Annotated in this window: 54 protein-coding genes; 26 read left to right on the forward strand and 28 right to left on the reverse strand. The window is 31.2% G+C overall.

What is annotated here, in order from left to right; translation table 11 throughout:
- Positions 1 to 403 precede the first annotated feature (403 nt).
- Positions 404 to 940, forward strand: coding sequence for a hypothetical protein (locus tag NSA01_RS05305; protein ID WP_257480469.1), 537 nt, complete (start codon positions 404 to 406; stop codon positions 938 to 940).
- A 111-nt stretch (positions 941 to 1,051) separates the two neighbouring features.
- Here the strand turns inward: NSA01_RS05305 and NSA01_RS05310 are convergent, their stop codons facing one another.
- From NSA01_RS05310 to NSA01_RS05325, 4 genes are all read right to left on the reverse strand, one after another.
- Positions 1,052 to 2,578, reverse strand: a complete 1,527-nt coding sequence (locus NSA01_RS05310) for a YifB family Mg chelatase-like AAA ATPase (protein WP_257480470.1) — start codon at positions 2,576 to 2,578, stop codon at positions 1,052 to 1,054.
- A gap of 552 nt (positions 2,579 to 3,130) precedes the next feature.
- Positions 3,131 to 3,313 (reverse strand): 50S ribosomal protein L32, encoded by a 183-nt coding sequence (gene rpmF, locus NSA01_RS05315; protein ID WP_007049712.1) that lies wholly within the window; start codon positions 3,311 to 3,313, stop codon positions 3,131 to 3,133.
- 13 nt (positions 3,314 to 3,326) lie between these two features.
- Positions 3,327 to 3,803: a YceD family protein gene (locus tag NSA01_RS05320; RefSeq protein WP_257480471.1), complete on the reverse strand. Its 477-nt coding sequence runs from the start codon at positions 3,801 to 3,803 to the stop codon at positions 3,327 to 3,329.
- Positions 3,804 to 3,893: 90 nt separating this feature from the next.
- The gene (locus tag NSA01_RS05325; protein WP_257480472.1) at positions 3,894 to 5,087 is read right to left on the reverse strand and encodes an acetate/propionate family kinase; all 1,194 of its coding nucleotides are present in this window, start codon (positions 5,085 to 5,087) and stop codon (positions 3,894 to 3,896) included.
- 220 nt (positions 5,088 to 5,307) lie between these two features.
- On the opposite strand from NSA01_RS05325, the gene NSA01_RS05330 reads away from it, so the two are divergent.
- Genes NSA01_RS05330 through NSA01_RS05340 form a run of 3 tightly spaced genes read left to right on the forward strand, consistent with a single transcriptional unit; the run spans position 5,308 to position 8,997 of the window.
- Positions 5,308 to 5,865, forward strand: a complete 558-nt coding sequence (locus NSA01_RS05330) for a LemA family protein (RefSeq protein WP_007049709.1) — start codon at positions 5,308 to 5,310, stop codon at positions 5,863 to 5,865.
- A 24-nt stretch (positions 5,866 to 5,889) separates the two neighbouring features.
- Entirely contained in the window at positions 5,890 to 7,785 is a 1,896-nt protein-coding gene (locus NSA01_RS05335) for a DUF2207 domain-containing protein (protein WP_257480473.1), read from the forward strand.
- 6 nt (positions 7,786 to 7,791) lie between these two features.
- On the forward strand, positions 7,792 to 8,997 hold the full coding sequence (locus NSA01_RS05340) for a DUF2207 domain-containing protein (protein WP_257480474.1): 1,206 nt from the start codon (positions 7,792 to 7,794) through the stop codon (positions 8,995 to 8,997).
- A 475-nt stretch (positions 8,998 to 9,472) separates the two neighbouring features.
- Here NSA01_RS05340 and NSA01_RS05345 read toward each other — a convergent pair whose 3' ends face one another.
- From NSA01_RS05345 to NSA01_RS05365, 5 genes are all read right to left on the reverse strand, one after another.
- On the reverse strand, positions 9,473 to 10,693 hold the full coding sequence (locus NSA01_RS05345; RefSeq protein WP_257480475.1) for a cation:proton antiporter: 1,221 nt from the start codon (positions 10,691 to 10,693) through the stop codon (positions 9,473 to 9,475).
- Between the two features lie 6 nt (positions 10,694 to 10,699).
- Entirely contained in the window at positions 10,700 to 11,314 is a 615-nt protein-coding gene (locus NSA01_RS05350; protein ID WP_257480476.1) for a TetR/AcrR family transcriptional regulator, read from the reverse strand.
- A 104-nt stretch (positions 11,315 to 11,418) separates the two neighbouring features.
- The gene (hprK, locus tag NSA01_RS05355) at positions 11,419 to 12,354 is read right to left on the reverse strand and encodes an HPr(Ser) kinase/phosphatase (RefSeq protein WP_257480477.1); all 936 of its coding nucleotides are present in this window, start codon (positions 12,352 to 12,354) and stop codon (positions 11,419 to 11,421) included.
- Complete coding sequence (locus tag NSA01_RS05360; RefSeq protein WP_257480478.1) at positions 12,354 to 13,175, reverse strand: Cof-type HAD-IIB family hydrolase; 822 nt, start codon at positions 13,173 to 13,175, stop codon at positions 12,354 to 12,356. The genes hprK and NSA01_RS05360 overlap by 1 nt, the downstream gene beginning before the upstream one ends.
- Positions 13,176 to 13,194: 19 nt before the next feature.
- Positions 13,195 to 13,569 (reverse strand): ribosomal maturation YjgA family protein, encoded by a 375-nt coding sequence (locus NSA01_RS05365; RefSeq protein ID WP_257480479.1) that lies wholly within the window; start codon positions 13,567 to 13,569, stop codon positions 13,195 to 13,197.
- A 134-nt stretch (positions 13,570 to 13,703) separates the two neighbouring features.
- Between NSA01_RS05365 and NSA01_RS05370 the strand changes: the two genes are divergently transcribed.
- The 7 genes from NSA01_RS05370 (at position 13,704) to NSA01_RS05395 (ending at position 22,327) form a co-directional block, all read left to right on the forward strand.
- Positions 13,704 to 14,348 carry a cyclase family protein gene (locus NSA01_RS05370; RefSeq protein ID WP_257480480.1) on the forward strand — a complete coding sequence of 215 codons (645 nt, stop codon included), beginning with the start codon at positions 13,704 to 13,706 and terminating at the stop codon, positions 14,346 to 14,348.
- Positions 14,349 to 14,859: 511 nt separating this feature from the next.
- Positions 14,860 to 15,801 carry a GNAT family N-acetyltransferase gene (locus NSA01_RS05375; protein ID WP_257480481.1) on the forward strand — a complete coding sequence of 314 codons (942 nt, stop codon included), beginning with the start codon at positions 14,860 to 14,862 and terminating at the stop codon, positions 15,799 to 15,801.
- A 40-nt stretch (positions 15,802 to 15,841) separates the two neighbouring features.
- Positions 15,842 to 17,566 (forward strand): phospho-sugar mutase, encoded by a 1,725-nt coding sequence (locus tag NSA01_RS05380; protein WP_257480482.1) that lies wholly within the window; start codon positions 15,842 to 15,844, stop codon positions 17,564 to 17,566.
- Positions 17,567 to 17,720: 154 nt separating this feature from the next.
- Positions 17,721 to 17,918: a MerR family DNA-binding transcriptional regulator gene (locus NSA01_RS10030; protein WP_306813855.1), complete on the forward strand. Its 198-nt coding sequence runs from the start codon at positions 17,721 to 17,723 to the stop codon at positions 17,916 to 17,918.
- Positions 17,915 to 18,445 (forward strand): TipAS antibiotic-recognition domain-containing protein, encoded by a 531-nt coding sequence (locus NSA01_RS05385; protein ID WP_306813856.1) that lies wholly within the window; start codon positions 17,915 to 17,917, stop codon positions 18,443 to 18,445. Before NSA01_RS10030 ends, NSA01_RS05385 begins: the two co-directional genes overlap by 4 nt.
- Positions 18,446 to 18,983: 538 nt before the next feature.
- Positions 18,984 to 21,632: a calcium-translocating P-type ATPase, PMCA-type gene (locus tag NSA01_RS05390; protein ID WP_257480483.1), complete on the forward strand. Its 2,649-nt coding sequence runs from the start codon at positions 18,984 to 18,986 to the stop codon at positions 21,630 to 21,632.
- A gap of 302 nt (positions 21,633 to 21,934) precedes the next feature.
- On the forward strand, positions 21,935 to 22,327 hold the full coding sequence (locus NSA01_RS05395; RefSeq protein WP_257480484.1) for an Rrf2 family transcriptional regulator: 393 nt from the start codon (positions 21,935 to 21,937) through the stop codon (positions 22,325 to 22,327).
- Positions 22,328 to 22,353: 26 nt separating this feature from the next.
- Here NSA01_RS05395 and NSA01_RS05400 read toward each other — a convergent pair whose 3' ends face one another.
- Positions 22,354 to 23,535, reverse strand: coding sequence for a glucosaminidase domain-containing protein (locus tag NSA01_RS05400; protein WP_257480485.1), 1,182 nt, complete (start codon positions 23,533 to 23,535; stop codon positions 22,354 to 22,356).
- 175 nt (positions 23,536 to 23,710) lie between these two features.
- On the opposite strand from NSA01_RS05400, the gene NSA01_RS05405 reads away from it, so the two are divergent.
- On the forward strand, positions 23,711 to 24,283 hold the full coding sequence (locus NSA01_RS05405; protein ID WP_257480486.1) for a hypothetical protein: 573 nt from the start codon (positions 23,711 to 23,713) through the stop codon (positions 24,281 to 24,283).
- 342 nt (positions 24,284 to 24,625) lie between these two features.
- Here NSA01_RS05405 and prfA read toward each other — a convergent pair whose 3' ends face one another.
- Positions 24,626 to 25,693, reverse strand: a complete 1,068-nt coding sequence (gene prfA, locus NSA01_RS05410; protein WP_257480487.1) for a peptide chain release factor 1 — start codon at positions 25,691 to 25,693, stop codon at positions 24,626 to 24,628.
- Between the two features lie 227 nt (positions 25,694 to 25,920).
- Between prfA and NSA01_RS05415 the strand changes: the two genes are divergently transcribed.
- From NSA01_RS05415 to NSA01_RS05430, 4 genes are all read left to right on the forward strand, one after another.
- A complete protein-coding gene (locus NSA01_RS05415) occupies positions 25,921 to 27,147 on the forward strand; it encodes a M14 family zinc carboxypeptidase (RefSeq protein WP_257480489.1) in 1,227 nt (408 codons plus the stop codon).
- A 242-nt stretch (positions 27,148 to 27,389) separates the two neighbouring features.
- Positions 27,390 to 27,527, forward strand: a complete 138-nt coding sequence (locus tag NSA01_RS10085; RefSeq protein ID WP_373887184.1) for a hypothetical protein — start codon at positions 27,390 to 27,392, stop codon at positions 27,525 to 27,527.
- Positions 27,528 to 27,757: 230 nt separating this feature from the next.
- Positions 27,758 to 28,528, forward strand: a complete 771-nt coding sequence (locus NSA01_RS10090) for a peptidoglycan DD-metalloendopeptidase family protein (protein ID WP_257480490.1) — start codon at positions 27,758 to 27,760, stop codon at positions 28,526 to 28,528.
- A gap of 143 nt (positions 28,529 to 28,671) precedes the next feature.
- Positions 28,672 to 29,124 (forward strand): COG2426 family protein, encoded by a 453-nt coding sequence (locus NSA01_RS05430; RefSeq protein WP_306813857.1) that lies wholly within the window; start codon positions 28,672 to 28,674, stop codon positions 29,122 to 29,124.
- Positions 29,125 to 29,150: 26 nt separating this feature from the next.
- Here the strand turns inward: NSA01_RS05430 and NSA01_RS05435 are convergent, their stop codons facing one another.
- Entirely contained in the window at positions 29,151 to 31,913 is a 2,763-nt protein-coding gene (locus tag NSA01_RS05435) for a S8 family serine peptidase (RefSeq protein WP_257480492.1), read from the reverse strand.
- A gap of 259 nt (positions 31,914 to 32,172) precedes the next feature.
- Here NSA01_RS05435 and NSA01_RS05440 point away from each other — a divergent pair, with 259 nt between their 5' ends.
- The 7 genes from NSA01_RS05440 to NSA01_RS05470 all read left to right on the forward strand — a co-directional run bounded on the left by NSA01_RS05440 (position 32,173) and on the right by NSA01_RS05470 (position 38,333).
- On the forward strand, positions 32,173 to 32,580 hold the full coding sequence (locus NSA01_RS05440) for a Fur family transcriptional regulator (protein WP_257480495.1): 408 nt from the start codon (positions 32,173 to 32,175) through the stop codon (positions 32,578 to 32,580).
- Between the two features lie 82 nt (positions 32,581 to 32,662).
- The gene (locus tag NSA01_RS05445) at positions 32,663 to 33,205 is read left to right on the forward strand and encodes an NADH peroxidase (protein WP_257480496.1); all 543 of its coding nucleotides are present in this window, start codon (positions 32,663 to 32,665) and stop codon (positions 33,203 to 33,205) included.
- Between the two features lie 171 nt (positions 33,206 to 33,376).
- On the forward strand, positions 33,377 to 34,201 hold the full coding sequence (locus NSA01_RS05450; protein WP_257480497.1) for an ABC transporter permease: 825 nt from the start codon (positions 33,377 to 33,379) through the stop codon (positions 34,199 to 34,201).
- 9 nt (positions 34,202 to 34,210) lie between these two features.
- Positions 34,211 to 35,620: an ABC transporter ATP-binding protein gene (locus NSA01_RS05455; RefSeq protein WP_257480498.1), complete on the forward strand. Its 1,410-nt coding sequence runs from the start codon at positions 34,211 to 34,213 to the stop codon at positions 35,618 to 35,620.
- Between the two features lie 63 nt (positions 35,621 to 35,683).
- Positions 35,684 to 36,829, forward strand: a complete 1,146-nt coding sequence (locus NSA01_RS05460) for a CDP-glycerol glycerophosphotransferase family protein (RefSeq protein ID WP_257480499.1) — start codon at positions 35,684 to 35,686, stop codon at positions 36,827 to 36,829.
- A gap of 24 nt (positions 36,830 to 36,853) precedes the next feature.
- A complete protein-coding gene (locus NSA01_RS05465) occupies positions 36,854 to 37,975 on the forward strand; it encodes a CDP-glycerol glycerophosphotransferase family protein (protein ID WP_257480500.1) in 1,122 nt (373 codons plus the stop codon).
- 19 nt (positions 37,976 to 37,994) lie between these two features.
- Positions 37,995 to 38,333: a histidine triad nucleotide-binding protein gene (locus NSA01_RS05470; protein ID WP_257480501.1), complete on the forward strand. Its 339-nt coding sequence runs from the start codon at positions 37,995 to 37,997 to the stop codon at positions 38,331 to 38,333.
- Positions 38,334 to 38,359: 26 nt separating this feature from the next.
- Here NSA01_RS05470 and NSA01_RS05475 read toward each other — a convergent pair whose 3' ends face one another.
- The 6 genes from NSA01_RS05475 to NSA01_RS05500 all read right to left on the reverse strand — a co-directional run bounded on the left by NSA01_RS05475 (position 38,360) and on the right by NSA01_RS05500 (position 42,971).
- Entirely contained in the window at positions 38,360 to 38,707 is a 348-nt protein-coding gene (locus NSA01_RS05475; protein WP_257480502.1) for a DUF134 domain-containing protein, read from the reverse strand.
- A gap of 184 nt (positions 38,708 to 38,891) precedes the next feature.
- Positions 38,892 to 39,077: a DUF378 domain-containing protein gene (locus NSA01_RS05480; protein WP_007049671.1), complete on the reverse strand. Its 186-nt coding sequence runs from the start codon at positions 39,075 to 39,077 to the stop codon at positions 38,892 to 38,894.
- Between the two features lie 320 nt (positions 39,078 to 39,397).
- Positions 39,398 to 40,318, reverse strand: a complete 921-nt coding sequence (locus tag NSA01_RS05485) for a serine O-acetyltransferase (protein WP_257480503.1) — start codon at positions 40,316 to 40,318, stop codon at positions 39,398 to 39,400.
- An 18-nt stretch (positions 40,319 to 40,336) separates the two neighbouring features.
- A complete protein-coding gene (locus NSA01_RS05490) occupies positions 40,337 to 41,776 on the reverse strand; it encodes a sensor histidine kinase (RefSeq protein ID WP_257480504.1) in 1,440 nt (479 codons plus the stop codon).
- Complete coding sequence (locus NSA01_RS05495; RefSeq protein WP_257480505.1) at positions 41,760 to 42,458, reverse strand: response regulator transcription factor; 699 nt, start codon at positions 42,456 to 42,458, stop codon at positions 41,760 to 41,762. The genes NSA01_RS05490 and NSA01_RS05495 overlap by 17 nt, the downstream gene beginning before the upstream one ends.
- A 15-nt stretch (positions 42,459 to 42,473) precedes the next feature.
- On the reverse strand, positions 42,474 to 42,971 hold the full coding sequence (locus tag NSA01_RS05500; RefSeq protein WP_257480506.1) for a hypothetical protein: 498 nt from the start codon (positions 42,969 to 42,971) through the stop codon (positions 42,474 to 42,476).
- A 165-nt stretch (positions 42,972 to 43,136) separates the two neighbouring features.
- Between NSA01_RS05500 and NSA01_RS05505 the strand changes: the two genes are divergently transcribed.
- Entirely contained in the window at positions 43,137 to 43,919 is a 783-nt protein-coding gene (locus tag NSA01_RS05505) for an MBL fold metallo-hydrolase (protein ID WP_257480507.1), read from the forward strand.
- Positions 43,920 to 44,041: 122 nt separating this feature from the next.
- Here NSA01_RS05505 and lepB read toward each other — a convergent pair whose 3' ends face one another.
- The 7 genes from lepB to recD2 form a co-directional block, all read right to left on the reverse strand.
- Complete coding sequence (lepB, locus tag NSA01_RS05510) at positions 44,042 to 44,560, reverse strand: signal peptidase I (RefSeq protein ID WP_257480508.1); 519 nt, start codon at positions 44,558 to 44,560, stop codon at positions 44,042 to 44,044.
- A 70-nt stretch (positions 44,561 to 44,630) separates the two neighbouring features.
- Positions 44,631 to 45,302 (reverse strand): uracil-DNA glycosylase, encoded by a 672-nt coding sequence (locus tag NSA01_RS05515; RefSeq protein WP_257480509.1) that lies wholly within the window; start codon positions 45,300 to 45,302, stop codon positions 44,631 to 44,633.
- Between the two features lie 11 nt (positions 45,303 to 45,313).
- On the reverse strand, positions 45,314 to 45,988 hold the full coding sequence (locus tag NSA01_RS05520) for a tRNA threonylcarbamoyladenosine dehydratase (RefSeq protein ID WP_257480510.1): 675 nt from the start codon (positions 45,986 to 45,988) through the stop codon (positions 45,314 to 45,316).
- Between the two features lie 48 nt (positions 45,989 to 46,036).
- The gene (locus NSA01_RS05525) at positions 46,037 to 48,352 is read right to left on the reverse strand and encodes a DUF5317 family protein (RefSeq protein ID WP_257480511.1); all 2,316 of its coding nucleotides are present in this window, start codon (positions 48,350 to 48,352) and stop codon (positions 46,037 to 46,039) included.
- A gap of 181 nt (positions 48,353 to 48,533) precedes the next feature.
- A complete protein-coding gene (locus NSA01_RS05530) occupies positions 48,534 to 49,055 on the reverse strand; it encodes a ribosome hibernation promotion factor (RefSeq protein ID WP_007049661.1) in 522 nt (173 codons plus the stop codon).
- Between the two features lie 353 nt (positions 49,056 to 49,408).
- Positions 49,409 to 50,149 carry a ComF family protein gene (locus NSA01_RS05535; protein WP_257480512.1) on the reverse strand — a complete coding sequence of 247 codons (741 nt, stop codon included), beginning with the start codon at positions 50,147 to 50,149 and terminating at the stop codon, positions 49,409 to 49,411.
- Between the two features lie 13 nt (positions 50,150 to 50,162).
- Positions 50,163 to 52,376 carry an SF1B family DNA helicase RecD2 gene (gene recD2 / locus NSA01_RS05540; protein WP_257480513.1) on the reverse strand — a complete coding sequence of 738 codons (2,214 nt, stop codon included), beginning with the start codon at positions 52,374 to 52,376 and terminating at the stop codon, positions 50,163 to 50,165.
- 117 nt (positions 52,377 to 52,493) lie between these two features.
- Here recD2 and NSA01_RS05545 point away from each other — a divergent pair, with 117 nt between their 5' ends.
- Positions 52,494 to 52,934 (forward strand): hypothetical protein, encoded by a 441-nt coding sequence (locus NSA01_RS05545; protein ID WP_257480514.1) that lies wholly within the window; start codon positions 52,494 to 52,496, stop codon positions 52,932 to 52,934.
- 40 nt (positions 52,935 to 52,974) lie between these two features.
- Here the strand turns inward: NSA01_RS05545 and NSA01_RS05550 are convergent, their stop codons facing one another.
- The 3 genes from NSA01_RS05550 to NSA01_RS05560 all read right to left on the reverse strand — a co-directional run bounded on the left by NSA01_RS05550 (position 52,975) and on the right by NSA01_RS05560 (position 56,541).
- On the reverse strand, positions 52,975 to 53,190 hold the full coding sequence (locus NSA01_RS05550; protein WP_257480515.1) for a GNAT family N-acetyltransferase: 216 nt from the start codon (positions 53,188 to 53,190) through the stop codon (positions 52,975 to 52,977).
- Between the two features lie 235 nt (positions 53,191 to 53,425).
- On the reverse strand, positions 53,426 to 55,129 hold the full coding sequence (locus tag NSA01_RS05555) for a B12-binding domain-containing radical SAM protein (protein ID WP_257480516.1): 1,704 nt from the start codon (positions 55,127 to 55,129) through the stop codon (positions 53,426 to 53,428).
- A 710-nt stretch (positions 55,130 to 55,839) separates the two neighbouring features.
- A complete protein-coding gene (locus tag NSA01_RS05560; RefSeq protein ID WP_257480517.1) occupies positions 55,840 to 56,541 on the reverse strand; it encodes a DUF554 domain-containing protein in 702 nt (233 codons plus the stop codon).
- A gap of 139 nt (positions 56,542 to 56,680) precedes the next feature.
- Here NSA01_RS05560 and NSA01_RS05565 point away from each other — a divergent pair, with 139 nt between their 5' ends.
- Positions 56,681 to 57,670: an ABC transporter substrate-binding protein gene (locus tag NSA01_RS05565; protein WP_373887185.1), complete on the forward strand. Its 990-nt coding sequence runs from the start codon at positions 56,681 to 56,683 to the stop codon at positions 57,668 to 57,670.
- The last annotated feature ends 1 nt before the right edge of the window (position 57,671 follow it).

Raw genomic sequence — 57,671 nt, forward strand, 5'->3', positions numbered from 1 at the left:
CTGAAGCAGTTGCTAAAAGGGATGCAAAAGTTACACTCGCATATCATCGCGGCGGCATGTTATTGAGTCGTGAATAGTTACATATTTAATAGATACTGTTCATATTTGATTTTTAGTGTTTCAATAAAACTTTATGTGCAGAATGAATAAGTATAAAGTCGCATTAATATATTGTGTGTGGGTTGAAACGATTGTTTCACAATTCCCGATACATATGACAAAGTCGCACCTCTCAGGAGATGCATGGATAAAACTAAATTAGTAACACCTTTAAGGTGTTATTTTTATGTTTTGATGATATTGAATTATTTTGATATTTAAATCATTCGTTATCTTTATTTTTACAAACCGGATTAATTTGAATTTATCTTCATATTAAACTTTTATTCTCATAATATTTATTATGAAAAAAAATAAATCTTTAAAAATCATTATTATAATATTAAGTATTATTTTTATGGGGCTTCTTATATTTACATTTGTTTTTGATACGAATACTTTCAGCGTAGCCAATATAAGCGATAATCTTCCGCCGAATATAAATGAGCTATTAAAAAAGGACTATGGAAAGAGTAAATACCGCTTGTCGAAAGGGGGAGTGAGTATTGATATAGAAAGGGTATTGAATGAAAAGTATTTTATAACATACTCCTGGATGAGCGGAAATCAAAGTTCGTTTTATATAGTCTTTCTTGTTGAAAATGAAAATAAAAACCCTATAAGCAACCACAAGGTCAATAATTTAAAAGTCATCGACAACATGGGTATGGAATATAAGCCTACCGCATTTTTCTTCGACGACTATCCCGTCGATGAACCTTTAAAGTATAAGGAAACATTGAATGTAAAATTCCTGCCTTTCAACGATAATGTTAAAAGCATAACCGTTACTTTCAATTATGCGGGAAATGATTATAAGTTTAAAAATATCCCAATTTAAAAAGAGCCCTCAGGTTCTTTTTTTGTAAACTAAAAACACCTTTTAAAAAGGTGCTTTCAGTAAAATTAAAATAAACAAAATATAATATTTACAAGTATATTATATGCAAAATTACATCCCTCTATACTGTAAAGCTTCACTAATATGTGAAGAACTTATATTTTCACATCCATCCAAGTCCGCAATAGTCCTTGCGAGCTTGAGTATCCTATGATATCCTCTCGCCGATAAATTTAAATTATCGAAGGCCATTTTCATCAGTTTTTCCTCTTCTTCTCCTATCTTACACCATTTTTCTATCATGCTCGGTGTAAGCATTGAGTTGAAAAGTACGTTTGTTCCTTTATATCTTTCAAGCTGTATCTCTCTTGCTTTGTTTACTCTTTTCCTTATTTCTTTGCTGCTTTCGGATTTTTTGCTGTTTATCCTCAGCTTTTCATAATCCTGCCTTGGCACTTTTACTTGTATATCTATCCTGTCAAGAAGCGGTCCCGAAATCTTATTTTTATATTTTTCTTTTTGAAAATCCGAACAGGTACATTCTATTTTACTGTCCCCGAGATATCCGCACGGACATGGGTTCATGCTTGCGAGGAGCATAAAATCCGCAGGATAGGTAAGTGAAGCATATACCCTAGATATATTCACTATCCCGTCTTCAAGAGGCTGACGGAGAACTTCCAAAGCTTTTTTTTGAAACTCCGGAAATTCATCGAGGAACAATACTCCCAGATGAGCAAGACTCACTTCTCCGGGATTTGGTATCCTTCCGCCTCCTATTAAAGATACGTCGGAAATTGTGTGGTGTGGGCTTCTGAATGGTCTTGAAGCTATCAACGGCGTATCTTTTTTCAAAAGTCCGGATACCGAATATACCTTCGTTACCTCAAGACTTTCTTCCAGTGTCATTTTGGGTAAGATAGTCGCAAATCTTTTTGCAAGCATTGTTTTCCCGCTTCCCGGAGGACCGACCATAAGCATGTTATGTGCTCCCGCCGCCGCGATTTCCATTGCTCTTTTTACGCTTTCCTGTCCTTTTACATCAGAAAAATCCAAGTCACTTTCTATTTCATGATTTTTTAAAAAGTCGTCTTTATCTGTTGTTATATATTCTAAATCCTTTCTGCCGTTTACATGGTTTATCACTTCCATCAGTTTCTCGGCAGGATATATTTTCATCCCGTCTATAATAGAGGCTTCTTTTGCGTTCTCTTTGGGCAGTATTATATTGGTTATGCCGTTTTTCTTTGCTTCCATAACCATAGGGAGCACTCCGTCGACCCCGCGAAGGGTGCCGTCCAAAGAAAGTTCTCCGAGGAATAAATACTTATTTAAATCTATCTTTGAGAATATCTGAGTAGATGACATAAGTATCCCCACCGCCATCGGCAGATCGTAGTAGGTCCCTTCTTTTCTTATCCCCGCGGGAGCAAGATTTACTGTTATCTTTCCCATAGGGATTTGAAATGAATTGTTCTTTATTGCGGAAAATACTCTTTCCTTAGATTCTTTTACCGCTATATCCCCAAGTCCAACGACAGAGATAGACGGAAGTGCTTTGTTTAATATATCTATTTCTACGCTTACTATTATGCCGTCAATTCCTACGATACTTCCCGAAAATAATTTGCTGAACATTATCTTGACCTCTGTTTGTCCTTTTTTTATATAATAATAGAACATTCGTTCTTCGTCAAGGGTTTAGTCGAAAGTGGTCACTTTTTAGTCACAAACATAGAAAAATGTCGAAAAAAATAAGATAAAAACAAGTAAAAATCTTATAAAAAATAAAAACTCTTACTTAACAAGAGTTTTAAAGTATATTTATTTTATAGGTTTTTTCTATATGAATCGTATAATTATAGAATTTGATATTAGGTTTTATATAAGTATCATATTGAATTAATTGTTATCATGATTACACACTTATTTTGTATTAGTGATACCTTTCCTGTAAAAATAAATCTGAATTTGATTGTTATTTGAAAAGTAATATTTAGATAAAATAGATTTTGATTTGACTTTTATTAAAAAAAATATGAAAGTCATTCTTTATAGTGAAATGATTAAGACATATCATAAAACTTAACTTTTACATAAAGGGGAGATAGTTAATTATAGTTATGATATGAAAAATCCTTTTTATATAAAATAAAAAAGACACCGTTAGGTGTCTTAAATATATTCTAATTATTCAGCTACATCTACAACAGTTACGTCTTTATATGTTCCGCATGCTTTACATACTCTGTGTGGAGCCTTTACTTCTCCGCACTTAGGACATACGCTTGCTGTAGGCATTTCAAGTTTATAACTGTTAGCTCTTTTTTTATCTCTTCTTGCTTTTGAAATTTTTCTCTTTGGTACTGCCATGATTATTCACCTCCTAGTTTTCACCTTCGCCCTTTAATAGTTTTTCCAGTGCCGCAAATTTTGGATTTATCTGATTATCCTTACAATTACAGCTTTCTTTGTTTAGGTTTATACCACACTTTGGACAAAGGCCTAAACAATCATCTTTACATAAAACTTTATTTGGCATATTTAATAAAATTTGTTCTTTAACAGTTTCCTCAAGGTCTATACCTTCTTTGTCACTGCTCTCGATTTCTTTTATATCATACTGCTTGACTAAAGTAAACTCTTCTTCCTTTTTTATATCGATAAGACATCTGTCGCACTCCCCGGTATAGTAATAATTTACTTTAGCACCGAGTTTTAACATGTCTAAATCGATCAGCACATTTCCCTTAACTTTGATGGGGGAGAATGTAAAGTCATTATAATCAAATCCGTCAAGAGTTTCATCGATTATAATACTTCTATCTTTATCATCCAAGATTTTCTTAAGCCTTATAATCAACTTGATACCTCCTAGCGTCACAGTAAGAATTATTATACTTGTTTAAATAAAATTTGTCAAGATTTTATCTTTAATTCATCTCTAAATTTACTAGCTTAAAATCTCCATTGTTTCTTTGGCTATCATTAGTTCTTCGTTTGTAGGTATTACCATGCAAGTCGTTTTGGAACCTTCTTTTGTGATAATGGTATCTTTACCTCTTACATCGTTTGCTTTTTCGTCGAAATCAACACCGAAATATTCCATATCTTTAAGTATCGCTTCTCTTACCACAGTAGCGTTTTCACCGATTCCGCCTGTAAATGCGATAGCATCAACGCCGTTCATTGCCGCCGTATACGAACCGATAGTAGTCTTTACTCTGTATACGAATATATCGAATGCAAGCTTTGCTCTTTCGTTTCCGCTGTCTTTTGCGTCTGTGATATCTCTGAAATCGGAAGATACTCCCGATACACCGAGAAGTCCCGATTCTTTGTTTAGAATATCTTCAACTTCTTTTGGTGATTTATTTTCTTTTTCACAAAGGAAAGGTACTATGGAAGGGTCGATAGAACCGCTTCTCGTTCCCATTTCAAGTCCGTCAAGAGGCGTGAAGCCCATTGAGTTTTCGATACATTTACCGTTTTTAACAGCCGATACGCTTGCTCCATTTCCAAGGTGACAAACGATTATCTTCAAATCTTCGATATCTTTACCCAGCATTTTTGCCGCTTTAGCCGAAACATACTGATGCGAAATACCGTGGAAACCGTATTTTCTTATTCCGTACTTTTCATAATATTCATATGGTATAGGGTACATGTAAGCTTCTTTAGGTATAGTTCTATGGAATGATGTATCAAATACACAAACCATTTCTTTACCCGGGAATACTTCCTTACATCCGAGAAGCCCCATAACTTGTCCCGGTATATGAAGAGGAGCAAGTTCTGCACATGATTCAAGTCCTTTTATAACTTCATCGTCTGCTTTTATGGAAGTGTTGTATTTTTCACCTCCGGTAGTTATCCTGTGACCTATGGAAGCTATTTCGTCAAGGCTTTTTATCACTCCGTAATTTTCATCTATCAATGCTTTAACAAGGATTTGTAAAGCTTCTTTATGCGTAGGCATGTCTTCGTTAAATACTACATCGTCTTTTCCCGGTTGTTTATGAGTCAAAACACCTTCACTCATTCCTATTCTTTCAGCTACACCGTTTGCCAAAACATTTTCGTTCTCCATATCGATAAGCTGATATTTAAGAGACGAGCTTCCGCAGTTAATTACAAGAACTTTCATCTATATATTTTCCTCCTAAAATCTAGTTTTAATATTTGTTATTAAAAAAATAGTACACTTTATTTTATACCCTTTTATTTGTTTTGTAAATAAAATTTTATTAAGTATTCATCTATATTTCAAATATTTTCATTAAAATCACAAAAACACTAATTACTTTTAAGTTTATATGATAAAATATAATAAATAACGAAAACTCAAGAGAAAAAGGAGACAGAATATGAGTACAGTGTTAATAATTATTTTAGTGGTTGTGGCTTTACTTGTTATTTATCTGATAACATGCTATAACTCATTCGTAAAACTTAACAATAAAATCAAGGAAGCTTATGCGACGATGGATGTGTATCTTAAAAAGAGATATGACCTAATACCAAACCTCGTTGAAACCGTAAAAGGTTATGCAAAACATGAACAGGGGACTTTGGAAAAAGTTATCCAGGCCAGAAACATGGCTATGAATGCGGGAAGCGTAGATGAAAGAGTAGAAGGTGAAAATATTTTGAGCGGAACGCTTAAATCCTTGTTTGCTTTATCCGAAAGTTATCCCGACTTAAAGGCAAACGAGAACTTCGTTTCTCTTCAATCTGACCTAAATAGAATGGAAGAAGAAATCGCTTCTTCAAGAAAATACTACAATGCTATAGTAAATACTTTCAATACAAAAACCGAAGTATTCCCAAGCAACCTCATTGCAAATATGTTCGGCTTCAGTGTAAAACCACTGTTTGAAGTTGAAAACGAAAACGAAAGACAAAACGTAAAAGTAGAATTTTAATTATTTAAGGGATAAAGAGGGAAAATGAAAAAATTTGGCAAACTTGTATTTGCTTTGATACTTTCATTGTTCTTATTTGTTCCTTTTAGCAGTGTATCTGCAAGAGAATATTTTACTATCGATAACTATGATATCGATATGAAGGTAAACGAAGATAACAGCTATACTGTGAAGGAAACGATAAATGTGGATTTCGGAGAAAATGAAAGGCATGGTCTGTTTAGGACCATACCTACGATTTCTTCGGCTACGAGAACGATAGACGGTAAAGAAGTAAAAAAGACTCATGTGATAAAAGTTAAAGATATAAGCGTAAACAGTGATTATACCAAGGAAAGCGGTTTGGGAGACATATCTCTTCAAATAGGTAATGAAGATGAATATGTTACCGGTAAGCAGACTTATGTAATAGGATATACTTATGTCGTTGGAAATGACGGGATAAAGGATTTCGACGATGTGTATTACAATTTAATAGGTAATGAATGGGATACTACCATAGACAGGGTAGACTTTAAAATACATATGCCTAAGGATTTTGATACGAAGCTCATCAACTTTACATCCGGTCAGTATGGTAATAAAGGAAATAATGTAGAGTATAAAATCAAAGGGAATGTAGTAAGCGGATATACGACTTCTAAGCTATATAACAACGAAAGCCTTACAGTCAGGATAGAACTTCCGGAAGGTTACTTTACAGCCGCACCTTCAAACAATAAATTTTTTGATTTTGTTTTCTTGGGCATAGCGGGTATTATTTTATTATTATCTGTTTTTATATCCATGAAATTCGGAAGAGATGAAAAGATTATAAAGACTGTGGAATTTTATCCTCCGGATAATATGACTCCGGCTGAAGTCGGATATATTGCGGGTAATTCACTCAGTAAAAAAAATCTTACTTCTTTGATAGTTTACTTTGCTTCCAAAGGGTATTTGAAAATCAAAGAATTAGGCGAAGATGAACTTGAATTTATAAAGGTAAAAGATTTGCCGGAAGATGTTAAACCTTTTGAAAGAAGGATTTTCAGCGGTTTATTCAAAGGAGAAAAGGATAAGGTAAAATTATCCGAGCTTAAATACAAATTCAGTGAAACACTTTCAATAGCGAGTGATGACTTAAACTCCGAATTTTCAGGAAAAAAGAGATTAAGCGATAAAAAAGCGACAAAGTTCCAGGTAATACTTGGTATAATGATATCACTGGCGGCATTTATAAATGTATTCTATTTTTCATATCAGGCACTTTATTCCCTTATGGGAAGTCTGGTATTAGGTGCATTCGGACTTGTCGTTTTCGGACTGTTAAGTCTTTGGATAATAGGTGCTATAGAGGGGATGCATAAGGGGGCTACGAATGGCAGAAGGATGAGTATAATAGCCGCAACGGTCATTTTTATCCTTTTAAGTGCTATCTCTGCATTTTTGATTTCGAGATTATCCGACGGCGGGCTTATGTTCTTTATAGCAAATATATTCCTTCTTATCAGTTCTTATTTTGCGGGACTTACTTATAAAAGAAGCAAATATTTGGACAGCGTCATAGGAAAGATCTTAGGTTTTAAAGATTTTCTTATAGTAGCCGAGAAAGAAAAGTTCGAAGCTTTGGTAAATGAAAATCCTTCATATTTTTATGATGTCATGCCATATGCTTTTGTACTTAATATAAGTGATAAATGGATGGATAAATTCAAGGGTATCGAAATCGAAGCACCTGATTGGTATACTCCATACGGACATGATGTATTTTGGGATTATTATATGATGACTCATTTATATCATCATATGTATTTTATGAATGAAACTGCTTCGGCGGTAGAATTCGATAACGACAGCGGCGGCTTCGGCGGAGGTTTCTCCGGCGGGGGTGGATTTTCGGGAGGCGGCTTCGGCGGCGGTGGCGGCGGAAGCTGGTAGAGAAAGATGAATAAGAGAAAAGAAAAAATTCAAGAAAGCGTAATACTGTTAATACTCTTTATAGTTATCGGTGTAGTTTTTTATGTTACTCAGAAGATTTTCAGTAAAAAACTTCCGCCAAATATACTTAACCTGCTGTTACTCGTAACGGTAGGTCTTTTGGTACTGGATCTTGTTATATACTTTATCTGGGGAAAAGACAAAAGAGTCGAAAAAGAAATAACTTCTTATCCTCCGGAGGAAATGGATAGCTTTTTGATAGGTTATTTGAACTGCGGAGAAACGGTAAGCAATCATTTTTCTTCTCTTGTGATCGCTCTCGCAGTCAAAAAATTTATAAAAATAGAAAAGCTTGAAGACGAAACGATACTTTTAACCAAGCTTAAAGATTTGGATAATTCTCTTTCCAAGTATGAAAGACTCATGTACAAGGTCTTATTTAAAGGAGACAGGAACAAAGTAACTACAGAGGAAATATCTAATGATGACGGAAGGTATTTCAGGAAAATGGAAACAGTGGTAGCAAATGAGTTCTTGAGTGAGAAAAATATAGAAACCAAGATGTCCAGAAAGCTTAGAAGATATACCTCTTTTGCTTTTGCCGCTTTGGTAGTTGCGACGATGGTTATCTATTCAAGATTTGCTTATGATACGTCTTCTGCAAGGGTGATATTTACTATACTTCTTATTACTCTTGCGGGATTTATGTATGCACTGTTATCTTACCTTATAGTTGCTTTCCAAACGGGGAAGGAGACTTCTGTCAAATACGGAGCTTTAATAGCTTCAATATTCATACTTTGCGGAAATATCGTATTCCCATATTTTATAATACATTTCAGTAATGTCGGTATCATGTTCATGTGTCAGCTAAATCTGCTTCTTTTATGTGTTATAGTAAACGGATTTATTTTTAAAAGAAGTGATTATTTGAATTCCGTACTTGGAAAAGTCATGGGTTTCAGGCATACCATAGAGCAGTTTGACAAAGAAGGGATAAGTAAGCTTTATCAAAGGGATAACGATTATTTCTACGATATGCTTCCTTATATATATTCTTTGGATCTATCTATAGTTCTCTTTGACGGTAACGACGATAAATTCGATATACCTTATTTTTATGATACATGTGAGAGTAAGAAGTATATATCATTCAATGATTTTAACGGGGATATAGATATCCTTGATAATGCAATACTTAATTCATATTAAAATAAAAAGACGACTTCAAGCCGTCTTTTTTTATTCCCTTATTTTCGGGGCACTACGCCTGCCTTCGGCAGATTCCGCGCCCCGAAGCCTAAATCATTCAATAAATAAAAAAATATTTTTACCTATATGTACACCTAATCAAAAAGGTGTTTTTTTAGCGGATTTGATTTGTTATAATAAACAAAAGAATTTAATTCTTTAAAACTGTTCCCCCGATAATTCCAAATACTTTGATTGTATTTTGGAACTATCATTAATTTATAAGGTAAATTAAAACACCAAAAAAGATCCTTTTGAGGGTCTTTTTTGGTTTAAACGCGGTTTTTATATATTATATATTTTTGATTGCTTAAAATAATCGTTCATTATATTTCTTTCTTATTTGTTCACTATTTGTTTCCAAGTGTTTATTCGGGGCGCGAAATCTGCTTTAGCAGGCGTAGTGCCCCGAGTGATAAGATAGATGTTTATATTTTTATACTTTATTTAATTCTCCCGACCATTCAAATCCTTTTTTCGCTATTATCACCGCTATCACTTCATTTATTACTGCCGCTGCGGCAATGGTACCTTGGAGTATCTTGCATGACTCCGGTGCCGGAGAGGCAAGTGCGGAAGCTGCTATTCCCGTAAAGACAAGGGATACTCCGGAATGAGGAAGCAGTGTAAGTCCCAGGAATTTCTTTACACTGAGCGGAGCTTTCATAACAGATGAACCTAAGTATGCTCCGAAGTATTTTCCGACTGCTCTGGATATTATATATACTGCGGTAAACAGTCCCGCTCCCAATATCAAATGATAGTCAAGAGGATAGCCCAAATTAAGTATCACAGCTAAAATGCTGAAATTAAGTATTGGATTAAAATCTCTTGTGATTTCTTCCAGTCTTTCGCTTGGTACGATATTTGAATAAGCCGCCGAAAAAGCCATTCCTATAAGCATGAAATTAAGTACCGGTGAAGGCAGTACATGATTATTGAAAATAAAGCCTATGTATGATGATAACAAGATGAACGATATTAGGACGAACATAGTCTTTGATTTATCCATATTTTTTTTTAAGATGTATCCCGCGGCTATTCCTGTCACAGTACCGATGATAAGAGGCAGCAGTACTATGAGCATACTAAGCCAAATCGGCATTGCGTCTTTTGAAATATTAGATGATACGACCGATATTGTAGTAAAGAATACCACTACTCCTACCATATCATCTAACGCTGCCATTGGTATAAGGGTATTTGTCACGGGTCCCTTCGTTTTGAATTCTCTTACTATGGACAGCGCCGGTGCGGGAGCCGTTGCGAGGGCAATACTTCCAAATATGAATGCCAGATATATCGGTATGTTCATAATATAAAATACAATGGAAAATACTATGGATACAAATAAAAAAGTTCCCAGAGACTGAGTAATCGTAGTAAATACTATCGCTTTGCCCGACTTTTTTATTTTGTTCCATACAAGCTCCGTACCTATCATAAGTCCGACCGCACATTCCATTATATGCATCACATAATTATACCACTTAATATTTAAAATCTCATCGTTTATCAGTGATAATGCATGAGGTCCGAGTATCATCCCCGCAATCAGCCACCCCAGTATTTTGGGTAGTTTTATCTTGCTTATGAGTTCTCCCGCCCAATATCCCAGTATTATTGTCATTATCAGTCTTAATATTAATATAGTCATAATTATTTATTCCTTATCCGCAATCCCGTAAAGCATTAGATCTATTATTTTAGTAAGTTTTAGTTCATGTTCATCAATGAGTTCTTTAATGTCAGAGTTTAGCGGTATTTTTCTTTGAAAATAAATGTTAAATGTATTTCCTATAATATCGTAATATTCAAGAGCCTCATTAATACTTACGCCGTCTCTGAGTTTTAACCCTAAGACACATTTTTTATAAATTTCTTTATTCATATCATCGAATTCTTTTTTTATTTTTTCTATTTCTTTTAATAAATGATTGGGAGGATTTAAAAGTGCATCGAAAAATATATAGGAATACATTGGATTACTTTTAAAAAACTTTATCCTTATATCCATATAATCATTTAGATTTGTTTTTGTATATTTTTCTTCGATAAAACTTTTTATTTTAACGAAGACCATTTTTACGCAGGTAAGATATATCTCGTCTTTGTTTTTAAAGTTATGATATATAAGCCCCTTTGCAATTTTATTCTCATTGCAGATATTATTTATCGAAGCTTTTTCATACCCCTTTGTACCGAACTCCGTTACGGCAGCATTTATTATTTTTTCTTTCGTAAGCTTAGTCTTTTCTTCTTTTTTCAATATTATCACTCTCCGCTATTTATAGACCTTGTAGTCTATTATAGTAATTATAGACTATTGTGTCAATAATTATGAACTAAAAAAGACACTCTCTCAAGTGTCTTTTTTAGTTATTATTTTAGTTTCTTTGCATTTTCATTATTATATTTTTCTATTCTGTCGCAGAATTCTTTTCCCGCATTATAATTCATTTCGTTTACTCTGTAGTTCCTTGCGATAGTTTCTATTATTACCGCCATATTTCTTCCCGGTCTTACAGGGACCGTCAATTTGTCGAGTACGGTACCTAGTATTTCTTCCTTTTGATATTCGGTGCCGAGTCTTTCGTAATGTTCTTTATCGTTCCAGTGAACGAGCCTTACGACAAGCTCTACGTCTACATTGTCTTTGACCGCTCCCATTCCGAACAATGCCTTTACATCGATTATACCGACCCCTCTTATTTCCATGAAATACTGAAGTACTTCGGGGCATGAACCTTCCAGAGTAGTATCGTTTATCTTCTTTACTTCCACCAGATCGTCGCTTACGAGCCTGTGCCCTCTTTGTACCAGCTCAAGGGCTATCTCGCTTTTACCAATCCCGCTTTCTCCTTCAAGGAGTATACCTACACCCAAAACTTCAACGAGTACTCCGTGAAGCTGCATCTTTGGAGCAAAGAGTTCTTCCAAAAAAGCAACGCTTTTGTTTATGGTCAGGTTAGTATTAAAACAGCTTCTTATAAGTATAACGTGTTCTTCTCTCGCTATTTTAACAAAATCTTCGTATTCTTTTACTCCGTTGGTGAGCACGACACAGGGGATATCGTGCTTAAAAAGCGCTCTTATCCTGTTTTCTCTCACTTGAGGTGTAAGGTGCTTTAAATAAGCACTTTCCGTATTGCCTACTATTTGTACTCTGTCATTGTCAAAGTATTCGAAAAACCCGGTAAGCTGTATCCCCGGACGCGTTACATAAGGGGTATTTAACCTTATGTTTTTTCTGAAATCGCTGTACAGGATCTCTCCTTCCAGAAAACTGCAGAATTCTTCTAAAGATGCTCTCTTCATTATTCCTTACCTAACATAAATTTATTTATTACATATGCAACTCCGTCTTCATCATTGCTCGGAGCTATGTAGTCCGCCGCTTCCAACGTTTCTTTGTGTGAATTTTTCATCGCTACTCCAAGAGCCGCATATTCTATCATCGGTATATCATTGAGTCCGTCTCCTATACCTATGGTGTCCTTATGTTCTATATCAAAAGCCTTTGCAACGTGTTTTATCGCTTCAGCTTTATTTGCGTCTTTGTGGGTGAATTCAAGGAGGAAAGGCTGGCTTGTTGCACACATTGCATTGTTATCCACTGTTTTTAATAAATTCCTTGCATAAGCCACATGGTCATCCATATTTTCCACTTCATCCTGCCACAACACTTTCGTTATCCTCTCGTCGAATATTTCCATGTGTTCGGGGATTATTATAACGTCTTCCCTCGCTACATTTGCCATTGATAAATAGTGTTCGGTGAATTTATTGAATTCATTGAATGCAAGCTTATTGTCGAATGTCCATGCTATGACACCCACATTCCTCTTTACACCTTCGTTATATGCAAGTATTGCGTCCTCTTTATCTATTGCCTTTTCGTATAGTATCTCTCCGCTTTTCCCTTTTATGACAAGTGCTCCGTTAAAACATGCAAGAGGCAGGTCCAAATCTATTTCATTTGTAATATCCTGTAGAGGAAGAGGTCCTCTTCCCGAGCAAGGAAGTATAACACATCCTTTGTCGAAAGCTTCGTAAATAGCCTTTTTGGTAGTATCCGTAAGTTCTCTTTTTGAGTTTATAAGTGTTCCGTCGATATCTGTAGCAAGTAATTTATACATATGTTCTCTCTTTCTTTATTTATTTTATGTTTTTATTTTCGATATAATAAAGTATCATACAACCTATCAGGTAACATAATATATCTTTTATATCAAAATTGGTTCCTATAAGTATCCTAAAAAATTTAATATCACCAAGACCAAGTATATCTACAATATTTATTCCCTGAAGTATTTCTATTATCACAGATAATATGAATATATAAAAAGGAAGGTTTTTATTTTTCTTTGGAAATAACGTTTTATATAAAAAGTATAAAACGAACACCACCAGCATATCTCCTACGTATGGTCTTATAAAGTCATCATTAACGAAAACAGCTATAAAAACCTCTGCTGATATTATAATTATTGCTGAAATGAGATATTTTATTCTATCGCTTGTTTTATTCATTATAAAATACTTTCTTTCGTTTTCTATATTTTATATTATTTAAATTCTTTTTACAAGTGGGTTATTGTAAAGTTTAACTAAAGGATATTATCCTATGATTTTATGGTAGAATATTATATAAAGGAAGTGAGAATATGAATATAATTGATTTGACTAATGTTATCGAAACCGATATGACGGTTTATCCCTCAGACCCTGAGGTAAAAGTGGAAGAGGTACTTATCCACAGTAAAGACCATTGTCATGTGGATAAGCTAACAATGGGTACTCACACCGGAACTCATATAGATGTTCCTTTTCATTTTAATGAAAATGGTAAGACCGTAACCGATTATGGTGTGGAAAGTTTCATAGGCAGGGGAGCATTAATAGATGTAAGCTATAAAAAGAATAACGAAGTGATATTTATAGACGATTTGGAACCTTTCGGGGAAGCTATTTTAAAGAGCGACTTTGCTGTGATAAGGACAGGCTATGATAAGTATTTTAACAGTGAAGATTACATATCTCATCCTTATTTATCAAAAGAAGCGGCAGTGTATTTAAAAAGCATGGGGATAAAGCTTGTGGGTATAGATACTTTCAGTGTGGACTCTACATATAATAACGATAATTTCGACGCACATGATATATTTTTAAGTAATGATATATTGATCGTTGAAAACCTTGCAAATTTGGATAAGCTGGATATTAATAAAAATTATATATTCCACTTCGTTCCTTTAAAAATAAAGAACGGTGACGGTTCTCCCGTAAGAGCCTATGCCGCAGAGGTTTAAATATCCGATTATAAAATTATAATGACAATTATAAATGATATAAATATTTATGAAATATGTAATAAGAGTATAAAAATATATCGGGTATATTAATAATAGCGTGAAAAGATATATCCGATACATCATTTACATCATTATTCAATGACCGTCACTGATTTTTTATGATAACAGTAAGGATCAAATGCACTTATCCACAGTGAAGACAGGTGTATTGTGGATAAGCTGATAATGAGTACGTATGTGGGAACATATAGATATTCCTTTTCATTTTGAAAATCAGTACTTAATATAAATGTTTCTTTTGTTTTGATAAAAATGATTAATAAAAAAGCTATCAATGATTTGACTTTGATAAAGCATACGATGATAATAGAATAAAACTAGGGATAATATTAATTGATTTTTATAAAATATATTGAATTTATTATAAGTATGATATTAGTTTATATCTAACAAAATGTTTTTGGTGATATGGTAAATTGTTTGATTTAAGTATTTTTAGGAGTAAATAATGGAGATAATAAAAGCAGATATAAATGATTTTGGAAGAGTAAAAAATATAACTCATGATACTATAAAGGAAATTTATCCAAGGTATTATCCCAAAGGTGCGGTGGATTTTTTCCTTTCTCATCACAGTAAAGATAATATAACCGAGGATTTGAGTAATGGTAGGGTATATCTCATTAAAGAAAATGGTGAATATATCGCTACCGTTACGATAAACGACAATGAAATAAACAGATTTTTTGTGCTTCCTCATTTTCAGGGTATGGGTTACGGGAGCATGATTTTAGATTTTGTGGAAAGAAAAATATTAGAAAAATTTGACAGTGTACATATAGACGCTTCTTTTCCCGCTGTGAGCCTTTACTTAAAAAGAGGATATGAATATAAATCATATCATAAATTAAAGACCGAGAACGGGGATTACCTTTGCTACAGCGAAATGCAATTAAAAAACAATAATCGGGAACATAAAATTAGAAGAAAAGACAATGAAATAACCGATATAAATTTGATTGATGAAATAATATGTAAATGCGACTGCATAAGGATTGCTCTAAATGATAAAGATAGACCATATATCGTGCCTCTTAACTTTGGGTATGAAGTAAGAGACAGTAAAAGATATTTTTATTGTCACGGAGCAAAAGAGGGCAGGAAAATAGATTTGATAAAAGAGAATAAATATGCGGGATTTGAGCTGGATACCAATCACAAGCTTCATGAAAACAGTAGCCCCTGCGGGTATTCTTTCGGGTACCAAAGTATCATAGGTACGGGAAAGATTTCTATTATTGAAAATGATAAAGAAAAAATACATGGGCTTAAGATTATAATGAAACATAATTCGGGGAAAGAAGGCTGGGACTTTGATAAAAAAATGATAGAGGCGGTATCTGTCATTAAAATAATCGTTGAAGAGCTGTCCTGCAAAGAACATGAGTAAAGTATAGGTTTATTAAAATCATTATATAAAGGAGGATTTAATGGATTATAAGAGAGAATACGAAAAATGGCTAAACAGCAGTGTATTGGACGAAGCTTCAAAAGAAGAGCTTCTAAATATAAAAGATGACGAAGAGGAAAAAGAATATAGGTTTTCCAAGCTTATGGATTTTGGTACGGCGGGGCTTAGAGGGATAATGGGAGCCGGTGTAAATATGATGAATGGTTATACCATAAAGCACACGACTTATTCTCTCGGCAAAGTGATTTTGGATATGGGAGAGGATGCAATGAATAAAGGTGTTGTCATAAGTTTCGACCCCAGAAATCATTCAAGGGAATTTGCTCTTGCCGCCGCACTTACTCTATGTAATATGGGTATAAAAACATACCTCTTTGATGATATAAGACCAACTCCCGAGCTTTCATTTGCCATAAGAGAACTGAAAGCCATCTCAGGTATAAATATCACTGCTTCTCATAATACGAAGGAATACAACGGCTATAAGGTATACTGGGAAGACGGAGCTCAAATGCCTCCGGATATGGCGGATAAAGTGCATGAAAATATGAAGGATACAGATGTATTAAGTGATATCATTACCATGGATAAAGATATTGCCTTAAATAAAGGCTTACTTAATATCATCGGAAAAGAAATAGATAATGCTTATGTTGAAAGAGTATTAGGTGAAAGCGAATATACCAAATACACAAAAAAATACTCCGATGATTTTAAACTTGTATACACTCCGTTCCACGGCTGCGGTTATAAGCTCGTACCTTTGGTGTTAGAAAAAATCGGTCTTAAAAATCTTATCTTGGTGGAAAGTCAAATGGTCCTTGACGGAAATTTCCCTACGGTCAAATCTCCCAACCCGGAAAATGCGGAGGGCTTTTACGAAGCGATAAAAACGGCAAAGAAAAACGATGCGGATTTGATAATAGGTACGGACCCCGACTGCGACAGGGTAGGGGTAATGGCTAAGAATAAACATGGAGAGTATGAAACCATTACCGGAAATCAGGTGGGAGCATTGATACTTAGTTATATTATAAAAGCCAAAAAGGAAAAAGGCGAGTTTGAAGATAACTTTGCGGTCACAAAAAGTATAGTTACCACAAATATCGTAGATGAAATATGTAAAAAAAATAATGTAAAATTATACGATGTACTTACCGGATTTAAATTTGTCGGTAAGAAGATAAAAGAAATAGAACATGAAAACAAATATAAATTCTTATACGGATTTGAAGAAAGCATAGGGTATCTTAAAGGAAGCTATGCCAGAGATAAAGACGGGGTAGTCACTTCCATGATAATCGCTGAAATGGCGTGTTATTATTTGGATAAAGGAATGGATCTGCTCGACGCTTTAGAACTTATGTATAAAGAGTACGGATACTACGACGAACTTACCGAAAGCGTTTATATGCAGGGGCTTGACGGAGTAGAGCGGATGAAAGAGACCGGGGAACGTTTAAGAGAAGAACCGCCTTACGATTTTGCGGGGACGAAAGTCGTAAAGTTAAGAGATTATTTAAACCATACCGTAAAAGATATATTTACAGGGGAAGTTACTAAGCTTGATGAAGTTAGTTCGGACGTGTTATTTTATGAGCTTGAAGACGGCTGTGACGTTATTTACCGTCCCAGCGGTACGGAACCCAAGGTAAAGCTTTATATCTTATCCAATGGAAAAGATATGAAAGAAGCGAAAGAAAAATCAAAGAAATATATAAAGGCAATAAAAGCATTGATTTAAAACTCCCTAAAGGGAGTTTTTTATATTTATTTTAGATATTTATAAAAAGGTATTGACTCTCACGCTGCGTGATAATGTATTATATATCTAAAGATGATATATATGTCGACAGAAGATATTCTATCTTAATTAAGTAAAAGGAGGGAAGTCTTATATGAGGACGGTTAAAGAGGTCGCGGATTTAACGGGAGTAAGCGTTAGGACTCTTCAGTACTACGATGAAATAGGGGTGTTCAAACCGACCAAAGTCACTAAAGCGGGATATAGGCTATACGACGATGAAGCACTGAGTACTCTCTTAACAGACTTCTCGGTTTACTTGATAAACTTGAAAAAGGAGAAAAGGATATGAGTTTCGAAGAATTTGATTTAAGCGAATATATTGCTCTCTTGGAGAAATTCAAAAGTGAAAATAACGAAGAGGTAATCAAAAATTGGGGAAGCATAGAGAATTTCGATAAATTTATCGAAAAGGTTAGGGAAGATGAAATAAATGTAGCAAAAAATGCAGTTAAGTATTACGGGAGTACTAAAAAATATACTGAGGCTATAAAGAAGAATTTAGATAATTTTACCGAGAATATGGAGATGATAAAGGATAAGGGGTATGTAGAGGAAAACGAACGCCTTATGAATTTACTATTAAGTGATTTGACTTTGGACGTAAAATCATATGAAGTTCAAAATATCATCGAAGATATTTTAAAGCTAATGCCTGATATGGATATGGGAGAAAATTACTTTGATATAATGATAGACGGATATCTTAATAATCAAAATATCATAGAAGCGGTGGATAAAAAATACGGTGCCGGAGCTTCTAAATTTATGGGGGAAGCTTATAAATATTATTTTGATAACAGAGATAATAAAAGTTAATATGAATATTAGAAAATTTATTATTGTTTTTTATTAAAAACGGGTACTGTAATTTTATTAAAATAAAATAGTTTGTTATTTATATGGAAGACGTGTTTAAGGCGTCTTCTTTTTTTGTATCGGGGCGCGGAATCTGCGTCAGCAGGCGTAGTGCCCCGATAGTCAGACATTCGCTTTTAATAAAAGTATCATATTAATTTTTAAATATAGATAAATTTAATTAAGTTTTTTAATTCTTTGTCTATATGAAATAATCCCTTTTTAAATAATGATGCATGATGTATGTCATTCTAATTTCAATGTTATTGACTTTTTATAGGTTTTACATTTAAAAAAGGATTTAAAATCTATTTATTTTGTATATCAAATGTGTTTTTATTATTTATGTATATCTGATTTCATAAAATATCATATTTTTAATCATATTAATGAATACAAATACATAAAATTTATTTTAGTTTATTTTCTTTATAACAAAAAATGATAAATTGTACATGCTCTTTTAACTATAATTTTTTTAAGATAAAGGAGGCATATTATGTTTTTTAATATAAAAGTCGATGAAATCATAAAAATGTTACATAGTGATGATAAAAACGGACTTACCAGTGCAGAAGCAAAAAAACGTCTTGAGATGTACGGGGAGAATGTTCTCGCAGAGGAGAAAAGACATACTTTTCTTGAAATATTTTTAACTCAGTTTCAGGATTTTTTGATACTTGTTCTTCTCGTTGCCAGTGCGGTGTCTTTTTTTATCGGACAAGCCAGCGATGCGATAATGATATTATTCGTAGTTACTCTTAATGCTTTGATAGCATCTTTTCAGGAGTATCGTGCGGATAATGAACTGGAAGCTTTAAAGGAGCTTAGCGTAAATGAAGCAAAGGTGTATCGTGACGGTCAGGTCATGAAAGTTCCTTTTCCCGAAGTCGTTGTGGGGGATATAGTCTTTGCGGAAAGCGGAGATTTGATTGCCGCAGACGGAAGGATAATAGAATGTTCAAATCTTCAGGTGGACGAGTCTTCTCTTACCGGAGAAAGCGTATCGGTGGATAAAGACAGCTCTTTGATAGAAGATAAGGATGTACCTTTGGCGGACAGAAAAAATATGGTCTATTCTTCGGGTATAGTCACATACGGGAAATGTACATATATAGTTACGGCAAGCGGAATGGACAGCGAAATCGGTAAAGTTGCGAAGATGTTATCTACCGAAGAAGAAACTATGACTCCTTTGGCAGAAAAGACAAACGAAATAGGAAAAGTCCTTTCTATCGGCTGTCTAGTGATATGTGCTCTTATCTTTGTTTTAGGTTTTATGCATGGAAACAAAGCTCTGGATATGTTTATGACGAGCATATCTCTTGCCGTTGCGGCTATTCCCGAGGGGCTTCCTACGGTCATAACCATAGTTCTATCCATTGGTATAACCAGGTTAAGTAAAAAGGGTGCGATAGTAAGAAAGATGCACGCCGTTGAAACGCTGGGAAGTGCCAATGTGATTTGTTCTGATAAGACAGGTACTCTTACAATGAATAAAATGAGCGTGGAAAAGGTTTATATAACGAATAGGCTGATAAATAAAGATGAATTTTCCACCAATAAAAGTATCGCTTATAAAATGCTTGTAAATATAGCATATGACTGCAACGACTCGAATATAAGTTACGATAAGGACGGAAAAGAAGTAAGGATAGGGGATACGACGGAAGTAGCTTTGATAGAACTTGCAAAGAAGAGCGGCATAAACCGAAATAAAAAAGAGAGATTTATGGAGCTTCCTTTTGACTCTTCAAGAAAGATGATGAGCAGCGTATATAAAGAGGAGGGCAAGTATATCGTATACACCAAAGGTGCCAGCGATGTTTTGCTTGAAAAATGTTCTCATTATGTTTGTGAAGATAAAATAAAAAAACTAAGTGAGATGGATAAGATAGGTTTTTATAATCAAGTAAATGAGCTTTCTTCAAAGGCTTACAGAGTTTTGGCTTATGCTTATAAAGTCGTTGATAATATGCCGAGTGAAAATGAAATAGAAAATGATTTGATTTTTGTCGGTCTTACCGCAATGATAGACCCTCCGAGAGAAGAAGTATTGGATTCCATAAATGAATGTAAAAAAGCGGGTATAAAAACAGTTATGATAACCGGAGACCATAAACTCACCGCAGAGGCTATCGCAAAGGACCTCGGAATATTATCCGAAGGCGAAGAATGTATAACAGGACTTGAACTCGAAAAGCTGACGGACGAGGAACTTGCTGATAGGATAGGAAATATATCCGTCTATGCAAGGGTTTCTCCAAAGGATAAAGTTAGGATAGTAAAAGCCTTTCAAAATACAAATAATGTAGTTGCAATGAGCGGAGACGGCGTAAACGACGCTCCCGCACTCAAGAGAGCGGATATCGGGTGTGCAATGGGGATAACGGGTACTGACGTAGCCAAAAATGCTTCAGACATGATTTTATGCGACGATAATTTTTCTACCATTGTAATGGCTGTGAAAGAGGGGAGGAAGGTGTTTAGGAATATAAAGAAAGCCATGCATTTCCTTATTTCATGTAATATAGGAGAGATAATGACATTGTTCCTTGCAACACTATTAAACTTTCCTATGCCCCTCCTCCCGATACATTTACTTTGGGTGAACTTGGTCACAGACTCACTTCCAGCTCTTGCTCTCGGGGTGGATGAAAATAACATTGATGTCATGACTCAAAAACCCGCCAGTAAAAGCGAAAATATATTTACTTTCGGTTTTAGTGTGAGAGTGCTTTTTGAGGGTCTTTTGATCGGGGCTGTTACGTTAGTCGGTTTTTGGTACGGATGTACATATTATTCTCTCAGCGAAGGAAGGACATTTGCTTTTCTGATACTATGTTTATCTCAGCTTTTTCATACATTCAATGTAAGAGCCATGAAAGAAAGTATATTTGACGACAGTCCTCTTAAGAATAAGACTTTGATAATCGCCAATATAGTATCCGCAATGCTTGCCATATTTGTTGTTCTCATTCCCGTACTGAGAAATATATTTGTGCTTACACCTCTCGGAACATCTAAATGGGACTTTGTACTCACTCTATCTTTAGTTCCTCTTGTAAGCTCAGAAATAGTTAAGCTTGCTAAAGGTTTGTTTAGCAAAGATAACAGTTTACTTGCACAAGTAAAAAAATCAGCATGATACAAAAAAAGACGACTATTAGCCGTCTTTTTTATTTTCTTTATTCTCGGGGCACTACGCCTGCTCGCGCAGATTCCGCGCCCCTGATTGAAAGCAAACAGAATATTTATTTAAAATTTGTCAAAAAAAGTTTAAATATAGTAACATATGTAAATATTACAATTATATTATTATATGTAATAAAATATAGAAGTAATATATCAAAATTAGTAAAAATTATTTATATTTTAAATATATCATTATTGTTACAAATTGTAAGAATAAAGTAACAAAATAAAATATTTTAATAACGAGGAACCTTTATGAAATTTGATAATATGACTGATTCAGCAATAAAGATAATAATGTATTTATTAATTGAACGAGAAAACAAAACCTTTGAAGAGATACATAGAGTTATTCCAACAAGAAAGAGTTTTCTATTAAGTGTTATTAATATACTTGTTGAAGCAAAGGTACTGGGAAAAAATAATTTAATGTATTATCTTTTAAAAGATGCAGAGGAAATCAGTATATATGATTTAGTCATACTGTTTGAAGGAAGTATTAGTATTTTAAATAATTTTAATTATCCAAGAGAAGCTAAACAATTTATTTACAAGTGTTATATTGATAGATTTTATAATGAAATAGAAAAGTTTTTAAAAGTTAATATGCAAAATACAACTATTAAAGATATGATATCAAATAAGTAATAAAAAAGAACCTATTTAGGTTCTTTTTATAATTTCTTTAATGCGGATTTTCTTCTTGCACTTATTACAGAATAATATTTGTGCATATTATTTGCTACTTTTGTATCCCATGTAGAGCTTGAAGCATATCTTTTATTTACATCACTTATTGTCTTTCCGCTGTAAAGTCCCGAACCCGGTTTAAGATATCCATTTCCTATACCGTCTGCCACATCATATATATTCGCTTCCTTTGAAGGATATCCCTTAGAACCATAACCGAACATGTTATTTGGTTTAAAGCATATAGTTCCATTTGCACTTTCCAGCGATGCTATTGCTACTAAGAATAAAGCGTTGACTTTATATTTTTTTTCTGCATTTACAAATGCTTGTTCAAGTCCTACGAGTCCCTGACTTGTTACGAGTTTTAAATCAGCTGCGGTTACCCCGCTCGGTTTACTCATATCAAGCTTATGGATTTCGGATAATGAATAGCTTGGTATATTTTTTTGTTTTTTTACTTTTTTAGCAGTATGATTTCTAAGTGCATTTGCAACATTGACTTCTTTTGCTGTTTTTGCGATGTTAGCAATTTTTAAAGCTTCTTTCTCTTCTGCTTTGGCTTTTATTATATAATATCCTCCGGTTGAGGATATTATAGCGATAATAAGCACCGAACAAATTGCAATGATTATATTTCTTTTTTTTGTTTTTTTCTTTAGCTTAGGGATATCTTCTTTTAGTTCATTTTCTAATTCATTTAGTTCTTTTTTTATTTCATCAACGTCTGAAATAATTTCATCGTCTTCTTCAATTTCATTAATATTTTCTGATATTCCTTTTATTTTTATGTCATCTATAGTTTCATCTACCAAATGCTCCAATTTATCTATTTCTGTCAATGTCTTTTCCAAAGGATCAGCTTCTTTATTATCTTTAATATTATTGTTATTATTTGCTTCTTCAAGTTCCTGAAGCAATGATTCTAAAGGATTTTCTTCTGTCGTTTCAATTATATTGATTTCATCCTTTTTTAAGTTATTTTTAAGAGTTTTATTATCTTCAATTGTGTTTTCTACATTGCTTAAATTGATATCGTCATTAAAAATTTTATTTATATTAGAATTTTCTTGCTCTTTATATACATTATTTTCTTGTAAATTTGTTTTTTTCTTCTTTACTTTTAATGTTTTTTTTATTTTTATCTTTTTTTTAGTAGTTTTCATGATTACCTACCTTACAATCTTTTTTATTTTATTGTCGTATTTGATTTCAAGTAATTTATTTAATTGTACTTATTTTTGTGTAAAATGTCAAAATTTTATATAATATACTATATTAACTTGAAAGTATACCTAAATATATATAAAATATATATGAATATGAAAAGAGGAAAAAATAATGAAAAAATTATTATCTATATTATTAATAGGTTTGATGAGCATAAGTATATTTGGCTGCAGCTTTGTAAAGCCTGAAGATAAGGTATCTGAGTTTTTAAATGCCGTTAAGACTAAAAATGAAGATGTTTTAATAGGATATACAAATAATAAATACGTAAATTTGCTTCTTAACAGTACCGGAGATAAAAAAACACTTGACGGGATTTATAAGAATTTATTTAAAAACTTGTCTTTTAAATTAGTTTCTATTACGGAAAATGAAACCGGTGCAATTGTTAAAGCTGACATTACAAATGTTAGTTTTAAAAAGGTTTTTGATAATTATGAGGATAAATCTTACGATTACATGATATCAAATCTATATTCGGGAAAGCTCAATAAGAAAAAGTTAAATAAAAAATGTTTGGATATTTTAGCTAAAGAAATTTCTTCTGCAAGTAAAAGTAAGAAAAAGATCACTAAACGCATAAATATAAATTTGACTAAAAATGAAAATTACAGTTATAATTTAAAAGTAGATACGAAGTTAATGGATGCATTAATGGGAGGGCTTATTAGTGGGTATAAATAATCATCTGAACTTTTTAGAGATAAAAAGTTCCAAAAATCTCCGCTCATTCGCCGCGGAGGCTTTTCTCGACTGGATTTCAAGGAAAATGTTGCCCGCATTTTTTTTGAACAGTCTAGCCCACCCCAGATGCTTTATGAAACATAAAAAAAGAGTAACAAAAAGTTACTCTTTTTTATTTTAATTTATTTGCTTGAATGGGGTAGGGTAGCTTTTCTTTCATAAAACGCGGGCAGCGTTTTATAGAAAATCGAAAAGCGTTTGAAGCACCGCGCTTAGCGGGGTCGTTAAATCCAATTTTTGGACAAGCAAAAATTGGCGGGTTATAGGGCGGAGCCCTAGGCTTTACTCATCAATCCCCATTTGTTCAGACTGGTCTTGGACGATTAATGTATCAATAAATTCATCAATATCACCGTCAAGAACGTCATTTAATTTATATAGTGTAAGACCTACTCTATGGTCTGTAACTCTTCCTTGCGGGAAATTATAAGTTCTTATTCTTTCTGATCTATCACCGCTTCCTATCTGACTTTTCCTGTTGCTGGCGATAGCTTCCTGTTGTTTTCTCTGTTCGATTTCAAATAATCTGGCTTTTAATATTTTTAATGCTTTATCTTTATTTTTAAGCTGTGATTTTTCGTCCTGACATGCAACGACCAATCCCGAAGGTATATGTGTAATTCTAACCGCAGAGTCTGTAGTGTTTACACTTTGCCCCCCGTTACCGCTTGAACGATAAACATCAACCCTTAAATCGTTAGGGTCGATATTTACTTCGACATCTTCCGCTTCGGGGAGGACAGCTACCGTAATTGCTGACGTATGAATCCTTCCGCTTGATTCTGTATCTGGAATTCTTTGAACTCTATGTGTTCCGCTTTCGTATTTTAGCCTTGAATAAGCACCTTTACCCTGTATCGAGAATACTGCTTCTTTATATCCTCCGATACCGATTTCGTTTGTAGAAAGCATTTCCACTTTCCATCTGTTTCTTTCTGCATATCGGGTATACATTCTAAGTAAATCTCCCGCAAATAAAGCAGCTTCATCTCCGCCTACTCCCGCACGGATTTCAACTATAACGTTTTTATCATCATTAGGGTCTTTTGGTATAAGAAGTATTTTGATTTCCTGTTCCAATTCTTCTTTTTGTTCGTTCAATGATGAAATATCTTCAAGTATCATTTCCTTAAAGTCATCATCATCACTATCGTTTAGCATTTCTTTATTTGACTCAAGCTGTTCCATTACGTCTGCATATTTTTTATATGCGATTACGATTGGTTCAAGATGAGAATGTTCTTTTATAAGTTCGGTATATAATTCTTGATTATTTATAATATCCGGATTAGAGATATCTTCACTAACTTCATTAAATCTTTTTTCAATAGATTTTAATTTATCTAACATATTGCCCCTCCGTTTTTCTCTTATGGAATTATACACCAAAAATAAAGGATTTAAAAGTATTTTTTTGTTTTTAGAGGTAATTTGAACCATATTTATGTTAATTGTTATTAAGAAATTTTATTTAATATAAAATCTTTATTTTAAATGGTAAAAAAGGTAATACACTATTGATTTATCATCATATATTTAAAAGATAAAAATTTCATTTTAAATCGGAGATATAATTTATGGATAATTTAGATAAGCACATAAAAAAATTTAAAATTGTATTAAAGGTTGGGGATAGTTGTGATATTTTAAAAAAATTAAAAATCAATTTTGAAGAAAATAAAAAATGGGATATAGATGATCCTGAAATAATTAATTTAGATAATAAATATATGATTAGGGCTTTGAAAAAGGGTAGTACATATTTAAAGTTATTTACTATAAATAAAAAGATTTTTAATTATAGTATTAAGATAAATGTTTTAGATAAAGAAATTAATACAAATATAAATGATAAAAATCTTAACATTATAGATATATCCCATAATAAATATTCATATGAGATACTTGATAATGATATAAATAAACTTTGCAGTACATATAAAGATATTTTGAACTATGAAATTTTAGGCAAAAGTTATGATAATAGAAATATTTATTTATTGACCCTTGGAAATAAAAATGCTAAGTATACTTTATTTATTCAAGCTTCCATGCACGGAAGGGAATATATGACTTCAGTGCTTGTAATGAGACAAATTGAGTTGCTGTGTAAAAATTATTATACATCTAAATATATGGGAATTAGAGTTTGTGACGTATTAGATAACATAAAAATTTGTCTGGTTCCTATGGCTAATCCCGATGGGGTGGATATTTCAATTAATGGCGCAGAAATAATTAACGATAAAAATTTATATAATAGTATTTTAAAAGTCATTATGGAAAATAAAATAAATCATGAAATATGGAAGTCTAATGCGAGATGTGTTGACTTGAACAGGAACTTTGGCTATAAATGGGAAGATAATTATGATTTTAATGAAAAATCATTTATGGGATATAGAGGAGAGTATCCCGAAAGTGAATTGGAAACTAAGACTATTGCAGACTGGACAAGGAAAAACAGACCTTACATGTGTATAAGCTACCATGCAACGGGAAGTGAACTTTACTGGGATTACGGACAGGAAGGTTTACTGTTAAATAAAAGCATAAGGATTAGGGATCGAATAAAAGATTTAACACAATATGAATTAATGGATAGAAGTGTGGCATATAAAACAGGAGTACTTGGATATTCAGATTGGGTAAGTATGTATTTAAGTATCCCTGCATTTACTGTAGAAATAGGAAGTCCTTTTGTAAATGCTCCTTTAGATAGAGAACAATTTAATGATATATGGGAAGAAAATAAGTTTATTTCTATAGAGTTATGCAGATATATTTTTAATAATATGGATTAAATTTTTTTAAATTATATTTTATTATAAATACAAATAAACTTAATTAAGAAATATTATTAATACTGACATACAGTTGTCATATTTTGTTATATATAATTATATTAAAAAGGAGAAAAATATGATAGAGTCAAGATGTGGTATTAATTGCAGTCAGTGTGATTATAAGGAAGAAATAAATTGTAGAGGATGCATTTTTATTGATATACCTTTTTGGGGGGATTCTTGTCCTTTAAAAGACTGTTGTGAAAAAAAAAGATTATATGCACTGCGGTGAATGCAGTGAATTTCCATGTGAAGTATTGAATCAATTTGCATATGATAAGGAGCAAGGTGATAATGGGAAACGTATAGAGATGTGTAAAAAGTGGTGTTCGGAATAATATATTAAATTTATATTACTTAATATATTTAAAAAAGACGGCTGATTATATAATAATCAACTGTTTTTTTATTATCTAAGGTAAATATTAAAATATATTTCCTTTCTTTTTATTATTTATATCAAATATATAAAAATTTATTTATATGTGTTTAAAACATTATAGAGCGGTAATAATAGAAAATACTAAGAAAAGATAAAGGTCAAGAACTCAAAATAGGGGGTAATAAAGTGGATAATAATAAAAAGATTAAAAAGAAGATAGAAATGGGTAATAAAGAGCAAATTATTTCTAAGGTTTGTATTGTATTTAGTACACTTTTAATTGTGGGAGTATTATTTGCAAGTGTACTTAATAAAAGTAATGTAAATGTAGCTGATGTAAATAAGGATAGAATAAGTGATAAATCAGTTATGAGCGAAGAAGTTAAGCCTAAGGTTGCAGAAGATAATAATGATACAAAGAGTGAAAATGATACAAAAAATAATGAAGGTAAGGATGATATAACGAAAAGCAATGATGAAAATAAAACTAAATCAACATCTTCATCTAAAGCGGTATCAAATGTTACTTCTAAACCTGATATTTCAAATCCTAAAAAACCGGTAAAAAGCGGTGAAATAATAATGGATTATAGTTATAATACTACTCCTGTTTATTCAAAGACATTGAATGAATATTCATCTACTCACACAGGAATTGATTTAAAAGCGGATAATAATGAAAATGTTAAATGCATTTTAGACGGTGAAGTAAAGAGGGTTTACTTAGATGATAAACTCGGATATACCATTGTAATTGATCATGGCGGTGATTTTTATAGCATTTATTCTAACTTAAATAAAAAGATGAATGTTAAAAAAGGGCACAGAGTAAATAAAGGTGATGTTATTGGAAGTGTTGGGAAAAGTGCTGCATTTGAAATAGCCGATGATTATCATTTGCATTTTGAAATCAAGAATGGTAAATCCTATGTAAATCCAAATACATTATATAAATAAAGAAAATAATCCTTAAGCATTTAAAAGCGGTTAGTTCTAATGAATAACCGCTTTTATTATAATTTTATTAAAAGGTTTGACTTATATATTGCATATATTGTAATATAAAAAAGTAATTAAATTGAATATGAGGGATAAATATTTTGAATAGTTTTTTATATACATTACTAATATCTATGGTACCAATAATCGAACTAAGGGGAGGTCTTCCCGTTGGGATAGCCAGTGGATTAAGTTTCCCTGCTGCCTATATTGCTTCAGTTATCGGGAATTTAATTCCTGTTCCGTTTATAATATTATTTATTAGAAAAATATTTGTACTTATTAGGAAATATATGCCTAAACTAAGTAGTATGATAGATAAATTGGAAAACAAAGCACATTTAAAAGGGCAGAAAGTAAAAAAATATCAGAAGTTCGGATTGTTTCTATTTGTCGCAATCCCTCTTCCTGGGACAGGAGCTTGGACCGGTTCATTAGTAGCTGCGTTTTTGGATATAAGGCTAAAAGATGCAATACTTCCTATAGTTTTGGGGGTTCTAACCGCAGGTATACTTATAATGATGCTTACTTATGGCGTAACCGCAATTTTATAAATAAAAAAGACTCAAAAGAGTCTTTTTTATTTATATTTAAATTGTTTTGTTTTTATGGTCTTACTTCCATTTTCATTTTTTATGGTAACTTTAAAATAATACTTTGTTTTAGAACCTTTTTTATTTTTACCGTTTCTACCATTCCATTTAAATTTATATGTACCCGTTTTATAAGTTTTATTTTTAGCTATTGTTTTTATTAATTTATTCTTACGATTATATACTCTTACAGTGATTTTTCCGATAGTATTTGTTTTTACTTTTATCGTAGGATTATTTTTACGACCTCTTATTTTATAGCTTGATTTTAATTTATTTACTTTTATATTTGGTTTCTTTTTGATTAATGTAACATATGCTGATTTTTTAAAAGTATTTCTGCTATTTGAAGCATATATGACAATTTTATATTTACCTGGTGAAAAAAATTTATTTTTACTATTTTTTAAATTCCATTTTACATTATAACTGCCCTTTTTATATACTTTATTTACTATAGTATGCAGTGTTTTATTTTTAGTTGATGTAATTAAAACTTTGATCCTCGCATCTTCGTTTAGATAAAATCTTGTTGATGTATAGTATCCGCTGGCTCTTATAACTTTTGACGTACTTTTAAAACGAGATATGTTTACTTTGTTTGGATTAGTTACTTTAATATATTTTGTTACTTCAAATTTTCCTGATATATTATATCCCGAAATAATCACTTTATATGTTCCCGCAGGTACTAATTTATCTTTAGTATCTTTTAAATTCCAGTATTCTGTATTATTTCCTTTTCGGTTTCCCGAAATACTCTTAACGATTGTACCTTTTGAATTATAAATTTTTATCGAGGTTACACATTGATTATTGATAGTATATTTAATACTCGCTTTATTAAAATCATTTCTCTTTATTGATGATGTGACCGAAACTTTTGATATCGAAGCTTTTGCAGGTATTGTTATTTTTATATCTTTTGTGTATTCTTTTGTAGTATCACCATTTTTAACAGATATTTTAAATTTATATGTTCCGGATGGTATCAATTTATTATCATCATCCATATAATTCCAAGAAAAATTATGATTTCCTTTATTAACATTAGCATTATTATATATGGTTTTTATTACATTGCCATTTTCATCATACATTTTTGCAGTTAAATTACAATTTATATTTAGCTTAATAGTTGCAGATAACTTTGTATTTGGGAGCGGAGCATAAGAAGATTGCAGATTTAATACTTCTGCGGTTTTGTTTAATGTAAAATTATAAGATAACTTTGTTGTATCACTATTTTCGGTAAATACTGCGTTTATTTTATATGTTCCTGCATTTACGCTATTACCTTCATTGTCGGTATAATCCCATTTTATTGATGAATTTCTTGTAGAAATATTATTTAAATTAAATGTTTTTATTACTTTGTTTTTGTTATCCGTAATAGTTATTTCAGCATTTACGTTTTCTCCCGTGTACATTGATATTGAAAGAGGAGATGTTGAAAGGTCATAATCACTTCTTTTATTTAGGGATAATAAAGTAGATTTATGTAATGCCTGTAAAGGATTTATTTCTCCGTAACCGTAATAATCATCTCTTCCTTTTGCTCCTAAATCATTTGCTGTAGAGTTGATTATATCTACCACTTCTTTTGCCGATAAAGTTGGATTTGCTGACATTATGAGCCCTGCTACTCCGGAAACGAAAGGTGCTGCCATACTGGTACCTGAGTCTGTCTTTAATTCATTTTTTGATTTATTACTTAATGAATTAATATTACTGCCGGGAGCAGCTATATCTTTATATTTATTATAATCTGAATATTTTGCTCTTGTTGGATTTCCTTTAGAATCATATTGTAGAGCAACAACGGAGTAGCTATTAGGATAATCAGAAGGGTAGGAATAATCAGGATATCCATTTCTACCGTCTCCATTTCCCGCTGCACAAACTGTAAGAACACTGTTTGCTGATTTATTATAATTAGTATTTATTATATTTTCTAATGCTCTGTCTCCGTAAGTTGCGTCATTGTCATAACCATATCCTCCAAGGCTCATATTAATAACTCTGCATCCTTTATTTACAGCCCATTTATATCCGTTTATAATATCAGATGTATAGGCATCATTTCCTCTAAAAACTTTTACAATATATAGATTTGAATCATAAGCAACTCCAGCACCGAGTGTTTTATTATTTCCTTTTGCTGCTGTAATACCTGCTACGTGTGTTCCGTGTCCAATACTGTCGGTTACAGTTGTTGAACCATTTGTTGCATTATAGGTGCCTGCAACATTACTAAGGTCAGGATTTGAAATATAAGCGCCTGTATCTAAAATAGCTATTTTTACATTTTTACCTGTCGAATAGTTCCATGCTGTCGTATCATTTCCTGCTATATTTGTATATTTTAAATGCCATTGAAATTTTTCTAAAGATGAATTTATTACATTTGGATCGTTTGTAGTGGATAAAGCCTTATATTTAAAGTTAGGCTGTGCATATAATACTTCGCTTTTTTCATTAAGAGTTTTTAGTGTTTCTTCAACACTTGAGTCTTTAGGTACTTCAACTAATTCTATGTTTTCTTTTTTATCAACAGTTTCTTCAATGTTTAAATTTTCTTTAGATAACATTCTAGATTTTTTAGAATTTGAAATATTATCTCTAAAAACCACCAATACATTATTGGGATCATATTTTTCTTCTGTTTTATTTTGAGCATAAACGGTATTTGTAAATAATAGAATTAATAATATTGATAATAATGTGTATATTATTCTTTTGTTTTTCATTGATAATTCCCCTATAAATTTCTATTATTTATATTTTATCATATTTTATAGAAATTAAATAAATAAAATCATCAATATAGATAAATTTTAAATAAACTTATTGTATTTATATAAATAGAGTTATATAATGATTTTAAATAAATTAGAATGATTATAAATTATTTTAAAAATTTAGTAAAAAACTATTGACAAATTTGGAAAAGTTTATATAATTAAATTATAATCATTCTAATTTATAAAACGTAGAAAGGAGAAAGTCATGGAAAAATTAGATGTAAAAGAAATTATAAGATCTCATGGATTAAAAGCTACACCTAATAGGATTGCTGTTTATGAGTATATGTTAAACAGTAAAGAACATCCCAGTGCCGAGATGATAAAAGAACATCTAAACAGTCTAGGAAATAAATTCTCTCTTGCTACAGTATATAATATTATAGAGGCTTTTCTTGAAAAAGGCGTCATTATAAAAGTCAGGGATGATGAGAATAATATGATGAGATTTGATGCTAATACTGATTTTCATGTTCATATATATAATAGTCAAACAAATGAAATTACGGATTATGAAGACAGTGAGCATACAAAATTTCTAGAAAAGAAATTAAAAGAAATAAAAAAAGAGAATAATTTTGGCGACGAACATAAAATAGTAGCTGAAATGTAATTAAAACAGTTAATGATAGCAATTTGCTATTAAAATATAAAAAAAGATAAATAAATTTTAAATTGAAAAGGAGATAATTATTATGAAAAAATGGGTATGCACAGTATGCGGTTATGTACACGAAGGAGAAAATCCACCGGCAGAATGTCCACAATGTCACGTTCCTGCTGAGAAATTCCAAGAAATGGGCGGAGACAGAACTTGGGCAGCAGAACACGTTGTAGGTGTTGCAAAAGGTGTTAGTGAAGATATTATTGCAGATTTGAGAGCTAACTTTGAAGGAGAATGCTCAGAAGTTGGTATGTATCTTGCAATGGCAAGAGTAGCTCACAGAGAAGGTTATCCTGAAATAGGTCTTTACTGGGAAAAAGCTGCTTATGAAGAAGCCGAACATGCTGCAAAATTCGCTGAATTACTTGGTGAAGTTGTAACAGACAGTACAAAGAAAAACCTTGAAATGAGAGTAGAAGCTGAAAACGGCGCAACTGCAGGTAAATTTGACCTTGCTAAGAGAGCTAAAGAAGCTAACTTAGATGCAATTCATGATACAGTTCATGAAATGGCTAGAGACGAAGCTAGACATGGTAAAGCGTTTGAAGGATTACTTCAAAGATATTTTGGCTAAAATACATAAAAAACGAAATATAGTAAAAACTAAAAAAGCCTTTAAATAAAGGCTTTTTTTAGTTTTTACAGGTATATGAAATTTGACTTTTAATATTTTTTGTTGTATTATAATTTATCATGTGCTATTATGCTAATTATATTTTTTATATAATTGAAAAGGAGTTTTATTATGATAAGAGCTATCAAAAGCTTAATAGAATTAGTAAAATCAAACATTAAATATAAAACACAAACATGGAAGATGGCTAAGATGACACTTAAAAAAATGTATTCCGGTTCAGCTTTAGGTGTTGCCTGGTCTCTTGTAAGACCTATATTATTTATATTTGTTTATTGGTTTGGTATAGAAATAGGTATTAGAGGCGGCAAGCCCGTTGGAGGGCATATACCTTATATTTTTTGGTTAATGAGCGGAATCATTGCATGGTTCTTCATTAGTGATATTCTAAACGGTGGCGTTTCAGCTATCAGAAGAGACAACCATCTTGTTACAAAGACAGTTTTCCCTGTACAAACTATACCTGTATATTATACACTAGCACAGTTTATTTCGCATTTAATATTACTTGTTTTGGTAATCGTAGTTCTTGCCATTTTTGGGTATTTACCAACGATATATTATATACAGATACTGTATTATACTATTTTTATGTTTTTATTCTGCTGCATACTTTGTACTTTTTTATCAACCCTTGCTGTAATAAGCAGAGACTTTGAACAATTAGTTAAATCTACAAGTATGATATTCTTCTGGTTATCTCCTATTATTTGGGGTGCAGATAAAATGAACGATACGTCTTTATTAATGACAATACTTAAGCTAAATCCATTTTATTATTTTGTACAAGGGTATAGGGATACTCTTTTATTTCATACTTGGTTTTTTGAAAGACCTCACTATACGATATATATGATTGTATTTACTATTTTATTTGCCTTATTAACGTCATATTTATATAATAAACTTCATAGTGAGTTTGCGGATGTATTATAGGAGGTAGTCATGGCTAAAGCAAATTTTAATAATACAAAAAAAGTAAATGTAGATATGGCTCCTTACTATAAAATTGCTAAAGAAATCGAAAAAGCAAATGTTTGGAGTAATGATATCCCCGAAGATAATATTGCGATTAAAATTAAAGATTTATCTAAAATGTATAAAATATATGATAAGTCTTGGTATAGAGTTTTAAATGCATTTTCGTCTAAAGTTTCTTATAGAGAATTTTATGCTCTTAAAGATTTAAATATAAATATTCCCAAAGGTGAAACGATAGGTATACTTGGTACTAACGGATCAGGTAAATCAACCCTACTTAAAATGATAACTGGTGTGGTAAAACCTACTAATGGTATTATTGATGCACGAGGTAGAATTTCTGCCATGCTTGAACTTACTTCTGGTTTTGATAGTGAGCTTACAGGATTTGAAAATATATTTTTGAAGGCCACAATCCTTGGGATTTCAAATGAAGAAATCGAAAAGAAAGTTGAAAATATAGCTGAATTCGCCGATATTGGCGACTATTTATACCAACCGGTAAGAACATATTCTTCTGGAATGAAATCAAGACTTGGTTTTGCTATAAATGTTAATGTAGATCCTGACATATTGATTGTAGATGAAGTGTTAGCTGTCGGTGACGATACTTTTAAATTGAAGTGTTTATCAAAAATGGATGAATTTAGAAAACAGGGCAAAACTATTTTATTTGTAAGCCATGCTCTAGGAATGATTAAGGGTTTTTGTACAAAGTCAATGTGGATCAAAGATGGTGAGCTCGTTGTACAAGGTGAAACCCCTGCGGTAACTAAATTATACGAAGATTATCTAAAAGATATAAGAAAAAGAAAAAAAATACAAACTATTGAAGAAAAAGAAGAAGAAGAAATTGAGCTGATTCTATCTAGAAAAGATATTTTAGATTTTAGACATGTAAGGATTATAAATCCTGTAAATGCGCCTAATAATACAACTGATTTTAATTATAGAGATAATATTATATTTGAAGTGGAATATGATGTTAAGACTAATATTGAAAATGATATGGTTTGTTGCTTTTCAATAAGAGATGTTTCAGATAATGAAATTTTTTCTACGGATAAGCAAGATAAAAATAATATGATTGATATATCAAAAGGAAGACATGTATTTAGATTTGTTATACCTAATTCAAGATTGCTTCCGGGAGCATATAAAATAGCAGGTGAATTTTGGGATAATAGATCAGGTATGGATATAAAATTTGCTACTAAGAGGGATTTTACTATTATAAGTAATAAATTTGAAGGCGGAGGAGTTTATTCTATACCTTATATTTTTGAAAAAGATGACAAAACTTTAATTGAAAGAGTTAAGGAAGGCAGTGAAAAAGAAAGTTCCGCTTATAATTTTAATATAGAGATGGAATAATTAAAAAACTACTAAATGTTTAACATTTAGTAGTTTACTATTATATATTAAAGGAGCTTAGATATGAATATTAGAGAACTTTGTCCGGCTTTTCTTTTCCCGTTATTACAAAAATTAATGAGTATAAAGGACATAATTATTTATGATTATTATAAATTAACAACAAAGGTTGATGATAAATCTGTTTTTTTATTTTCAGTATCTAGAGAGAACTTGAGCGGCAATTTATTTTTTATTTATGATAAAATAAAAAACAGTGATTTTAATATTAATATTTGTTTAGAAAATGATTCTACCGGCAGATCGAAAATACTAAAAAATATAGCTAGTTCAAAATATACTATAATAGATGATTATACAAAAATGATATATCCTTTAAAACTTAGAAAAGGTACTAAACTCATCCAAGTATGGCATTCGACCGGTGCTTTTAAAAGAATGGGATTTAGTAGAATGGGAAAGAAGGGAAGTACAATTAAAACTTCTCTTACACATAAAAATTATACGGATGTTATTGTTAGCGGAAGCGGTGTCGTTAGAAATTTCGCAGAGGCTTTTGGAGTAACTGAAGATAAGATTCATCCAATAGGGGTTCCAAGAACAGATGTTTTTTTCGATAAAATTTATAAAGATAAAATCACAAGAAAATTAGAAAATAAATATCCGATCATAAAGGATAAAAAAGTTATATTATTTGCTCCGACTTTTAGAGGAGAAACTAGAAAAGATGCTTTTTATCCTAATGAATATTTAGATATAAGAAAACTATTAAATAAAATAGATGATAAATATATTTTTGGTATTAAATTACATCCTTTTATCAAACAAAGTATGCAAATACATGATGATTTAAAGAACAGAGTGATAGATTTTTCTTCGGAAAGAGAAATTAATGATTTATTGTTTATTACAGATATTTTAATAACCGACTACTCATCCGTCATATTTGAATATTCATTTTTTAAAAAAAATATAATTTATTATGCACCTGATCTAAAAGAATATATAGAAGATAGGGACTTTTTTTATGATTATGATGAATACATCTACGGTCCTATTGCAAGAAATATGGATGAGTTGATAAATTGTATAGGCAGTAGTCAAATCGATTATGATAAAATTAATAGTTTCTATGATCGGTTTTTAAACGGATGTGACGGGCATGCATCACAAAGATTTGTTGATTTAATTTTAAATAATAATAAATAAATATAAAAGTGTGGAGATATTATTTTGAGTATAATTATAAAATTAGGTATTTTATTTTTAAATATTATTTATTTGTTTTTAAAACCACTTCCAACTAAAAATAAAATAACTTTTATCAGCCGGCAAGCGAATAGTCCTTCAATCGATATTAAAATGTTATGTGATCAACTAAATAAAATAGATGATATAAGGGTTGTAGTATTATGTAAATGTCTGGAATCAGGGATAAAATCAAAAATATTATATATTTTTCATATGTTTAAACAAATGTACCATTTGTCTACTTCTAAAGTTATTGTTCTAGATTCGTATTGTATAGTAGCCAGTATATTAAAACATAAAAAAAATTTAAAAATTATTCAAATGTGGCACGGATTAGGTTCTATGAAGAAATTTGGATATAGTATATTAGATAGCGGTGAAGGAAGAAGTTCAAAAATTGCTAAGTTAATGAAAATGCATGAAAATTATAATTATGTATTTGTAAGTAGTAAAAATTGTATAGATTATTTATCTGAGGCTTACAAATGTGAGAAAGATATTATAAGGGTAATGCCTTTACCAAGGGTAGATTTGCTTTGTAATAGCGAATTATCAGAAAGTAAAAGGAATGATATAATTAAACATTATCCTATTTTAAAAGATAAAAAAAATATTTTATATGCACCTACCTTTAGAAAAAACGGTAATGATACTGATGCAATAACGGAACTGATTAATAATATCAATTTTGATAAATATAACTTTATCTTGAAGACACATCCACTTACAGAAGTAAATATAGAAAATATTTACAGTAAGAATATTATTAATGACAGAACTTTTGAAACGCTTGAAATGATTACTGTAGCTGATTATGTAATCACCGACTATTCTGCAATTATATATGAAGTAGCTTTAAATAAGAAACCTATTTACTTTTATACGTATGATTTAGATGATTACAAAGATAACAGAAATTTTTATATTAATTTTGAGAAAGAAGTTCCCGGTTTAATATCTTATAATGCATCTGATATCATCAAAGATATTGATAATAATATATATGATATGGAACGTATAAATATTTTTGCAGATAAATATGTAGACAATAAAATTAATTGTACAAAAAAAATTATAGATTTTATTTTAAAAATTATGAATTAAAATAAATTGGAGGTTTAAAATGAGTGATTGTTTATTTTGTAAGATTATAAATGGAGAAATCCCTTCTACAAAAGTGTATGAGGACGAGAAAGTATATGCTTTTAAAGATATTGAACCTATTGCTCCGTATCATGTACTTATAATTCCTAAAAAGCATTATTCATCAATATTAGATGTTGAAAAGAACGATGATATCGTTAGTTATGTTTTTAGTATTTGTGTTAGGCTTGCTAAAGACGAAGGATATGATGAAAAAGGGTTTAGGATAATAAACAACTGCGGAGATGAAGGTGGACAAAGTGTTCATCATTTACATTTTCATTTATTAGCAGGTAAAAAATTATCTTGGGAAGCATAAAAAAAGAGCATATCATATGCTCTTTTTTATTTATCATAATTATTGCATTTGCAGTGAGTACAGTTGCATCCCGAGGATTGATTATCGCAGACTTCATAGGTTCCGCCTTCGATTTTTAAACTTGTTCCCGTAGTTAAAAATTCTGCTACTTTTCTTCTGGCACTTGTGTATAAAAGCTGTATCGTTGGTCTTGATACATTCATTTGAACTGCACATTCTTCTTGTGTTAGTTTTTCTTTATCCATTAGTCTTATTACTTCATATTCTTCAACATCCATTATGATTGGCTCTAAGTTTTCATTTTTATTTCTGCCTTCAAAATATTTAATATCAGGTAATTTACAAACATTTTTACATTTTCTTGGTCTTGGCATTTTTAAACCGTCCTTAAAACATTATATTATAAATAATAATCATGATTGACTAGTTTGTCAATAAGGGATAAGTAATGAATTATTTAGTATGGAATATATAAATAAAAATAAAGCCGATTTATTAAGTAATCGGCTTTATAATTATGATTCCATATAAATATTATATCTTACAACTTTATAGTAATTAATCAACCTTATTGAATAAACTAATTGAATAAAGCCCTGCTAGACCTACAACTGCATAAACAATTCTGCTGATAATTGAAGTTTGACCTCCAAAAATTGCTGCAACTAAGTCAAATTGGAAAAATCCGATTAATCCCCAGTTGATAGCGCCGATTATTACTAATAATAAAACAAATTTATTCAAAATTTTTCACTCCTTTAAATTTATTTATATTATATTTTTACCAAAAAATAAAAAAATAAACATTGTGCATATTTTCTTTAATTTATAAGCACTTAGTTAAATTATAATTTTAATTTATTTAATATTAAAAAGGTAATTTTATGTTTAAGATAATTATTATTGGATAAGTTATATTGATTAAATGAGATATTTTGTTGACATATGTTTGTATAGTGAAAATATCGGGATATACATTTTTATATTATAAGCCTTAAGAGTTGATTTATTGAAATGAATTATTAATTACTATAAAAATAAAAAACTGATAAGATTATCAGTTTTTATTTTGCAACTTCTATTAAATTATCCGGAGTATTATTATATACCCTTGAATTTTTAGGAACGCTTGTTGTAAGCCATACATTACCTCCGATGATAGAGCCTTCACCAACGGTTGTATTTCCTCCGAGAATCGTAGCTCCGGAATATATTATTACGTTATCCTCTATGTTAGGATGTCTCTTCACTCCTTTTACAGGATTACCGTCGTCATCGAGTTCGAAGCTCTTGGCTCCAAGTGTCACTCCCTGATATAATTTTACATTATCTCCTATTACACATGTTTCACCTATAACAACACCTGTAGCATGGTCTATAAAGAAGTATTTTCCTATTTTAGCTCCCGGATGTATATCAATACCTGTTCTTGCATGTGCATATTCAGTCATGATCCTGGGAATTAAAGGGACTTCCAGCAAGAATAGTTCGTGTGCGAGTCTTTGAATTGTTATTGCTTCCAAGTATGGATAACTAAGGAGAATTTCTTCGATACTCATTGCAGCAGGGTCTCCGTTGTATGCTGCAACGATATCGGTAGAAAGTATTTCTCTTACTTTAGGTATACTTTCCATGAACTTTATAGTAGCTTCGTCTGCTTTTTTAGTGCATTTATCACAGTTTTTATCTTTTTCCAGTTTATCACACATATTTATAAATACTTCTCTTATTATGCCATTGAGTTCCATAGCTGCCATATTAAGTCTTTTTCTCACATAAATATTTATAAATTCTTTATTATCTAAATCTTTTTCATATATAGTCGGAAATAGACCAGCTTCTAAATTTTTGATTATATCCGTTACTCTTAATTTAGTTCCAAATCCGCTTATTCCTTCATCTGTTAGTTCTTTTTGATTGATATTCACAACTTGACTTGATATTTCTTTACTTCTGGTTTCAAGCCAGTTTTTCATATTTCCCATGTATGTATCTCCCTTTCGTTATTTTAATAAAGGTAAAATAATGGAAAATTCACTGCCTTCATTTTCTTTTGTCTTAACTCTGATCCTGCCCTTATGGTCGAGAACGATAGCTTTTGCAATGCTTAGACCCAGACCCATACCGCCGGTTTCTTTATTTCTTGATTTATCCGTTCGGTAAAATCTATCAAAAACGTTTCTTAAGTCTTCGTCTTTTATACCCATTCCATTATCTTTAATAGTTAGTATAGCATTATTTTCCTGTTTTTGTAAAATTATTTTTAATGTAATATCATCTTTATTTGAATATTTTATTCCATTGTCTACAAATATCCTTATAACTTCTATGATTCTGAATTCGTCTGCCATAATATATACATTATCATCTATAGTGTGCAGAATTGTTATATCCGGATGAGTAACGCTTAAATCTTTTATTACAATACCTATTGTTTCACTTAAATTGGTTTTCTCAAATTTATAGTTTAAATTCTTCTTATCATATTTAGCAAGGAACAGTAACCTGTTTACGAGGTTTTTCATATTCTCCGCTTCGAATATAATAGAATCAACGCTTTCGTTAAGTATTTCTTCATCTTCTTTTCCCCAGCGTTTCAGCATATTTCCATAACCTGAAATAACAGATATAGGTGTTCTTAATTCATGGGAAACGTCAGATACGAACCTTTCCTGTTTTTCATATGCCTCCTGAAAAGAGTCAATCATTTCATTTGTAGTTTTTGCAAGTTCCTGAAGTTCATATTCCGCGCCTGTAACGTCTAACCTTAAGTCTAAATTTTCAGTAGTTATTTTTCTTGTAGTCCTATTCATTTCATTTATAGGTGAGAGTATCTTACCGAGTTTCATTCTTCCCAGTATAAGCATCATAAACGCTCCTAAAAATAGAACGATACTTACCGGTGGAAGTACTGCCCCAAGTTTGTTTATAAAAGGCATGGCAGGATAAAAAATCAAAAGTTTATAAACTTCGTTATTTGCTTCAATATCTCTGCTACTGACCAAATAGCCTTTATCGAGAAGTGACGCCCTTGGTATTAACTCAAACCAAAAGTTATTTTTCAAACCTTTTATATAATTATCAATTTTTTCATTTTTATCGAGTAAGTAGTAATTCCCGTTTGAGTTGATTAAGGCTATAACGGAATCTGAATGTTTTTTCTCTATTTTAGATAAGTTGTTTTTTATATACTCTGTATCGTTAAAATTTCCGTTTTTAAGAGTACTTGTGATACTTTTATCTATCTTGCTGTTTTCTTTGTATACTTCTTTATATGTGCTTCTAAGTAGGGTGATACTTAATATTATAACTGAAATTATCGCAATTAAAAGATAAAGGTAAGTATACCAAAGAGCTGTCTTTTGTTTTATGCTCTTTGCTTTCTTTACCTTTTTTGCAGTTTGTATTTTATTGTCTTTAGTTTTTTTATTCTTCTTCGTCATCTTTAAACTGATAGCCTATTCCTCTAACGGTTCTAATATAATGTGTATCATATTTTTGATCTATTTTACTTCTTAAATATCTTATATATACATCAGTTACGTTTGTTTCTGATTCATAGTCGTATCCCCAAACATTGCTGACTATTTGTTCTCTTGTAAGTACTATATTTTTATTTATCATCAAGTACTCTAAAAGCTCAAACTCTTTTTTCGTAAGTGAAATTTCTTCATCCTCAAAGTGAGCTGTGTAGGTATTTTTATCGAGGGTAATTTTACCTGCCTTTATAACGGCTTCTCTTTCCTTTGTTTCGCTGATTACTGCCTGTCTTGATAAAATCTTTCTTATTCTTGCTAAAAGCTCTTCAATGGCAAATGGTTTTGTCATATAGTCGTCTGCACCTATATCAAGACCCATAACTTTATCGGAAACATCTGATTTTGCTGTCAGCATAATAATCGGAGTGGTAATCTTATTTGCTCTAAGCCTTCTGCATATCTCGATACCGCTTAAATTAGGGAGCATTAAATCAAGTATTATAAGGTCATATTTTTCATCCATTGCTTTGAGTAAGCCGTCTCTGCCTTCGGTAGCAACAGTTAGATTATATCCTTCATGAGTTAATTCAAGCTGCAAAAATCTTGCTATTTTGAGTTCATCTTCTACCAATAGTATTTCTTTCATATCATTCTCCTATGTTTATTTAATATCTATTATACTGTAGCCTTCACTATCTTTAATGATTTTGGCGTGATTTACAATAGTGGTGTTTTTTTTGTTATTTTTATTTGTCTTTTTCTTAAGTCTTTCTTTTCTCTTAAGGGGTATCGGAACGTCTTCGCTGTTTATAACATCAAGTGTTATGGATGAATTTGTTATCATAATGAGTATCATAAGAAGTCCGATAAAAACAGAAGGGACTGGGAGTATTATACAAATAGCTACAGGTATCAATAATGGTATGTCAATAATATTTTCATCCATACTGTTTATTTTGAAACGATAGCTTTTTTCTCCAAAAGTTATTGAAACAACGTGTTTATAAAGTCTTATAAAATATCTGTCATCGTAATTATCGATGTATATAAGTGCTTTATCGTAATCATTCCTGCATTTTAATAGTACTTTCTGACAAAATCCGTAATCTCTGCCCGTTTCCTCCCTAAGCATTTCAATTTTATCTTGATCTAATTTCATAATATTCCTCTTGTTTTCTAAGATACAATTTAATATTAACATAATAAACTAATTATATTAAAGAATTATTTATAAAATATTAAAAACAAATTATATTAACTTGTTTAAAAGTATAAAAAATTGTATAATTAAAACGATACAATAAAGAAAAAAGAGGTATTTTTTATGGCATTTAATAAAAAGAATGTAACCTTAGAATATATAGCCAATGCAGGCGTTTTACTTGAAAATAAGGGAAGAAAAGTATTGATAGATGCAGTGCATACTAAGCTCGTCCCTCCTTATTATAATACCGATGAGAAAGCTTTGAAATGTATGATAGAGGGTAGGGAACCTTATGATAAAATCGATGTAATGATATTTACTCATCATCATAGTGAACATTTTGATGCTTCTGCGGTTTGTGAGATACTTAAAAATAACAGACTTACTCAGTTAATTTGTACATATACAATAAGGGATATGTTAAAAGAGGCACCAAACTTTGACCCAATCATAGTTTCTCAGGTTCATGAGCTTGATATTCCTTATTCTAAGTCTATAGTTATAAGATTAAAAGATATCCCTTTTGAAGCTATATCAATGCAGCATGACGGAAAAAATTATGAAGATGTAGACAACTTTGCTTATTATTTTGAGTTTGGCGGAAAGACTTTCATGCATCTGGGTGACAGTGCACCTGTTATCGAGAACTTTGAAGAAGCGGGTATGTTTGAAAAAGAAATAGATGTTTTATTCGCACCTTTTCCTTATATAGGTCTTAAAGCAGGAAGAGAACTTATAAATAGATTAAACCCAAGAAGAGTTATCGTTGTACACCTACCTAATAAGGAGATGGATAAGGGAAACTGGCTATATAATACTTTTAGAGTGTTTAAAAAATATGAGAGAGAACTCCCTCCTACGGACTTCTTTACAAAACCGGGGGAAGAGATGACAATTAAATAAATTTGAAAAGAAGCTTATGCTTCTTTTTATATTATAAAGAGTATAGATTTCTAATTGGATATATCTATTAAAATTACAACTACATAATATAAATAATAAAAAAGACCATATTTAATGGTCTTTTAATTTACTTTACCGAATTTACTGAATGGTAGAAGCCTGTAAACTATTTTAGCTTTGAATTGATCTCTTGATATTAAGCCTATTCTGTCAGACCTGCTGTCTTCGGAATTAGGTCTGTTATCTCCCATTACAAAATATTTCCCTTCCGGTACTTTAGTCAAGGGATAATCTTCATATACCAAATCGTCACTTATATATGGTTCATCTATTTGTTCTCCGTTCACGTATACCTTTGAGTTCCTGATTTCAACGCTATCTCCCGGAAGTCCTATGACTCTTTTCACGTAGTCATTGTTTTCATCAATCTTAACGACTGCTATATCCTGAAATTTAGGTTCCCCTGTCAAATAAGATATTTTGCTTGCCAGTACTTTATCCGAATCGTTTAGGGTAGGGTACATACTGGTCTGTTTTACCATTACAGGTTCGCATATATATGTTCTTATAAGTAATGCCAATATTACAGCTATGGCAATTGTTATTATCCAACTTAATACTTCTTTTATGCCGCTTTTCATATTTATCTCCTAAAAATAAGTCTTTATATAATATACTGCCATATTTATAAATTGTAAAGTGTTTTTTAAATTATTCTAAAGAAAAATCGATAGGAGTTTGGCCCGTTTGTTCTAAAAAAGCATTTGCTTTTGAGAAAGGTTTACTTCCGAAAAATCCTCTGTTTGCGGATAGCGGGCTTGGATGAGGGCTTGTTAAAATTAAGTGATTGGGATTAGTTATAAGCTCTTTTTTCGAAATAGCAAAATTTCCCCAAAGTATAAATACCAATGGTTTCTCTCTCTCATTTAAAAGTTCTATTATCCTGTCTGTAAACTCTTCCCATCCGAGACTTCTGTGGCTCGCAGCACTGTTTGCTCTTACTGTAAGTACTGCATTTAATAATAGTACACCTTGTTTTGCCCAGGGTATAAGACATCCGGTCTTAGGCGGCTTTATTCCCAAATCATCTTCCATTTCTTTATATATATTAAGTAGGGAAGGGGGAGGCTGAACACCCTCTCTGACGGAAAATGAAAGCCCGTGAGCTTGTCCCTCACCGTGGTACGGATCCTGACCTATAATACATATTTTAGTATCTTCATAAGAAGTATAATGAAGTGCATTAAATAAATCATACATATCCGGATATATTTTATAATGTTTATATTCGTAAACCAGTTTTTTTCTCAGTTCCTTATAATAATCCTTTTGAAATTCATCTTTTAAAATTTCCTGCCAATCATTTTTAAATTCAACTGCCATAATCTTTCTCCTTAAATTTCTATTAAATCGTTTATTACTTTATAAGCCATATTAATACCACATACACTTGGTGCAAATATCATGCTGGAAGGCTCTTTATATCGTTTGTTTACTTCATTCTTAGAATAGCAGACCGTTAAATGTTTGATATTCCTCTTTCTTAGTTCTTTTCTGATTATTTTTGCCATAGGGCAGTACTTGGTTTTATATATATCATCTATTATTATGTTTTCGGGAGATAATCTGTTTCCCATACCCATGGAAGATATTATTTTAATGTCATTGTTATAACAATACTCTATCAAATCAATTTTACTGGTCATTGAGTCTATTGCATCTATTACATAATCAAAATCTTTTTCTATTATATCTTTTAAATTTTCACTATTGATAAATTCTTTTATTTTTATTACATTGCAGCTTGGATTTATATCTTTTATCCTATCATATAATACATCTACTTTATATTTACCTATATTTGACGATAAAGAGATTATTTGTCTGTTTAAATTGGTGATATCTATAATATCATTATCTGCTATTGTAATATTGAAGATTCCGCTTCTTGCTATTGCTTCGGCTGCAAATCCTCCGACTCCGCCACAGCCGATTATCAATACTTTTTTGTTTTTTAGTCTTTCTACATTGTCTTTTCCTATAAGAAGTTCGTTCTTATAAAATCTCATATTATGCTCCTTATAAAAATAACCACGGACCAGCCGTGGTTATACTTTTTATTGATTATCTTTTTTCCAGAACTTAATTTCCACATCTCCGATTTTCATTTCCACTTTTTCATATGGATTTGGAACTTCTCTTCCGCTTTCATCCAAAACAGGTTCTTTAGTCGTTCTTAAAACTTGTTCTTTAGGATAGTTGTAATTGTCTCTGTTTGTACTTACTGTTCTTCCGGTAGATGAGTCATTGACTATAGTCATACTAGGTTCTCTTTGTGGTTGAGTATTTATAACCGACTGAGAATACTTATCTCTTCTTGGTTTTTCATTTTGAGGTTCTACTCTTCTTGTGAAAGTCTCCTGTGGCTCCGGTCTGAATTGTTCAAATTCCTGTTTATCTTCTACTATTTCTTCTTTTGCTTTATCTATAAAGCTTGGTGTAGATGTTAGATTAGGTATATTAGATTTCCTTACCGGGATTTTCCTTGGAGTATCTTTTGGTATTTGGGGCTCTACTTTGTCTCCTTTTACCTTTGCAAGTCCTCCTCCGCTCATAACGTATATCCCGTTATCATCTATTTCAGGTGATGATAAAGCTTCTTCTCTTCTTGATGATGTACCTTTTTTAAATTTGTAATAAGGATTTTCAACAATTCTTCCGTCAGCAATAATGAAAGGACTGTCTACATCGACATCAGGCATAGGATTTACAGGATCGGATGTTTTTACTTTAGTTGTTCCGACTCTTCTAAGCATTTCTTTTGCATCTTTTATGTTTTCACTTGATGAAATACTAGGTTTGCTATCTAATAATTCTTCATCTTCTTTTGTAACAATATTAGAAGTATCTTCTTCTTCGTATTCCTCTATTTTATCATAATCTTCAGCTTCTACTGTTTCCACTTCACTTATATTATCTTCATCGTCTTTAAAGAAGTCATAATCAATACCGCTGTCTTCGTTATCTTCTTCAGCTAAAGCTAGTTCTTCTGTGTTATCAGCATCCAGTATGCTTTTAACATCATCATCTTCATTGGATAAGTTTCTAAGTTCATTTAGAAGTTCGTTGATATCTTCGTCGTCTTCATCGTCTCCAAGAGCTTCATTCAATAACTCTTCAAGGTCAGGTTCTTTTTCATCTTTTTTATTATCTGTCATAGCAAGTCCTGCTGCGGCAAGTCCCGCTGCACCGGCTATCGGTGCTATATCTTCGAATAAGTTATTATCATTGTCATTTATTTCTTCTATCGGCGATATATCTTCGGTTTCTTCTCCAAATGCATCATCTAATAATGAATCAAAGGAATCTTCTTCACTTTCGTTTTCAAATTCATCTTCTGAGAATGCATCATCCATTAGCTCGTCCAATGATGCGTCTTCATTAAATAACTCTTCTTCGTTTTCATTAAACTCATCTTCAAGTTCTTTTAATAAATCTTCATCTTCTAACTTAGAACCTTCTTCTTCAAGTTCTGACAGCTCTTCTTCGTTTATAGCTTCTTCAGCTTCTTCGCTCATATCCTGTTCATTTAAATCATCGAGTTCAAAATCTGCAAAGAAGTCATCGCCGAGTTCTTCGTTAGTACTTTGAAGTGCGTCATCTTTTAAATCGTCAAATGTATGGTCATCGTCGCTAGGTTCTAAAAGCTCTTTTGTTTCATCGCTTATGTTTGTGGTATAGTCAAGATCATCGTCTGATATATCATCTTTACCTTTAGCTTCTTTTTTTACTTCCAAAGCATCGTCAAGAAGCGGGATATCTTTTTTATCTTCACTGCTTAATTCACTCATGTATTTTTCATATTCGTCTTCATCCATATACTGAGTGGTCATAATGCTTTGTATAAACCCAAATGAAGCTATACCCATGACTATGGTTCCGGGAGTTAATACTTCTCCTAAAATCGAAGGTAGGGGAAGAGGAATGATCGCTCCCAAATATTTCCATAAGAATATCGTTGAGTCGGTTGCAACAGCCATGGTTGAACCAAATTTGGTCATATAAGATCCGACGGCGTTGCCAAGTCCAGCTGTAGCGAGTGCAGTTTCACTTACAGGCATTAGACCTCCGTTTAAAACGATTATAACGAAGTTCATTAAAGCTCCGATAAGCAGACCGTAAGCCCATATTCCTTCTAAATTTAAGAATAATCCCACAAATAATAATATGTATGCTGCTATTGTTATCCAGAAGGCATAATCATTTAATGCTGTGACACCTGCCAGAGCCAATACTTTCTGAGACATGAAAAGCACTATGGCTACAAGGAAAATGTACCAGCCTCTCAGTCCTCCGATAAAAAAGTTTTTTATACTTCCTTTTCGTATTAGTCCAACTATTATGGATATAATTGCGATTTCAAGTAAAAACATAATCAATTCCTTTCCTATACCGTAAAAAAGCTAAAGTATTATTAATCTATTCGTTCTAATAAAAATAAATATTTTATACAATTTTCTACCAAATATTGTTGTAGTGCCTATAGCTAAAACCATAGACACTACATTTTAACATTTTTCTGAATAAAAATTCAATACTTTTTAAGAATTTAGTCTAAAATTCTGGCTCAATTAAGCCATATTGACCATCTTTTCTCTTATATATTACATTTACTGCTTCATCATCCGCATTTAGGAATACAAAAAACATGTGTCCGAGTAGTTCCATTTGTAATGCAGCTTCTTCCGCAGACATTGGTTTGATTGCAAATTTTTTGCTTTTAACGATCTTTAAATCTTCTTGTTCTACATCTTCTTCGCTTTCATCATATCTGATAGAGTCGGTTAACTTTCTTTTAAGTTTTTCTTTGTTTTTCTTGATTTGAGCTTCCAATTTTTCTATTGCTTTGTCCGCTGCATTTCTAACATCTCTATCTGATACTTCTACTCTAAGAAATGTAGAGTCAACCGTAACAGTGATTTCAGTTGTAACAAGGCCTCTTATTTCGCTTATCATAATGTTTGCTTTAGGATCTTTTGGAAAATATTTATCTAGTTTAGATAATTTCTTTTCCAGTTCCTTTTCAAGTAAAGCATAGTCACCATTATAATTTTTGAATTTAATGTCAGTTCTCATGTTATTTACCTCGTTTCTTTAATAAATGGTTTTGTACTAGAATATGAATTTAGTCTTTTTAATATTCTAGTAATATCTCTCAACAAACTTATCATTATTAATCAAACATCATCAACTATTTTTTTAATATTATTTCTTTTGATGGTTTAATTACTTTTAGGTAAATTTGTCTTGGTCATATTTGATTTGTTTTCGAACTAATTATGTTTTGGTTTGTTTTTAAATATATTATGTATTTGTATTTATCATATCTACTATATGTAGATTTATTTTCAAGTTATAATATGTATATATAATTATTAATTTATTTATATTATAACACGTTTTCATAAATTTTCTACTTTTATAGTCTTTTAATTGATATTTTTTTTGGAAGTTATGGTTAAAAAGTATATTTTATTTGCATTATGCTCAAGAAGGACTTTACTTATCTCGTTTATAGTTGCACTTGTCGTTAAAACATCATCAACAATTAATATTGTTTTACCTTTTATATCATTATCATTCTTAACACTAAATGCTCCTTTTAAGTTTGCTTTTCTTTCCTTTTCGCTAAGACCGATTTGATCTTTTGTCGCTATTTCTTTAATCACTATATCTTCTCTTAAAGGTAAGGTTCTTTTGTCACAAAAGCCCTTAGCTATTAAATATGCTTGATTATATCCTCTTTTTATAAATCTTATTTTATCCGAAGGGGTAGGGATGACCATATCTACTTCGCTTAGGAAGTCTAAATTTATAGTGTTTTTATATAAAACTTCACCTAAATTCATTGCAAGTCTTTCATACCCTCCGTATTTAATTTTCTTTATAATTCTCTTGGAATATTTATCATAACTCCATAAACTATAACCTGCCGTGAAATAATTTTCATCCTTTTCACAGTTTTCACAAATATTTGAATATCCGTCGCTATCCATGGCTCTTCCGCAAATATCACATCTTCTGCTGTGTATCCATTCCATTTTATCATCGCATTTACTGCAGTAAATATCATCTTTATGGATTAAAATCCTATTGCAGACGCTGCATTTGGGATTTCTTGGAAACAATATTTTATTCATTACTTCTTTTATTACATTATTTTCCCTCATTTTTTTGTTTCCTTTATAAAAAGTCGTGCAGCCTTTTGGCAAGTGTAGTTTTTCTTTTATTCTTTTGAACACTTTTGATCATTGATTTAAGTCCGTTGACTTCTCCAATCAAAATGACCATTTCTTTGGCTCTTGTAACGGCAGTATATAATAGATTTCTGTTTAAAAATCCGGAATATCCGCTGAATATCGGTATTATAATGGCTTTAAATTCACTTCCTTGGCTCTTGTGTACGGTAATGGCATAAGAAAGATTTAATTCTTCCATTTGCTCTTTAGGGTATATAACTCTTTTTTCATCATCAAATATGATTTCAAGAGTTTGTTTTTCTTTATCTATTTTTTTGATTATTCCCATATCTCCATTGAAAACACCTTCACCTTTTTTAAGGGTATTTATATCTGTCCACTTGATTTGATAATTGTTTTTTATTTGCATTACCTTATCATTTTCTCTAAAGGTAGTCGAACCGTGCTGTATCTCATTTTTTGCATTATGTGCTGGATTTAATATATCCTGCACCGATTTATTTAGTTCGCTTACGCCTGCAAGTCCTTTTTTCAGCGGAGATATGATTTGAAAATCTTTTAGTAAATCATATTTTTTCAAAGGTGTATTTTTATAGTTGTAAACTATATTTAATATATTTCTTTTGATTTTTTCTTGAGTTATGGTATTTATAAAATAAAAATCGTCTGCTTCTTTTTTTAGTATCGGCATCTTACCTTTATTGATCCTATGTGCGTTTGTTATTATCAAGCTTTCTTTATCCTGACGATATATAGTATCGAGTTTTGTAACGGGAAATATTTCACTTGATATTAAATCTGAAAGGACATTTCCTGCGCCCACTGACGGAAGCTGATCTATATCTCCTACGAATAGTAACGAGGTTTTAGGTTTTACAGCCTTTAAAAATGCATCAAAAAGAGAAATATCGACCATACTCATTTCATCAATTATAATATATTCGCTGTCTATAGTGTTATCTTCATTTTTTCCAAAGGACAGAAAGTGGTCATCTTCCAATGTGTATTCATATTCAAGGAGCCTATGGATCGTTTTTGCTTCGCTTTTGGTGGACTCACTCATTCTTTTTGCAGCTCTTCCTGTAGGAGCCGTTAGGGTATATTTTTTACCTATACTTCCAAGGATATAAATAATAGCATTTATAATCGTGGTTTTACCTGTTCCGGGTCCCCCTGTAATTATAGATACTTTTGATTTTATTGCACTTATTACTGCCTCTTTCTGTGTTTTATCAAGGTTTATCTTGTTTATTTCTTCATACTTTTTAATGAGCTTATCAAAGTCAATTTCCTCATTGTCCTTTTCATTATAAGAAATTAAACTCATAAGGTTCTTGGCACTTTCGATCTCGCACTCATATAATTCTTTTAAAAAACATCTTTCTTCATCTTCCGTAACTTCGAGTATTACACTGTCATCTAAAAATAAGTTAGCTAAATTATGAGATATTATATCCTTGTTAACTCCAAGTATCTTAGCAACTTTGTCTTCGAGCTCATCCTTTAATATATAAGTATTTCCGTCTCTGTAACAACTGCTTAGAGTATATTTGATCCCGCTTATTATTCTGTAAGGACTTTCCATTTCTATTCCTACGCTCATGGCAATTTGGTCTGCCCTTTTAAAGCCTATCCCGTATACATCATCAATCAGCGCATATGGATTTGTTTGAATTATGTTTAAAGTGTCTCCCTTATATTCGTCGTATAATTTTTTTGCATAGTTAGGCTTGATATTATATTTAGAAAGTTTTAAGACAATATCTCTCATATTTCCTTGATTTTTATATTCCAGACCGACTAAAAGTGCAGTCTTTTTCCCTATACCTTTTACTTCTGAAAGTCTCATTGGATCTTTTTCTAAAATTTCCAGCGTTTTATCTCCGAAATGCTCTACTATTTCTTTTGCTTTTTTAGGTCCGATACCTCCGACCATTCCGCTTTTTAAATAGTTATAAATAGAATCGGTATCGGTAGGGATGACTATCTCAAGTTTTTCTACCTTGAATTGTTCTCCGTATTTTATATGATTGATATATTCACCTTCAGCTTCTATTTCTATTCCAGGTTTTAAATTTTCAAAATACCCAACAATGGTGATTAAAATATCGTTCACATCCACATCTGCAATTGTGTATAAGTTATCTGAATTGTGATATATTATCCTGTCTATCGTTCCCTTTATCGTTTCAACCATTTTTTTACCTCATTAATAAAAAAATTATATCATAATTAGTAAAAAAGTTATATAATCTATAGTTAAAAATTAAAAACTGTGATAATATAGGTAAAACGAAAGTTTTGAGAGGGAATTATGAAAAAGTTTTTATGTAGCATGCTTCTTATAATGTTGTCATGTGTATTTTTCTTTTCTTGTTCTTCTGTTAATAAGGCAGAACCAATAGGGGAGTACAGTGATGTACTGAAATCTTCTAATAAAATTGAAGTAATGGATAGAACTAATGATAAAGTTATAAAGGTAATAAGAGATAAAAAACGAATAGCAAAATTTGTGGATAATTTGCAGATAGATAAATGGAAAGCAAGCGATAAATCCAATTATAAACGTAGTGATAAAAGCTCATTTGATAAAGAATACTGCTATGAATACATATTAAGCGATGAAAAAGATACGAACAGCTTTGCTGTTTATAAGGATAAATCTGTCGTTAGATTCAAATCGATAGGTGCCAGATATGATTTTGCTGTACCCGATGATGTTGCAAATTATATGAGAAATGCAAATGAAATTTAAAACCTCACATAATATTTTATGTGAGGTTTATTTTTATAATTTATTTTAACTCCAAATGAAGGATAGGGATGTGATTTCCCTGTTCGTCGTATTCATCTATTTTAAAGATTTTAAAACCCTGATGTTCATAAAATTCCAATGTTTTAGGATTTTGTTCGTTTACATCAACATATTTTACATTCAAATTATTTATGACATATTCAATTAATTTTTTTTCGTAACCTGTGCCTCTGCTGTTTACTTCTACAAATAACATTTATATTTTATTATTTTCTATACCAATAAAACCTTTGATTTTATCATTATCTTTTATAATCAATAAATGTTGAATTTGCTTTAATGCTTCATTTACCATAGGATTTAAATTTTTAATATCATCTTCTTTTAAAAATATATGTGTAACTTTAACATTATCTTTCCATAAATTAACTAAACAATTTAATTCTTCTTCTTTAATTTTATTTATTTTTATTATATTTATTTACTTCTACTTAATTTAAGCAAAAATATTCATTACCAAGTCTGACTTTATTTTGCTTTTTATTTTTTAATAAAATCGTTGTTTCTTTCTTTTCTTTTGTAATAGGGTTTATTGCAAATTTATACAGACTTATTTTTTTATAAAGTTCCTTGTTTGAAAGTTCATTATATTCATTTAAGTATAATTCTCTGAAATCTTTGGATTTTAACATTTCAAAAACTTCTTCTTTGTTTAAAACTCCTATTTTTTCTATAAAATCTTTTTTTGGCTTTCTTATTTTGACATAACTTAAATAATCGAAGCTTAATAAATTATAGGCAATTTCTTCATCGTATGATTTTAGAAAATCATATAAGATTTCATATAAATCATCTTTACTTATACTTCTTTTAAATAATTCATTTTTTATAAAATAATCTTTTAGCATTTCGTAAAAATCAAAAGGTGTATTTGCTATCCTATTTACAAAATATTCCAGTGTATTATAAAAATTATTTGAGTTAAAATACCTGTCTACGAGGAATTCTATATTTTTCAAATTAGATATATCTTCATAACTTAACCATTTATTTGATAATATTTCATATGGTGTAAAATCATTATATTTTAAATCATAATCTTTCTTTTTCTTTTCCATCATTGTTCCGTGAAGGATCTTTAAAAACCCAAGCTGAAGCATATGGGGTTTCAAATTATAAGCAAAGTTAAAACTTTCTTTAAATGAATTTAAATCTTCATATGGAAGACCCGAAATAAGATCCAAGTGTATATGAACATTATCGTTCTTTAAGAGTTTTAGAACATTGATACCTATTTTTTCCGTATCCGTAGTTCTGTTTATTTCCTTAATAGTATATTCGTTTATAGACTGTAGTCCAATTTCCAGCTGGAACATATCGTTTGGAGCTCTTCCAAGCAGTTCGATTATTTCATCGTCAAGTAAATTTGCACAAACTTCAAAATGAAATTTTGTATTTCTGCTGTTTTTTAGTATAAATTTGATTATTTCTTTTGCTCGTTTATTGTCGGCATTGAATGTTCTGTCAATAAATTTGACCAAAGGTATATCATTATCTATAAAGAACATTATTTCTTCTTTTACTTTATCTAAATCTCTGAATCTCAGGCTTTTATCCAGCTCCGATAAACAGTAGCTGCAGTTATACGGGCATCCCCTTTGGCTTTCATAATATATGATTTTATTTTCAAATTCTTTCATATCTACATTTTTATAAGGAAATATGACTTTATTAAAGTCTATATGTTTTTTTATATAAGTGTAGTCTTTGGAATTTTTGTCAAATACATTTTCTATATTTATTTTTTCATTATTATTTAATCCGTCAAGCAGCTTATAAGTTATTTCTTCGCCTTCTCCCGCAGTTATATAATCTATAAAGTCGTAGTTATCAAAGTAATTCTTTGCATTGAAACTTACTTCACTTCCTCCAAGAACGATTTTTGCATTTGTCGTTTTCTTTAGTGACGAAGCAACTTTAAGAACGTACTCTATATTCCAAATATAAGAAGAAAATATGTAAACATCGCTTTTTTCATAGAATAGGTCTTCAATTACATTTTCCTCCAGCATATTTATATTATGTTGCTTTACATTTGCTTCAATTCCTTTTGGAATAGAGTTATTTAAAAGATAGTATACTGCTAAGTTTGTATGTGAATAGGCTGAGTTTATGCCTACTAAAGTTACTTTCATATTTTTCTCCCTAAGTAAAAAGTTATATTTAGAAGTATATCTTTTTAAATTAATAATTTAAAGGCTTTTATTGATTTTAATTAATTTTTAGGTATAAATTAATAAGATTACCATTATGTATATACTTGGTTTAAAGATTTGTATGGTATAATATCTCATAAAAGAGTATGATTATAAAGTTACATATTTTTTAATGAGAGGATTTTATATGAATAAGAAATTATATTATTTGTCACTGATACTATTACCTTTGTATTTGATTTTTGTTCTTCCTTACTTTGAAACAAAGTTGGATTATTATTATGATAGATTTTTAATGACAATGAAAGTAAGATATTGTATGGATATAATTGCCGGGATATTAGCTTCCATTTTTATTTTTATAATTGTTAAATATTATAATGATTATAAAACTGATAAAATAAATAAAATTATTTTGCTGTCGTATATTATATTATTATTAGTTTTATGGGGACTAAGTATATTTATGGTTATTCATTATTTTTTTAGTCCTTATACATTGTTTTTTATTGTTACTTTATATTTATTTATGCTGTTTATTAAAGATAATAAACAGGATAGTATTGAGTGATAAGTTGTATATGAAATTAAAAATTAGAAAAGTTAGGGGCGCGGAATCTGTGCAGCAGGCGTAGTGCCCCGAAGTGGTATAAAATAAAAAGAACCGATTTTTAAAGGTTCTTTTTTTGTTAAAATATTAAAGCGTATATTATAGGTATCAAAAGCCCGGGCAGCATATTAAGTACTTTTATTTCTTTTATCTTCATCAGATCCAGCCCTATACATACTACCATTGCATATCCCACCAAACATATATTGTTTACAAGTGCATCGGATAGATAAGGAGATAAATATATTCCAAGAAGAGTTATTGAACCCTGATAAACTCCCACACTTACACTGGAGAAAAACACCCCAAATCCCAGAGTGGCTGTAAATAAAATTGCAATTACTCCGTCAAGTATGGACTTTGTATATAAAATAGTAGGGTCATTAAGAAGTCCGTCATTTAGTGCTCCGACAATCGCCATAGCTCCCGTACAAAATAAAACAGAAGCGGGGATAAATCCGTCAGAAAATCCTCCAATGTCTAATTTTTTTTCAAAACTTTTTATCACTTTAGTTATTTTTGTATCGATATCTAAAAGTTCCCCGACCAGCGTACCTATTACAAGACTTATTACCAAGAGAAGTCCGCTGTTTGACTGAAGAGTACCATTTTTATTTATTGTTATACTGGAAGTAATAATTCCCAAAATCCCTACTATAATAGTAGAAAGCCCCAATACATTTTTTATACTGAGTTCAATTTTGTCATCAACTATTTTTTTACCTACCATGCCTATGCTGCTGCCTATCAGTATCGCTATTATATTTACAATCGTCCCCATATCATTCTCCTTAAAAATTACATATGTATATATTACTATTAATTAATGAAATTTTCAATAAAAGACTTTACCAGGGCTCACCAAAGAAGGTCATTTCACATATTATAATGTGAATAATAATTTTAGGAGGGATTATATATTGAAAAAACTTATAGCACTGGCTATCAGTGCGCTGATGTGTCTTACATGTTTTGTTGGCTGCGGAAAAAGTGAAGACCTTACAAAGGTCAAAGTGAGTGAAGTTGCTCGTTCTCTTTTCTACGCTCCGCAGTATGCGGCAATAAACAAAGGTTACTTCAAAGACGAAGGGCTCGACATCGAACTTACCACCGCTCAAGGTGCAGACAAAGTTACTGCGGCTGTTTTAAGCGGAGACAGCGATATCGGATTCTGCGGACCCGAAGCTACCATTTATGTTAAACAAGGCGGAGAAAAAGATTATCCTGTAAACTTTGCTCAAATAACAAAGAGAGACGGTTCTTTCTTGGTTGGAAGAAAAGATGATGCCAAATCATTCAAATATTCCGATTTAAAAGGAAAACATATCATAGCAGGCAGGGCAGGCGGTGTACCTGAAATGACTCTTGAATATGTTTTGAAGAAAAACGGTCTTGACCTCAAAAAAGATGTAAAAATGGATACTTCTATTCAGTTTGCTGCAATGGCAGGTACATTCGTCGGAGGTACGGGAGATTATGTAGCATTATTCGAACCTAGCGCAACGGAAGTTGAAGCTAATAAACAAGGTTATGTACTTAAATCAATCGGAGAAGAAAGCGGTGAAGTCCCATATACTGTTTACAACGCTAAAAAGAGTTTCATAAAGGATAACCCTGAGATTATCCAGAAATTTACAAATGCGGTTCAAAAAGGACTTGATTACGTTCAAACTGCAAGCAGCGAAGAAATAGCCGATCAAATCAAAGATTTCTTCCCTGATAACGATAAAGAAACACTGGTTAAAGTAATAGACAGATATAAAGACATAGATGCTTGGAAAGATACTCCGGTACTCACAAAAGATTCTTTTGACAGACTTCAGGAAATCATGAGCGAAGCGGGTCAATTGGATAAAAAAGCGGATTATAAAGATTTAGTAAACACTACATTTGCACAAAAAGCAAAATAGA

The sequence above is a fragment of the Anaerofustis stercorihominis genome (assembly GCF_024623185.1).
Lineage (GTDB): Bacteria > Bacillota > Clostridia > Eubacteriales > Anaerofustaceae > Anaerofustis.

Bases quoted from the DNA above. Each gene is read 5' to 3' on its own strand.
- NSA01_RS05470 (WP_257480501.1), top strand. From the start codon at position 37,995: ATGAGTGATTGTTTATTTTGTAAGATTATAAATGGAGAAATCCCTTCT.
- NSA01_RS05460 (WP_257480499.1), top strand. From the start codon at position 35,684: ATGAATATTAGAGAACTTTGTCCGGCTTTTCTTTTCCCGTTATTACAA.
- NSA01_RS05385 (WP_306813856.1), top strand. From the start codon at position 17,915: ATGAGTTTCGAAGAATTTGATTTAAGCGAATATATTGCTCTCTTGGAG.
- NSA01_RS05415 (WP_257480489.1), top strand. From the start codon at position 25,921: ATGGATAATTTAGATAAGCACATAAAAAAATTTAAAATTGTATTAAAG.
- NSA01_RS05545 (WP_257480514.1), top strand. From the start codon at position 52,494: ATGAAAAAGTTTTTATGTAGCATGCTTCTTATAATGTTGTCATGTGTA.
- NSA01_RS05435 (WP_257480492.1), bottom strand. From the start codon at position 31,913: ATGAAAAACAAAAGAATAATATACACATTATTATCAATATTATTAATT.
- NSA01_RS05515 (WP_257480509.1), bottom strand. From the start codon at position 45,302: ATGGCAGTTGAATTTAAAAATGATTGGCAGGAAATTTTAAAAGATGAA.
- NSA01_RS05445 (WP_257480496.1), top strand. From the start codon at position 32,663: ATGAAAAAATGGGTATGCACAGTATGCGGTTATGTACACGAAGGAGAA.
- NSA01_RS05365 (WP_257480479.1), bottom strand. From the start codon at position 13,569: ATGAATAAAACAAGCGATAGAATAAAATATCTCATTTCAGCAATAATT.
- NSA01_RS10030 (WP_306813855.1), top strand. From the start codon at position 17,721: ATGAGGACGGTTAAAGAGGTCGCGGATTTAACGGGAGTAAGCGTTAGG.
- NSA01_RS05450 (WP_257480497.1), top strand. From the start codon at position 33,377: ATGATAAGAGCTATCAAAAGCTTAATAGAATTAGTAAAATCAAACATT.
- NSA01_RS05390 (WP_257480483.1), top strand. From the start codon at position 18,984: ATGTTTTTTAATATAAAAGTCGATGAAATCATAAAAATGTTACATAGT.
- NSA01_RS05485 (WP_257480503.1), bottom strand. From the start codon at position 40,318: ATGGGAAATATGAAAAACTGGCTTGAAACCAGAAGTAAAGAAATATCA.
- NSA01_RS05375 (WP_257480481.1), top strand. From the start codon at position 14,860: ATGGAGATAATAAAAGCAGATATAAATGATTTTGGAAGAGTAAAAAAT.
- NSA01_RS05475 (WP_257480502.1), bottom strand. From the start codon at position 38,707: ATGCCAAGACCAAGAAAATGTAAAAATGTTTGTAAATTACCTGATATT.
- hprK (WP_257480477.1), bottom strand. From the start codon at position 12,354: ATGAAGAGAGCATCTTTAGAAGAATTCTGCAGTTTTCTGGAAGGAGAG.
- NSA01_RS05525 (WP_257480511.1), bottom strand. From the start codon at position 48,352: ATGTTTTTACTTGAAATCGCAATTATATCCATAATAGTTGGACTAATA.
- NSA01_RS05500 (WP_257480506.1), bottom strand. From the start codon at position 42,971: ATGAAATTAGATCAAGATAAAATTGAAATGCTTAGGGAGGAAACGGGC.
- NSA01_RS05305 (WP_257480469.1), top strand. From the start codon at position 404: ATGAAAAAAAATAAATCTTTAAAAATCATTATTATAATATTAAGTATT.
- NSA01_RS05345 (WP_257480475.1), bottom strand. From the start codon at position 10,693: ATGACTATATTAATATTAAGACTGATAATGACAATAATACTGGGATAT.
- recD2 (WP_257480513.1), bottom strand. From the start codon at position 52,376: ATGGTTGAAACGATAAAGGGAACGATAGACAGGATAATATATCACAAT.
- NSA01_RS05520 (WP_257480510.1), bottom strand. From the start codon at position 45,988: ATGAGATTTTATAAGAACGAACTTCTTATAGGAAAAGACAATGTAGAA.
- NSA01_RS05370 (WP_257480480.1), top strand. From the start codon at position 13,704: ATGAATATAATTGATTTGACTAATGTTATCGAAACCGATATGACGGTT.
- NSA01_RS05400 (WP_257480485.1), bottom strand. From the start codon at position 23,535: ATGAAAACTACTAAAAAAAAGATAAAAATAAAAAAAACATTAAAAGTA.
- NSA01_RS05530 (WP_007049661.1), bottom strand. From the start codon at position 49,055: ATGAGAACTGACATTAAATTCAAAAATTATAATGGTGACTATGCTTTA.
- NSA01_RS05395 (WP_257480484.1), top strand. From the start codon at position 21,935: ATGAAATTTGATAATATGACTGATTCAGCAATAAAGATAATAATGTAT.
- NSA01_RS05535 (WP_257480512.1), bottom strand. From the start codon at position 50,149: ATGAGGGAAAATAATGTAATAAAAGAAGTAATGAATAAAATATTGTTT.
- prfA (WP_257480487.1), bottom strand. From the start codon at position 25,693: ATGTTAGATAAATTAAAATCTATTGAAAAAAGATTTAATGAAGTTAGT.
- rpmF (WP_007049712.1), bottom strand. From the start codon at position 3,313: ATGGCAGTACCAAAGAGAAAAATTTCAAAAGCAAGAAGAGATAAAAAA.
- NSA01_RS05550 (WP_257480515.1), bottom strand. From the start codon at position 53,190: ATGTTATTTGTAGAAGTAAACAGCAGAGGCACAGGTTACGAAAAAAAA.
- NSA01_RS05505 (WP_257480507.1), top strand. From the start codon at position 43,137: ATGGCATTTAATAAAAAGAATGTAACCTTAGAATATATAGCCAATGCA.
- NSA01_RS05380 (WP_257480482.1), top strand. From the start codon at position 15,842: ATGGATTATAAGAGAGAATACGAAAAATGGCTAAACAGCAGTGTATTG.
- NSA01_RS05440 (WP_257480495.1), top strand. From the start codon at position 32,173: ATGGAAAAATTAGATGTAAAAGAAATTATAAGATCTCATGGATTAAAA.
- NSA01_RS05455 (WP_257480498.1), top strand. From the start codon at position 34,211: ATGGCTAAAGCAAATTTTAATAATACAAAAAAAGTAAATGTAGATATG.
- lepB (WP_257480508.1), bottom strand. From the start codon at position 44,560: ATGAAAAGCGGCATAAAAGAAGTATTAAGTTGGATAATAACAATTGCC.
- NSA01_RS05555 (WP_257480516.1), bottom strand. From the start codon at position 55,129: ATGAAAGTAACTTTAGTAGGCATAAACTCAGCCTATTCACATACAAAC.
- NSA01_RS05490 (WP_257480504.1), bottom strand. From the start codon at position 41,776: ATGACGAAGAAGAATAAAAAAACTAAAGACAATAAAATACAAACTGCA.
- NSA01_RS05340 (WP_257480474.1), top strand. From the start codon at position 7,792: ATGAATAAGAGAAAAGAAAAAATTCAAGAAAGCGTAATACTGTTAATA.
- NSA01_RS05330 (WP_007049709.1), top strand. From the start codon at position 5,308: ATGAGTACAGTGTTAATAATTATTTTAGTGGTTGTGGCTTTACTTGTT.
- NSA01_RS05405 (WP_257480486.1), top strand. From the start codon at position 23,711: ATGAAAAAATTATTATCTATATTATTAATAGGTTTGATGAGCATAAGT.
- NSA01_RS05360 (WP_257480478.1), bottom strand. From the start codon at position 13,175: ATGTATAAATTACTTGCTACAGATATCGACGGAACACTTATAAACTCA.
- NSA01_RS05325 (WP_257480472.1), bottom strand. From the start codon at position 5,087: ATGAAAGTTCTTGTAATTAACTGCGGAAGCTCGTCTCTTAAATATCAG.
- NSA01_RS05560 (WP_257480517.1), bottom strand. From the start codon at position 56,541: ATGGGGACGATTGTAAATATAATAGCGATACTGATAGGCAGCAGCATA.
- NSA01_RS05335 (WP_257480473.1), top strand. From the start codon at position 5,890: ATGAAAAAATTTGGCAAACTTGTATTTGCTTTGATACTTTCATTGTTC.
- NSA01_RS05310 (WP_257480470.1), bottom strand. From the start codon at position 2,578: ATGTTCAGCAAATTATTTTCGGGAAGTATCGTAGGAATTGACGGCATA.
- NSA01_RS05495 (WP_257480505.1), bottom strand. From the start codon at position 42,458: ATGAAAGAAATACTATTGGTAGAAGATGAACTCAAAATAGCAAGATTT.